52 protein-coding genes (1 of these 52 running past the window's edge) are annotated in these 57671 nt (G+C 63.4%); 30 read left to right on the forward strand and 22 right to left on the reverse strand.

The annotated features are described in order from the left end of the window. Positions 1-250 precede the first annotated feature (250 nt). Together oadA and QZ497_RS05210 are read right to left on the reverse strand one after the other, a co-directional pair. A complete protein-coding gene (oadA, locus tag QZ497_RS05205) occupies positions 251-2059 on the reverse strand; it encodes a sodium-extruding oxaloacetate decarboxylase subunit alpha (RefSeq protein WP_295471773.1) in 1809 nt (602 codons plus the stop codon). Between the two features lie 98 nt (positions 2060-2157). Continuing rightward, entirely contained in the window at positions 2158-3573 is a 1416-nt protein-coding gene (locus QZ497_RS05210; protein WP_295471775.1) for an acetyl-CoA carboxylase biotin carboxylase subunit, read from the reverse strand. Between the two features lie 229 nt (positions 3574-3802). Between QZ497_RS05210 and QZ497_RS05215 the strand changes: the two genes are divergently transcribed. Continuing rightward, positions 3803-4753: a LysR family transcriptional regulator gene (locus tag QZ497_RS05215; protein ID WP_295471777.1), complete on the forward strand. Its 951-nt coding sequence runs from the start codon at positions 3803-3805 to the stop codon at positions 4751-4753. Here QZ497_RS05215 and QZ497_RS05220 read toward each other — a convergent pair. The 3 genes from QZ497_RS05220 to QZ497_RS05230 form a co-directional block, all read right to left on the reverse strand. After that, positions 4707-4925 carry a PA3496 family putative envelope integrity protein gene (locus tag QZ497_RS05220; RefSeq protein WP_295471780.1) on the reverse strand — a complete coding sequence of 73 codons (219 nt, stop codon included), beginning with the start codon at positions 4923-4925 and terminating at the stop codon, positions 4707-4709. The genes QZ497_RS05215 and QZ497_RS05220 overlap by 47 nt on opposite strands. 117 nt (positions 4926-5042) lie before the next feature. Continuing rightward, on the reverse strand, positions 5043-5909 hold the full coding sequence (hexR, locus tag QZ497_RS05225) for a transcriptional regulator HexR (RefSeq protein WP_295471782.1): 867 nt from the start codon (positions 5907-5909) through the stop codon (positions 5043-5045). A 115-nt stretch (positions 5910-6024) separates the two neighbouring features. Beyond that, entirely contained in the window at positions 6025-8517 is a 2493-nt protein-coding gene (locus tag QZ497_RS05230) for an EAL domain-containing protein (RefSeq protein WP_295471785.1), read from the reverse strand. 250 nt (positions 8518-8767) lie between these two features. Here QZ497_RS05230 and uvrD point away from each other — a divergent pair, with 250 nt between their 5' ends. The 3 genes from uvrD (at position 8768) to QZ497_RS05245 (ending at position 12480) form a co-directional block, all read left to right on the forward strand. Continuing rightward, entirely contained in the window at positions 8768-10951 is a 2184-nt protein-coding gene (uvrD, locus tag QZ497_RS05235; RefSeq protein ID WP_295471787.1) for a DNA helicase II, read from the forward strand. A 140-nt stretch (positions 10952-11091) separates the two neighbouring features. Next, positions 11092-11940 (forward strand): TIM44-like domain-containing protein, encoded by an 849-nt coding sequence (locus QZ497_RS05240; RefSeq protein WP_295471790.1) that lies wholly within the window; start codon positions 11092-11094, stop codon positions 11938-11940. 132 nt (positions 11941-12072) lie between these two features. Continuing rightward, on the forward strand, positions 12073-12480 hold the full coding sequence (locus QZ497_RS05245) for an SMI1/KNR4 family protein (protein ID WP_295471792.1): 408 nt from the start codon (positions 12073-12075) through the stop codon (positions 12478-12480). Between the two features lie 27 nt (positions 12481-12507). Here QZ497_RS05245 and QZ497_RS05250 read toward each other — a convergent pair whose 3' ends face one another. Further along, complete coding sequence (locus QZ497_RS05250; RefSeq protein ID WP_295471794.1) at positions 12508-14271, reverse strand: cation:proton antiporter; 1764 nt, start codon at positions 14269-14271, stop codon at positions 12508-12510. Between the two features lie 308 nt (positions 14272-14579). On the opposite strand from QZ497_RS05250, the gene QZ497_RS05255 reads away from it, so the two are divergent. After that, positions 14580-15065 (forward strand): acyl-CoA thioesterase, encoded by a 486-nt coding sequence (locus QZ497_RS05255; protein WP_295471796.1) that lies wholly within the window; start codon positions 14580-14582, stop codon positions 15063-15065. Positions 15066-15209: 144 nt separating this feature from the next. After that, positions 15210-15602, forward strand: a complete 393-nt coding sequence (locus QZ497_RS05260; protein WP_295471799.1) for a DUF3301 domain-containing protein — start codon at positions 15210-15212, stop codon at positions 15600-15602. A 4-nt stretch (positions 15603-15606) separates the two neighbouring features. Here QZ497_RS05260 and QZ497_RS05265 read toward each other — a convergent pair whose 3' ends face one another. Beyond that, entirely contained in the window at positions 15607-16578 is a 972-nt protein-coding gene (locus QZ497_RS05265) for a GTP-binding protein (protein WP_295471801.1), read from the reverse strand. A gap of 24 nt (positions 16579-16602) precedes the next feature. On the opposite strand from QZ497_RS05265, the gene QZ497_RS05270 reads away from it, so the two are divergent. Beyond that, positions 16603-16971, forward strand: a complete 369-nt coding sequence (locus QZ497_RS05270) for an NADH:ubiquinone oxidoreductase (RefSeq protein ID WP_295471804.1) — start codon at positions 16603-16605, stop codon at positions 16969-16971. A 156-nt stretch (positions 16972-17127) separates the two neighbouring features. Here QZ497_RS05270 and QZ497_RS05275 read toward each other — a convergent pair whose 3' ends face one another. Together QZ497_RS05275 and zigA are read right to left on the reverse strand one after the other, a co-directional pair. Continuing rightward, a complete protein-coding gene (locus tag QZ497_RS05275) occupies positions 17128-17763 on the reverse strand; it encodes a DUF1826 domain-containing protein (RefSeq protein ID WP_295471806.1) in 636 nt (211 codons plus the stop codon). Then, complete coding sequence (zigA, locus tag QZ497_RS05280; RefSeq protein ID WP_295471809.1) at positions 17763-18974, reverse strand: zinc metallochaperone GTPase ZigA; 1212 nt, start codon at positions 18972-18974, stop codon at positions 17763-17765. Before zigA ends, QZ497_RS05275 begins: the two co-directional genes overlap by 1 nt. Before the next feature lie 173 nt (positions 18975-19147). Here zigA and QZ497_RS05285 point away from each other — a divergent pair, with 173 nt between their 5' ends. Continuing rightward, entirely contained in the window at positions 19148-19504 is a 357-nt protein-coding gene (locus tag QZ497_RS05285) for a glutamine synthetase (RefSeq protein WP_295472088.1), read from the forward strand. Between the two features lie 49 nt (positions 19505-19553). Here QZ497_RS05285 and QZ497_RS05290 read toward each other — a convergent pair whose 3' ends face one another. Beyond that, a complete protein-coding gene (locus QZ497_RS05290) occupies positions 19554-20075 on the reverse strand; it encodes a DUF3617 domain-containing protein (protein ID WP_295471812.1) in 522 nt (173 codons plus the stop codon). 150 nt (positions 20076-20225) lie between these two features. On the opposite strand from QZ497_RS05290, the gene cls reads away from it, so the two are divergent. Next, positions 20226-21665 (forward strand): cardiolipin synthase, encoded by a 1440-nt coding sequence (gene cls / locus QZ497_RS05295; RefSeq protein ID WP_295471814.1) that lies wholly within the window; start codon positions 20226-20228, stop codon positions 21663-21665. A 10-nt stretch (positions 21666-21675) separates the two neighbouring features. Here the strand turns inward: cls and cfaB are convergent, their stop codons facing one another. Next, positions 21676-22860, reverse strand: coding sequence for a C17 cyclopropane fatty acid synthase CfaB (gene cfaB / locus QZ497_RS05300; protein ID WP_295471816.1), 1185 nt, complete (start codon positions 22858-22860; stop codon positions 21676-21678). A 200-nt stretch (positions 22861-23060) separates the two neighbouring features. Here cfaB and QZ497_RS05305 point away from each other — a divergent pair, with 200 nt between their 5' ends. The 11 genes from QZ497_RS05305 to QZ497_RS05355 all read left to right on the forward strand — a co-directional run bounded on the left by QZ497_RS05305 (position 23061) and on the right by QZ497_RS05355 (position 36443). Beyond that, positions 23061-23678, forward strand: coding sequence for a CDP-alcohol phosphatidyltransferase family protein (locus QZ497_RS05305; protein WP_295471819.1), 618 nt, complete (start codon positions 23061-23063; stop codon positions 23676-23678). 44 nt (positions 23679-23722) lie between these two features. Next, positions 23723-25480, forward strand: a complete 1758-nt coding sequence (locus QZ497_RS05310; RefSeq protein WP_295471821.1) for a bifunctional alpha/beta hydrolase/class I SAM-dependent methyltransferase — start codon at positions 23723-23725, stop codon at positions 25478-25480. After that, positions 25477-26823: a phosphatase PAP2/dual specificity phosphatase family protein gene (locus QZ497_RS05315; protein WP_295471823.1), complete on the forward strand. Its 1347-nt coding sequence runs from the start codon at positions 25477-25479 to the stop codon at positions 26821-26823. Before QZ497_RS05310 ends, QZ497_RS05315 begins: the two co-directional genes overlap by 4 nt. Next, positions 26813-27268 (forward strand): hypothetical protein, encoded by a 456-nt coding sequence (locus tag QZ497_RS05320; RefSeq protein WP_295471825.1) that lies wholly within the window; start codon positions 26813-26815, stop codon positions 27266-27268. The genes QZ497_RS05315 and QZ497_RS05320 overlap by 11 nt, the downstream gene beginning before the upstream one ends. Before the next feature lie 10 nt (positions 27269-27278). After that, the gene (locus QZ497_RS05325) at positions 27279-27896 is read left to right on the forward strand and encodes a 1-acyl-sn-glycerol-3-phosphate acyltransferase (protein ID WP_295471828.1); all 618 of its coding nucleotides are present in this window, start codon (positions 27279-27281) and stop codon (positions 27894-27896) included. Positions 27897-27898: 2 nt separating this feature from the next. Beyond that, positions 27899-28828, forward strand: coding sequence for a phosphatidate cytidylyltransferase (locus QZ497_RS05330; protein WP_295471830.1), 930 nt, complete (start codon positions 27899-27901; stop codon positions 28826-28828). Positions 28829-29149: 321 nt separating this feature from the next. After that, the gene (locus QZ497_RS05335) at positions 29150-30769 is read left to right on the forward strand and encodes a glucan biosynthesis protein D (RefSeq protein WP_295471832.1); all 1620 of its coding nucleotides are present in this window, start codon (positions 29150-29152) and stop codon (positions 30767-30769) included. Between the two features lie 254 nt (positions 30770-31023). Next, the gene (locus QZ497_RS05340) at positions 31024-32334 is read left to right on the forward strand and encodes a hypothetical protein (RefSeq protein WP_295471834.1); all 1311 of its coding nucleotides are present in this window, start codon (positions 31024-31026) and stop codon (positions 32332-32334) included. Next, positions 32334-33626, forward strand: a complete 1293-nt coding sequence (locus tag QZ497_RS05345; RefSeq protein ID WP_295471837.1) for a hypothetical protein — start codon at positions 32334-32336, stop codon at positions 33624-33626. The genes QZ497_RS05340 and QZ497_RS05345 overlap by 1 nt, the downstream gene beginning before the upstream one ends. A gap of 27 nt (positions 33627-33653) precedes the next feature. Beyond that, entirely contained in the window at positions 33654-35540 is a 1887-nt protein-coding gene (locus QZ497_RS05350; RefSeq protein WP_295471840.1) for an acyltransferase family protein, read from the forward strand. A gap of 120 nt (positions 35541-35660) precedes the next feature. Further along, positions 35661-36443: a transporter substrate-binding domain-containing protein gene (locus QZ497_RS05355; protein WP_295471842.1), complete on the forward strand. Its 783-nt coding sequence runs from the start codon at positions 35661-35663 to the stop codon at positions 36441-36443. An 11-nt stretch (positions 36444-36454) separates the two neighbouring features. Here the strand turns inward: QZ497_RS05355 and QZ497_RS05360 are convergent, their stop codons facing one another. Next, positions 36455-37729, reverse strand: coding sequence for a glucarate dehydratase family protein (locus QZ497_RS05360; RefSeq protein WP_295471845.1), 1275 nt, complete (start codon positions 37727-37729; stop codon positions 36455-36457). A 73-nt stretch (positions 37730-37802) separates the two neighbouring features. Continuing rightward, positions 37803-39146, reverse strand: a complete 1344-nt coding sequence (locus QZ497_RS05365) for an MFS transporter (protein ID WP_295471847.1) — start codon at positions 39144-39146, stop codon at positions 37803-37805. Positions 39147-39252: 106 nt separating this feature from the next. Here QZ497_RS05365 and QZ497_RS05370 point away from each other — a divergent pair, with 106 nt between their 5' ends. The 7 genes from QZ497_RS05370 (at position 39253) to QZ497_RS05400 (ending at position 44620) form a co-directional block, all read left to right on the forward strand. Beyond that, complete coding sequence (locus QZ497_RS05370) at positions 39253-40146, forward strand: LysR substrate-binding domain-containing protein (RefSeq protein WP_295471850.1); 894 nt, start codon at positions 39253-39255, stop codon at positions 40144-40146. Between the two features lie 118 nt (positions 40147-40264). Beyond that, on the forward strand, positions 40265-41320 hold the full coding sequence (locus tag QZ497_RS05375; RefSeq protein WP_295471852.1) for an RHS repeat-associated core domain-containing protein: 1056 nt from the start codon (positions 40265-40267) through the stop codon (positions 41318-41320). 148 nt (positions 41321-41468) lie between these two features. Then, entirely contained in the window at positions 41469-42287 is an 819-nt protein-coding gene (locus QZ497_RS05380; protein ID WP_295471853.1) for an alpha/beta hydrolase, read from the forward strand. 102 nt (positions 42288-42389) lie between these two features. Continuing rightward, a complete protein-coding gene (locus QZ497_RS05385) occupies positions 42390-42884 on the forward strand; it encodes a DUF6508 domain-containing protein (protein WP_295471856.1) in 495 nt (164 codons plus the stop codon). Next, a complete protein-coding gene (locus tag QZ497_RS05390) occupies positions 42881-43327 on the forward strand; it encodes a hypothetical protein (protein WP_295471858.1) in 447 nt (148 codons plus the stop codon). The genes QZ497_RS05385 and QZ497_RS05390 overlap by 4 nt, the downstream gene beginning before the upstream one ends. Positions 43328-43347: 20 nt before the next feature. Next, a complete protein-coding gene (locus tag QZ497_RS05395) occupies positions 43348-43935 on the forward strand; it encodes an SMI1/KNR4 family protein (protein ID WP_295471861.1) in 588 nt (195 codons plus the stop codon). Between the two features lie 256 nt (positions 43936-44191). After that, a complete protein-coding gene (locus tag QZ497_RS05400) occupies positions 44192-44620 on the forward strand; it encodes a DUF3592 domain-containing protein (protein ID WP_295471864.1) in 429 nt (142 codons plus the stop codon). Here the strand turns inward: QZ497_RS05400 and QZ497_RS05405 are convergent. After that, positions 44617-45366 carry a class I SAM-dependent methyltransferase gene (locus QZ497_RS05405; RefSeq protein ID WP_295471867.1) on the reverse strand — a complete coding sequence of 250 codons (750 nt, stop codon included), beginning with the start codon at positions 45364-45366 and terminating at the stop codon, positions 44617-44619. The genes QZ497_RS05400 and QZ497_RS05405 overlap by 4 nt on opposite strands. Before the next feature lie 354 nt (positions 45367-45720). On the opposite strand from QZ497_RS05405, the gene QZ497_RS05410 reads away from it, so the two are divergent. Next, the gene (locus tag QZ497_RS05410) at positions 45721-47181 is read left to right on the forward strand and encodes an MFS transporter (RefSeq protein ID WP_295471870.1); all 1461 of its coding nucleotides are present in this window, start codon (positions 45721-45723) and stop codon (positions 47179-47181) included. A 54-nt stretch (positions 47182-47235) separates the two neighbouring features. Here QZ497_RS05410 and QZ497_RS05415 read toward each other — a convergent pair whose 3' ends face one another. After that, positions 47236-48135, reverse strand: coding sequence for a LysR family transcriptional regulator (locus QZ497_RS05415; RefSeq protein WP_295471872.1), 900 nt, complete (start codon positions 48133-48135; stop codon positions 47236-47238). Between the two features lie 98 nt (positions 48136-48233). On the opposite strand from QZ497_RS05415, the gene QZ497_RS05420 reads away from it, so the two are divergent. Together QZ497_RS05420 and QZ497_RS05425 are read left to right on the forward strand one after the other, a co-directional pair. Then, the gene (locus tag QZ497_RS05420) at positions 48234-48860 is read left to right on the forward strand and encodes an RraA family protein (protein ID WP_295471874.1); all 627 of its coding nucleotides are present in this window, start codon (positions 48234-48236) and stop codon (positions 48858-48860) included. Positions 48861-48875: 15 nt separating this feature from the next. Continuing rightward, positions 48876-49745, forward strand: a complete 870-nt coding sequence (locus QZ497_RS05425) for an NAD(P)-binding domain-containing protein (protein WP_295471876.1) — start codon at positions 48876-48878, stop codon at positions 49743-49745. A gap of 80 nt (positions 49746-49825) precedes the next feature. Here QZ497_RS05425 and glmS read toward each other — a convergent pair whose 3' ends face one another. From glmS to atpA, 7 genes are all read right to left on the reverse strand, one after another. Continuing rightward, the gene (gene glmS / locus QZ497_RS05430) at positions 49826-51661 is read right to left on the reverse strand and encodes a glutamine--fructose-6-phosphate transaminase (isomerizing) (RefSeq protein ID WP_295471879.1); all 1836 of its coding nucleotides are present in this window, start codon (positions 51659-51661) and stop codon (positions 49826-49828) included. Positions 51662-51670: 9 nt separating this feature from the next. After that, positions 51671-52438, reverse strand: coding sequence for a DeoR/GlpR family DNA-binding transcription regulator (locus tag QZ497_RS05435; RefSeq protein WP_295471882.1), 768 nt, complete (start codon positions 52436-52438; stop codon positions 51671-51673). Positions 52439-52598: 160 nt separating this feature from the next. Further along, positions 52599-53966 carry a bifunctional UDP-N-acetylglucosamine diphosphorylase/glucosamine-1-phosphate N-acetyltransferase GlmU gene (gene glmU / locus QZ497_RS05440; RefSeq protein WP_295471884.1) on the reverse strand — a complete coding sequence of 456 codons (1368 nt, stop codon included), beginning with the start codon at positions 53964-53966 and terminating at the stop codon, positions 52599-52601. Between the two features lie 98 nt (positions 53967-54064). Next, positions 54065-54490, reverse strand: a complete 426-nt coding sequence (locus tag QZ497_RS05445) for a F0F1 ATP synthase subunit epsilon (protein WP_295471886.1) — start codon at positions 54488-54490, stop codon at positions 54065-54067. A 44-nt stretch (positions 54491-54534) separates the two neighbouring features. Continuing rightward, positions 54535-55911: a F0F1 ATP synthase subunit beta gene (gene atpD / locus QZ497_RS05450; protein WP_295471887.1), complete on the reverse strand. Its 1377-nt coding sequence runs from the start codon at positions 55909-55911 to the stop codon at positions 54535-54537. Between the two features lie 27 nt (positions 55912-55938). Continuing rightward, positions 55939-56799 (reverse strand): F0F1 ATP synthase subunit gamma, encoded by an 861-nt coding sequence (gene atpG, locus QZ497_RS05455; protein WP_295471890.1) that lies wholly within the window; start codon positions 56797-56799, stop codon positions 55939-55941. A gap of 49 nt (positions 56800-56848) precedes the next feature. Continuing rightward, positions 56849-57671 carry the 3' portion of a F0F1 ATP synthase subunit alpha gene (gene atpA / locus QZ497_RS05460; protein WP_295471892.1) on the reverse strand. Its footprint extends 722 nt past the window's final position, so 823 of the gene's 1545 nt are visible here — the last part of the coding sequence; the start codon falls outside the window, past its right edge — the gene reads right to left on this strand; its stop codon occupies positions 56849-56851.

The raw sequence follows: 57671 nt of genomic DNA on the forward strand, positions 1-57671 counted from the left end.
TTCCTCGAATAGGCCTGATACATAGATGCAACCGGGCAGCAGTGTTTAAAGCAAAGCGTGTTGACAGTGTGGGGCGAGTCCATACATAGGAGCGGCTTCAGCCGCGAAGCGACCGCCTGTTCACAACGGATGAAGTGAATTTCCTGGCGCTTTCGCGGCGAAAGCCGCTCCTACCGAGCCATTTAGGCAGGTAAAAAAAGGGGAGCCCAGGCTCCCCAATGAGGTTAATCGTTGAATCGGTGCGTCAGGCTCAGCCTTCGATCTCCACCAGGATCTCGCCCGGGTTGACGCGGTCGCCCTTGGCCACGTGGATGGCCACGACCTTGCCAGCGATGGCCGCCTGCACTTCGGTCTCCATCTTCATCGCCTCGGTGATCAGCACCGCCTGGCCGGCCTTGACCGTGTCGCCTTGCTTGACCAGCACATCGACGATGTTGCCTGGCATGGTGGTGCTCACATGGCCCGGCGCGCTGGCCTGGTTGCGCTTGCTGGCCCCACCCCCGACGAACTCGTTGAGCGGTTCGAACACCACTTCTTCCGGCATGCCATCGATGGACAGGTAGAAGTGACGCTTGCCCTCGGCCTTGACCCCGACGCCGGTGATGTCCACACGGTAGGTCTCGCCGTGCACGTCGATGACGAACTCGGTTGGTACGCCCTCCCCCCCGGCCCTGGCCACACCCCCGGCTTCCGGAATAGGCAGCAGCACTTCCGGGGTCAGGGTGCCGGCGGCGCGTTCTTCGAGGAACTTGCGCCCGATGTCCGGGAACATCGCGTAGGTCAGTACGTCTTCCTCGGATTGCGCCAGGGCCCCGATGTCGGCGCGCAGCTTGGCCATTTCCGGTTTAAGCAGGTCGGCCGGGCGCACGTCGATCAACTCTTCGTTGCCGATGGCCTGGCGGCGCAGTTGCTCGTCCACCTGGCCCGGTGCCTTGCCGTAGCCGCCCTGCAGGTACAGCTTCACTTCGTTGGTGATGGTCTTGTAGCGCTCACCGGCCAGCACGTTGAAGAACGCCTGGGTACCGACGATCTGCGAGGTCGGGGTGACCAGCGGCGGGTAACCCAGGTCCTTGCGCACCCGTGGGATCTCGGCCAGCACTTCGCTCATGCGGTTCAGCGCACCCTGCTCCTTGAGCTGGTTGGCCAGGTTGGAAATCATCCCGCCTGGCACCTGGTTGACCTGCACGCGGGTGTCCACGGTGGTGAATTCGCTCTCGAACTGGTGGTACTTCTTGCGCACCGCGTAGAAGTACAGGCCGATCTCCTGCAGCAGCTCCAGGTCCAGGCCGGTGTCGAACTCGGTGCCCTTCAACGCCGCGACCATGGATTCGGTGCCGGGGTGGCTGGTGCCCCAGGCGAAGCTGGAAATCGCCGTGTCGATGTGGTCGGCGCCGCTTTCCACGGCCTTGAGCTGGCACATGGCGGCCAGGCCGGCGGTGTCGTGGGAATGGATGAACACCGGCAGCGACTGCTCGGCCTTCAGGGCCTTGACCAGCTCGCCGGTGGCGAAGGGGGTCAGCAGGCCGGCCATGTCCTTGATCGCCACCGAGTCGCAGCCCATGGCTTCCATCTGCCGGGCCTGGGCCACGAAGGCATCGATGGTATGCACCGGGCTGGTGGTATAGGCAATGGTGCCCTGGGCGTGCTTGCCGGCGGCCTTCACCGCCTCGATGGCCACGCGCAGGTTACGCACGTCGTTCATGGCGTCGAAGATGCGGAATACATCGATGCCGTTGACCGCCGCCTTGGCGACGAAGGCCTTGACCACGTCGTCGCTGTAATGCCGGTAGCCCAGCAGGTTCTGGCCGCGCAGGAGCATCTGCAGGCGGGTGTTGGGCAGCGCGGCGCGCAGCTGGCGCAGGCGCTCCCATGGGTCTTCCTTGAGGAAGCGCACACAGGCGTCGAAAGTCGCGCCGCCCCAGACTTCCAGCGACCAGTAGCCGACCTTGTCGAGCTTGTCGCAGATCGGCAGCATGTCTTCGGTGCGCATGCGGGTAGCCAACAGCGACTGGTGGGCGTCACGCAGGATGGTGTCGGTAACAAAGATTTTCTTGGACATTATTCTCTCCTCGTAGCGGCAAGCCTCAAGCCAGAAGCCGCAAGAAAAAGCCGATCTGCTTCACCTTGCAGCTTGCCGCTCAACGCTTGCAGCTGCGTTCATAAGCCTGCGTGGGCGGCGATGGCGGCGGCGATGGCCAGAGCCAGCTCTTCGGGTTTGCGCTTGATCGAGTAGTTGGTCAGTTCCGGGTGTGCTTCGACGAAGCTGGTGTTGAACTGGCCCGTGCGGAACTCGGGGTTGCGCAGGATTTCCTGGTAATAGGCGGCGGTGGTCTTCACCCCCTGCACGCGCATGTCGTCCAGCGCCCGCAGGCCGCGGTCCATGGCTTCTTCCCAGCTCAAGGCCCAGACGATCAGCTTCAGGCACATCGAGTCGTAGTACGGCGGGATGGTGTAGCCGGTGTAGATCGCCGTGTCGGTACGCACGCCGGGGCCGCCGGGGGCGTAGTAACGGGTGATCTTGCCGAAGCTGGGCAGGAAGTTGTTTTTCGGGTCTTCGGCGTTGATACGGAACTGCAGGGCGAAGCCGCGATGGATGATGTCTTCCTGCTTGATCGACAGCGGCAGGCCCGAGGCGATGCGGATCTGCTCACGCACGATGTCGATGCCGGTGATCTCTTCGGTGATGGTGTGCTCCACCTGCACGCGGGTGTTCATTTCCATGAAGTACACCTCGCCCTCGGCGAGCAGGAACTCCACGGTGCCGGCGTTCTCGTAACCCACCGCCTTGGCGGCGCGCACCGCCAGGTCGCCGACATAGGCGCGCTGCTCGGGGGTCAGCTGCGGGCTGGGGGCGATCTCGATGAGCTTCTGGTTGCGACGCTGGATCGAGCAGTCACGCTCGAACAGGTGCACGACGTTGCCGAAGCTGTCGCCGAGGATCTGCGCCTCGATGTGCTTAGGATTGACGATGCACTTTTCCAGGAACACTTCCGCCGAGCCGAAGGCCTTGGTGGCTTCGGAAATCACCCGTGGGAACGCCTGTTCCAGCTCCTCGCGGCTGTTGCAGCGGCGAATGCCGCGACCGCCGCCGCCGGAGGTGGCCTTGAGCATCACCGGGTAGCCGATGCGGTCACCTTCGGCCAGGGCCTCTTCGATGTCCGCCACGTTGCCTTCGGTGCCTGGGGTCACCGGCACACCGGCCTTGATCATGCTGCGCCGGGCTTCGGTCTTGTCGCCCATGCGACGGATCACGTCCGGCGCCGGACCGATGAACTTGATCCCGCGTTCGACGCAGATTTCTGCCAGTTCGGCGTTTTCCGAGAGGAAGCCATAACCCGGATGCAGGGCATCGCAACCGGTTTCCACAGCCAGGTTCACCAGCTTGCGCGGGTTCAGATAACCGGCGAGCGGCTCGGCGCCAATGCTGTAGGCCTCGTCGGCGCGTTTGACATGCAGGGCATGCCGGTCAGCGTCCGAATAGATCGCCACCGAGCGAATGCCCATTTCGGCGCAGGCGCGCACGATACGGACGGCAATCTCTCCACGGTTGGCGATCAGGATTTTCTTGATCACTGGCTTTTCCTCGACCATTGATTCAGACCTGCCGGGCTGGCCGGCGGTACTGGACTGCGCGGCCTTGGCCGGACAGTCGTCGCTTTGTTGTTGTAACAGCACAGCTGATGCGTCGACGCAGGGACACCCTATTCCGGATCAGTGATTAACAAAAATCAGTAAAAATTGGGTGAAGCATAAGCAAAAGCTTATAGTCGACTTTCAGGTCTTGGGGAGGGAGCGGTGGTAAATGCGTAAGTCATTGATGCGTATGACATTGCGTCAATTGAGGATCTTCAACGAGGTGTGCGATCTGCGGTCCTACAGTCGCGCCGCCGAGGAAATGTCCCTGACCCAGCCGGCGGTCAGCCTGCAGATTCGCCAGCTGGAAGAACTGCTCGGCCAGCCGCTGTTCGAGTACGTCGGCAAGAAGCTCTACCTCACCGAGACCGCCGAAGCGCTGCGCCACGCCAGCCGCGACATCTTCGGCCGCCTGGAGAGCCTGGACATGCAGCTTTCCGACCTGCAGGGCTCGTTGCAGGGGCAGCTGAAGCTGGCCATCGAGTCGAGCTGCAAGTATTTCATCCCGCACCTGTTCGCCGCCTTCAAGCGCCAGTACCCGGAGGTCAGCCTGGCTCTGGCGGTGGTCAACCGCGCCCAGGTGATCCGGCGCCTGTCTGACAACCGCGACGATCTGGTGGTGATGTCCATGGTCCCCCAGGACATGGGCCTGGAGTTCATGCCGTTTCTCAACAACCCCATCGTTGCCGTGGCGCCTGCCGAACACCCGTTGTGCGCGCAGCCAGCGCTGACCCTCAAGGACCTGGAGCCCTGGCCGCTGCTGATTCGCGAGAACGGTTCCGGAACACGCCGGGCCTGCGAGGAGTATTTCAAGGAGAAGCGCGTGCATTTCGGCCAGACGCTGGAGGTGTCATCCAGCGAGGCGCAGCGCGAATGCGTGGTGGCCGGCCTGGGTCTGGCGATGCTGACCCGGCACGCGGTGAGCGCCGAATTGGCCGCCGGCACCCTGAAGGAACTGCCGGTGGCCGAATTACCGCTGTATCGCAGCTGGTGTGTGGTTCAGGGGCGGGACAAGCGGTTGTCGCCGGTGGCCCACGCTTTCCTGGGCTTCATCCGCACCGAGCGGGCGCAGATCAGCCGGCTGGCCGAGCGCTTCGACGGTCGGCCGAGAAGCGGCTGACCTGCCAGACCTCATCGGGAATGTCGTCGATGTAGTCGGACAGTTCCTGGTTCAGGCGGCGCTCTTCCGTGTAACTCTCGATGGCGCGCCGAAACGCCATGCGCCGCTGGTCTTCCTGCTGACGGCGAGTCTTCGCCGCGCTGTTGTGCAGATCATCGTAGTGCCGAGCCATTACCTGTCTCCCAGTACGTTGTGCGGGAGCTTCAGCATGGGCGGCGGCCGTGACACAACGACGGCAGGAAAATGACCAAACGATGAAATTTCCTCGGGAGTCGCCGAGGATCGCCGCTCAATCGTCGTGAGGCTTGATCGACTTGGGCGACAGGCGAAGACTGCGCAGGCTGCGCTTGACGCTCTTGAGGTGGTTGACCAGGCTCGGCCCGCGCGCCATGGCCACGCCCATGGCCAGCACATCGATGACCACCAGGTGGGCGATACGCGAAGTCAGCGGCGTGTAGATTTCGGTGTCTTCATGCACGTCGATGGCCAGGTTGATGGTCGACAGCTCGGCCAGCGGTGTCTGGCTTGGGCAGAGGGTGATCAGCGTGGCGCCGCTTTCGCGGACCATGTTGGCGCTGATCAGCAGGTCCTTGGAACGTCCGGACTGGGAAATGCACACCGCCACGTCACCCGGCTTGAGGGTGACCGCCGACATGGCCTGCATGTGTGGGTCGGAATAGGCAGCCGCGTTGAGCAGCAGGCGGAAGAACTTGTGCTGGGCATCGGCCGCCACTGCACCGGAAGCCCCGAAGCCGTAGAACTCCACGCGGTTGGCACCGGCCAGCGCCGTGACCGCCAGTTGCAGGGCGTGCGGGTCGAGGTGCTCGCGCACTTCCATCAGGGTGTGCAGGGTGGTGTCGAAGATCTTCAGGCTGTAGTCGGCCACCGAATCGTCTTCATGGATGGCGAACTGGCCGAAGCTGGCACCGGCGGCCAGGCTCTGTGCCAGCTTGAGCTTGAGGTCCTGGAACCCCGAGCAACCGATGGCCCGGCAGAACCGCACGATGGTCGGCTCGCTGATGCCGACGCTGTGCGCCAGATCGGCCATGGAGCTGTGCATCACAGCCGCCGGGTCGAGCAGCACGTGGTCGGCGACCTTGAGCTCCGACTTGCGCAGCAGGTTACGGGACTGGGCGATGTGTTGCAGCAGATTCACAGGCTGGACTCGGTCAGGAAAGCGGTGGCAAGTGTGTAGCAAGCTTGTAGTTATACTACATGACCTGCGGCCCGCCCAGCGAAACGCGCCAGGCAGGCCAATACGCCGCTCGGGTTCAGCCCTGCAAGCCTATGGTGTGGGTAATGGCCTGGGCTTCGACCGGCCGGCTGATCAGATAGCCCTGTACTTCGTCGCAGCCTTGCAGCTTGAGAAACTCCAGCTGGGTCTGTTGTTCCACGCCTTCGGCCACCACTTTCAGGCCCAGGCTGTGGGCCATGGCGATGATCGCCTGAATGATCGCCGCATCGCCCGAGCCTTCGTCCAGGCCCCGAATGAAGGTCTGGTCGATCTTCACGTAATCCACTGGAAAGCGCTTGAGGTAGCTCAGCGATGAATAGCCGGTGCCGAAGTCATCGATCGCCAGTTTCACGCCCAAGTCACGCAGCTGCTGGAAGGTGGCGATGATGTATTCGACGCTGTCGAGCAGCTGACTTTCGGTCAGCTCCAGCTCCAGGCGATGCGGGTCCAGCCCGCTCTCTTCCAGCACCTGGCGCACCAGGGTGACCAGCTTGCCCTGGCGCAACTGGTAGACCGACAGGTTGACCGACACGCGGATCGGCTTGAGGCCCTGCTGGCTCCACTCACAGGCCTGCCGACAAGCCTCGCGCAACACGAACTCACCGATGGCGCCGATCAGCCCGGTTTCCTCGGCCAGGCCGATGAAATCGCCGGGCGGTACCATGCCACGCTCCGGATGATGCCAGCGCACCAGCGCTTCGACGGCTTCCATGCTGCCGGTTTCAAGGCTCAGCCGCGGTTGGTAGAACACCCGCAATTGCCGGTCTTCGATGGCCTTGCGCAGCTGGATCTCCAGCTGCAGGCGCTCCAGGTTGCTGGCCTGCAGACTCTCGGTGAAGAACTGGAAGTTATTGCCACCCAGATGCTTGGCATGTTTCATCGCCATGTTCGCCTGGCTGGCCAGGGTGGTGACGTCACGCGCCGAATCCGGCATCAGGCTGATGCCCACCGAGGCGCTGATCACCAGTTCATGCCCGGCCACCTGCACCGGCACGTGCAGCTTGTTCAGCATGCGGCTGGCCACCCGTGCCAGGCTGGAGAGGTTGGCATAGGTGTCGAACAGCACGGCGAATTCATCACCCGACAACCGGGCGATGGTGTCGGCTTCGGGCAACGCACTGCGCAGGCGGCGCGCCACCTGCTGCAACAGTTGGTCGGCCACTTCATGGCCCAGGCTGTCGTTGAGCAGCTTGAAGCGGTCCAGGTCGATGTGCAGCAGCGCCAGGCTGCGGTTGCCCTGCCGGCTGCGCTGGCTGGCCTGGTTGAGCCGCTCACGGAACAGCGAGCGGTTGGCCAGCCCGGTCAGCTCGTCGAAGTGCACCAGGTAGCGCAGGCGCTCTTCCGATTCGCGCTTGTCCGACAGATCGGTGAAGAAACCCACGATATGGCTGGGGTTCCCTTCACTGTCGTGCACCAGGTTCAACTGCAGCCACTGCGGGTACAGCTCTCCGCTCTTGCGTGCCTCGACCAGCTCGCCTTGCCAGTGCCCGGTTTCCTCCAGGGCCTGGCGAATGGCCGCGAAGTTTCGCCGTGCATCGCGGCTGCTGGCGATGTCGATCACCTGGCGCCCCACCAGCTCTTCCTGGCTGTAGCCGGAAACCCGGCTGAAGGCCTGGTTGACCGTGAGGATCCGGTACTGCGGGTCGAAAATCACGATCCCTTCGTTGGCGGCGGCGAACACCGCGGCCGCCAGGGGCGGCGGGCTCTTGTTCAAGTCCTGGCGCGCCTGCTCCAGCTCGCGGGTGCGCTGTTCCACACGATCCTCCAGGCCCGCCTGGGCCTTGCGCAGGCGCCGCTCGGCCTGGCGGCGCTGTTCGATTTCCCTGGCCAGCTCTTCATTGAGCAGCTCGCTACGCTGCTGGGCATGCTGCAGGTGCTCGATCAGCGCCTGGTTCTGGAAGCGCTGCACCAGGCTGCGCCGGATCAGGCGGTTGACCTGCAGGGCGACGATCATCAGCGCTGGCAGCAGGATCAGCCCCATCCAGCCCCAGCCGCGTACCGGAATGTCATGGCCGAAGAACAGATAGAGGATCGGCGGCAGCAGCGAAGACAGGCTGAACGTCAGGAACGCCATCAGGCTGACGGCATAGGCCACGCTGGCCGACAGGGTCGCCACGCCGATCATGCCGAACACCCAGGCCTGCTGTTCGAAATTGGCCACCGGCACCAGCAGCATCGCCGCACAGGCCAGCGTCAGGCCGCTGACCAGCGCGCCGGCCAAGAAGCGATAACGCCATATCGGCAGGGCCTGACGTTCAGGCGCTGCAGCGTTGAACGCGCTGACCTGCACCAGGCGCAGGGCGACCAGCGCCGTCAGCCAGACCAGCCACACGCCCACCTGCCAGCCACGCTCCGGGCTCCAGAGCAGCCAGGCGCAGATCAGGCCATTGATGAACATGCACAGGGTGGGCAACAGCGAGCCCTGGTAGAGCAAGCGTGTGCGCTCTACCTCGAGTTGCGGGGCGTAATGTCGGCGAATGTCCCGGCGGCGCATGCCGGATGCATCACGCGGGTCGAAGCGATGGGTCATGGCGTCGTTCTTGTTGATATTAAAGAGCCTTGAGCGTGTGCGGAGCATACACAAGCGCCGGGCCATACCAAACAGCACCGCGCAGAAATATTCTGCCCCGTGATCGGCTGACAGGCCTGCCCCAGACAGTTCGCCGCGTTAACGTTCGAGGCTGGCCGCCAGGCAATCGTTTGCCAGCCAGACGCTTTTTACCGCACCCAGGGTGCGGCCAGTTTGCCCGGCATCAACGAGGGGCCTAGAATGCTGCCCCATGCATGATGACCTCTCCCTTTTGCTCAATTCCCTCAACGACGCCCAGCGCCAGGCCGTAGCCGCGCCCGTGGGTCGTCAGTTGGTCCTGGCCGGCGCCGGCTCCGGCAAGACCCGCGTGCTGGTGCACCGCATCGCCTGGCTGATGCAGGTCGAACAGGCCTCGCCGCATTCGATCCTGTCGGTGACCTTCACCAACAAGGCCGCCGCCGAGATGCGCCACCGCATCGAGCAGCTGATCGGTATCAGCCCGGCCGGCATGTGGGTCGGCACCTTCCACGGCCTGGCCCATCGGCTGCTGCGCGCGCACTGGCAGGAAGCGGGGCTGGTGCAGACCTTCCAGATCCTCGACAGCGACGACCAGCAGCGCCTGGTCAAGCGGGTGATCCGCGAGCTGGGCCTGGACGAGCAGAAGTGGCCGGCCCGCCAGGCCCAGTGGTTCATCAACGGCCAGAAAGACGAAGGCCTGCGCCCGCAACACATCCAGGCCAGCGGCGACCTGTTCCTGATGACCATGCGCAGCATCTACGAGGCCTACGAGGTCGCCTGCCAGCGCGCCGGGGTCATCGACTTCTCCGAGCTGCTGTTGCGCGCCCTGGACCTGTGGCGCGACCATCCCAGCCTGCTGGCGCACTACCAGCGGCGCTTCCGCCATGTGCTGGTCGACGAGTTCCAGGACACCAACGCCGTGCAGTACGCCTGGCTGCGCCTGCTGGCGCGCGGCGGCGACAGCCTGATGGTGGTGGGCGACGACGACCAGTCCATCTACGGCTGGCGCGGCGCACGCATCGAGAACATCCAGCAGTATTCCAGCGACTTCCCCGACACCGAGGTCATTCGCCTGGAACAGAACTACCGTTCCACGGCCAGCATCCTCAAGGCGGCCAACGGCCTGATCGTCAACAACAGCGGGCGCCTGGGCAAAGAGCTGTGGACCGACGGCGGCGACGGCGAGCCGATCAGCCTGTATGCCGCGTTCAATGAGCACGACGAAGCCCGCTACGTGGTCGAGACCATCGAGAGCGCGCTGAAGACCGGCCTGTCGCGTAGCGAAATCGCCATCCTCTATCGTTCCAACGCCCAGTCGCGGGTGCTCGAAGAGGCCCTGCTGCGCGAGCGCATTCCTTACCGCATCTATGGTGGCCAGCGCTTCTTCGAACGCGCCGAGATCAAGAACGCCATGGCCTACCTGCGCCTGCTCGAAGGCCGTGGCAACGACGCCGCCCTGGAACGGGTGATCAACGTGCCGACCCGCGGCATCGGCGAGAAGACCGTCGAGGCGATCCGCGAACACGCTCGCCACAGCGGCCTGTCGATGTGGGAAGCCATGGGCCTGCTGGTGACCAACAAGGGCGTGACCGGCCGCGCCGCCAGCGCCCTGAACGGCTTCATCGAGCTGATCGAGAACCTGGCTGCCAAGGTCATGGACATGCCGCTGCACCTGATGACCCAGACCGTCATCGAGCAGACCGGCCTGATCGACTATCACCAGCAGGAAAAAGGCGAGAAAGGCCAGGCCCGGGTGGAAAACCTCGAGGAACTGGTCAGCGCCGCGCGCAACTTCGAAAACAGCGAAGACGAAGAAGACCTGTCGCCTCTGGCGGCGTTCCTCAGCCACGCCTCGCTGGAGGCCGGCGACGCCCAGGCTGACGAGCACGAAGACAGCATCCAGCTGATGACCCTGCACAGCGCCAAGGGCCTGGAATTCCCGCAGGTGTTCATGGTGGGTATGGAAGAAGGCCTGTTCCCGCACAAGATGAGCCTGGAAGAACCTGGCCGCCTGGAAGAGGAACGGCGCCTGGCGTATGTCGGCATCACCCGCGCCATGCAGCGCCTGGTGCTGACCTACGCCGAAACCCGTCGGCTGTATGGCAGCGAGACTTACAACAAGGTGTCGCGTTTCGTGCGCGAAATTCCGCCGGGGCTGGTGCAGGAAGTGCGCCTGTCCAACAGCGTCAGCCGGCCTTTCGGCGGCGCGTCGAAACCTCACGACAGCCGCCTGTTCGACGGCACCGGCATCCCGGAAACCAGCTTCAGCCTGGGCCAGCGGGTCATGCATGCCGTGTTCGGCGAAGGCACCATCCTCAACTTCGAGGGCGCCGGTGCCCAGGCCCGGGTACAGGTCAACTTCGCCGAAGGCAGCAAGTGGCTGATGATGGGCTACGCCAAGCTCGAACCCCTCTGATACATGGCTGGCGCAGGCGCGACAGCCTGCGCGCCTGCGCCAGCCTTCATGCAAAAGCTCGAAACATACCTGCGCTAGCCATTCGCCTGCACCCTGTGCAACATGACGCGCGTGCAATCCACAATAACGGGAATCCCCTTATGCAACGTTTTCTGAGCATCGCCATGGCTCTGTGCCTCAGCCTGACGCTGAGCCTGGACGCCAACGCCGCGCGTTTCGGCGGTGGCAAGAGCAGCGGTTCGGCGCCAGTCCACCAGACCCGCCAGGCCGCACCGTCCACTCCGGCAGCAGCCGCCAACGCGGCCGCTCGTCCGACCCCTGCCGCCAGCGGCGCTTCGCGCTGGCTCGGCCCGCTCGCCGGTATCGCGGCCGGTGGCCTGCTGGCTGCCATGTTCATGGGTGACGGCTTCGACGGCATGCAGCTGTTCGACTTCCTGATCATCGGCCTGATCGCCTTCCTGATCTTCCGTTTCATCGCGCGTCGTCGCATGCAGCAGCAACAGCCGAACATGGCCGGTGCCGGTGCGCCTTACCAGCGTGAAAACGCCCAGCCTGCCAGCAACCCGATCTTCGGCTCGGCCGCTCCTGCCGCCGCTGCCGCGCCGGTCATCAACGCCCCAGCCTGGTTCAACGAGCAGCGCTTCCTGGAAGCCGCCCGTGAGCATTTCCAGGCGCTGCAACAGCACTGGGACGCCAATGAGATGGACAAGATCGGCGAATTCGTCACCCCGAACATGCTGCAGTTCCTGAAGAAGGAACGCGCTGAACAGGGTGATGGCTTCCAGTCCACCTACATCGATGAGCTGCAGGTGCAACTCGACGGCGTGGAAGATCGTGCAGACCGCACCATCGCCACCCTGACCTTCACCGGCGTGGCCAAGACCTCGCGCTTCGACAAGGGTGAAGCCTTCAGCGAAAGCTGGAACATGGAACGCGCCCCAGGCGACAACCAACCCTGGCTGGTAGCGGGTATTCGCCAGAACGGCTGAACTCCTGCGACATCGGCATGATCGAAACCCCGGACTCGTTCCGGGGTTTTTCGTTACCCGTTCGGACAGTTATTTTGAAAGCGGCTTTCGGCTACTGTATAACCCGCGTCGTTTAGCTCAGAGGATCCCGCCGTGGAAGAAGTCATCGAAGAATTGCGTGAAAAGAATGAACCAGTACCGGTGGCGCTCGAACTGCCCGACGAAGACCTGCTGGTCGAGATCGAAGAGGAGCTGCTGATCAACATGCCGGTCGGCCTGCGCGAGTTCCTGCTGCTGGTCAGCGACGTGGTCTACGGCAGCCTCGAACCGGTCACCGTGACCGACCCGCAGTCACACACCTACCTGCCCGAAGTGGCGGCCAATGCCTGGGACGCCGGTGTGCCGCGCGACCTGGTGCCGCTGTGCCAGGACGGTGACGACTACTATTGCGTCGAAGAAGACGGCACCGTGGTGCTGTGGTCTGGCGAAGAGGAACTGGTCATCGACGAAAGCTGGGAATCGGTCTGGCACTGGGCCCGCGACGTCTGGCTGGAAAGCTGAGTTCCTGGCCAGCGTCGCCCGGTAAAGTCAGTGCCCTGGCGAATCCTGGTTGTTGCCCAGGGTTTCCAGCAGGGCGATCTGCATCCGTGAATGCACGCGGATGAACCAGCGCCACAGCAGCGCAGCCACCACGGCCGCGACCAGCAGGATCACCACCAGCAACTCCAGCGTCGGCAGGATGCTGGCCGACAGGGCGGCCAGCAGGATGAAGATGGCCACCAGTGACACCAGCGGGATCACTTCAGCCACCACCTTGCGCACCCTGGCGGTGTGGCGCCCTGCCATTTCAGGCTTGACGCCCATCTCGGCCAGCAGCATCGACAGGGCCTTGAGCTTGCGATAGGCCGCGATCAGAAACGGCAGCGACAGCAACAGCGCCGCCCCACAGATCCAGGCCTTCTGATGGCCGACATCGGCGACCCATTCGCTCATGTACACGCCGATGCGCGCGGCGAAATAACCACCGCAGAAAAAGATCGCAATGACCAGCGCCAGGTTGACGCCCACCTGCAGCAGAATCCGCCGGATCATGGAGGCCAGCATGGCGCCCTGGCCCTGGGGCTGGATGCTGCGCAGCCACTCGCCATACATGGAGAACACCCGCCCGACCCGTCGCGGTACCACACTGGCAAGGCGTATCGACAGCGGGTCGGCGGCGCGGATCAGGTACGGGGTGAGCAAGGTGGTGATGGCCGATACCGCGACCGCCACCGGATAGAGGAAATCGCTGGTGACCTGCAGGGTCATGCCCAGGCCGGCGATGATGAAGGAGAACTCGCCAATCTGCGAAAGCCCCATGCCCACCCGCAGCGAGGTACGCCCGTCGTTACCGGCCAGAAAAGCCCCCAGCCCGCAGGAAATCATCTTGCCCAGCACCACCGCGACGGTAATCACCGCAATCGGCCAGGCGTATTCGAGGAGGATCTGCGGGTCGATCATCAGGCCGATGGCGACGAAGAAGATGGCACTGAACATGTCGCGAATCGGTTCGATCAGCCGCTCGATCTTCAGCAGCTGGCGCGACTCGGCCATGATCGCGCCAATCAGGAAGGCGCCCAGCACCATGCTGTACTCCAGGCGCACCACCAGCAGGCAGAAGCCGAAGCACAGGCCCAGCACCGTGACCAGCAGCATCTCGTCGCTCTCGAAGCGGGCCACGTAGGCCAGCAGGCGCGGTACCAGCAGAATACCGATGACCAGGGCGACGATCATGAACAGCGACAGCTTGCCCACCGTGGAAAACACTTCGCCGGAGCTGACCGCACCGCTGACGGCGATGCCGGATAACAAGGCAATGATGCCAATGCCGAGGATGTCCTCGACGATCAGTACGCCGAAGATCAGCTGGGCGAAGTGCTGGTTCTTCATCTTCAGGTCGTTGAGCGCCTTGACGATGATGGTCGTCGAGGAAATCGCCAGGATCGCGCCGAGGAACAGCGAATCCATGGTGCCCCAGCCGAAATACTGGCCGATCTCGTAGCCGAGCCAGATCATCAGCAGGATTTCCAGGAACGCCGCGATGAACGCCGTGGCGCCGACCTTGAACAGTTTGCGCAGGCTGAACTCCAGGCCCAGACAGAACATCAGGAAGATCACCCCCAGCTCAGCGAGGATCTTGATGGTGTGCTCGTCGTGGATCAGCCCCACCGGCGGGGTGTGCGGGCCGATCAGGAAGCCGGCGACGATGTAGCCCAGTACCACCGGTTGCTTGAGGCGATGAAACACGATGGTCACCACCCCGGCCACCAGCATGATCACGGCCAGGTCCTGGATGAAGTCAACGGCATGCATGGGGGATGGTGCTCCTTGTGGCCATGGCGACGCTGCCTCACGACAGGCTGCACAGCGTGTCGATCAATCCGTGGCAACGCCTGAGATCGCGCTGAATGCGCAGGCAATACCCGCACGAAGATGTTTTGCAGGGTAACACTGCACTCTTCGCCATAAAGCCAGTGCAATATATGGAAACAGATAGATGACCGTGCGTGACGGAACCCCCTCCCCCGACGTCGTGATATCTGCTGTCGGCCCCGTTATCGGAGGCCGGCCAGAGCGCCAGCCGAGGCGCCTTTCTATCCTCCTTGACCGTGAGATGCGCAATGGAACCCGGAAACGCCCAACTGACGATGACCGTACTCATGACCCCGGACATGGCCAACTTCTCGGGCAATGTACATGGCGGCACCCTGCTCAAGTACCTGGACGAAGTGGCCTATGCCTGCGCCGCCCGCTACGCCGGCAGCTATGTAGTGACCCTCTCGGTGGACCAGGTGATCTTCCGCGAGCCGGTCCACGTCGGAGAGCTGGTGACCTTCCTGGCTTCGGTGAACTACACCGGCAACACCTCGATGGAAGTCGGCATCAAAGTGGTCACCGAGAACATCCGTGAGCGCTCGGTGCGGCACAGCAACAGTTGCTTCTTCACCATGGTGGCGGTGGACGACAACCGCAAACCGGTGCGTGTGCCACCGCTGGAGCCACAGACCCCCGATGCCAAGCGGCGTTTCATCCAGGCCCAACAGCGTCGACAGTTGCGTCAGGAGCTGGAAAAGCGCTACCAGGAAATCAAGGAAGAGTCGCTGTAATACCTGGTCAGCAGGACAGGATGCGTTTCATCCGCGATCCTTAACGCTATACAAGTGCAGTCATGCAAATTTTGCAGCATGCGCACTGGCTGACACTCGCTGGACGCAGTTAAGCTTTAGGCTCACCGGCTGGAGCGTTCCGTCATGCTGACCCTGGGTAATATTTCTGTCCTGATGCTGCTGGCCACCGCTGCAGCATGGCTCTGGCATGCCCACGGCCTGCGGGAAAAGGCGCTGGCGCGGGTCAAGCAGCACTGTGCACGGCTCGAGCTGGAACTGCTCGACGACAACGTCGCGTTCAAGCGCCTGGCCTGGGTGGCGGATGCCCAAGGGCACAAACGCCTGGCGCGGGTCTACGGGTTCGAGTTCACCGTGACCGGCGAGCAGCGCCACCCCGGCACCATCACCCAGTTCGGTGCGCACAGCGCGCAAATCGAACTGGCGCCCTACCCCTTCGAGATCAAGCCACCCCAGCCCACCGCCGAGGTCATCCGCCTCGACGAATGGCGCCAGTCACACCAGAAATGGAAACAGTGACCCCTCAGCCCAGGCGACAGCCGGCCAGCCCTCGCTGTAGCGCGGCGGCATCCTGAGCCTCGGTGAAAATCAGCTCCAGCCGCGAATCCTGCCGCCATTCACTGGCCTGCCAGGCCAGTGCTCCACCCTCGAGCGCATTGGCCGCCTGCCAACCCTCTTCAGCGTGAATCACCAGCTTGGCACGCCGCCAGCTCAGCGCACCCAGCCAGTGCTCCACGCGCTGGCGGTCGAAGCGTTGCGAAGGGTGCCAACGCCAGCCGATGCTCCAACCGTCGGCGCTGGCCTGGCTGAGCACCACCGGCTGCTCTTCCCGCGACCACTGGGCAGCCGCTGCCTGCAGGCTGGGTGGCAGTGCCAGGGGCGCGGCGGAAGGGGCTTCCAGCGCCGAGACGTGCAGGCCCGGAAGCTGTTGCAGCGGCAAGCGCCCCTGGCTGCACCAGACCATCGGGCGCTCAGGCAGGGCGGCCAGCACCGCCTGGCGCGCCGCTGCATCGAGCCCTTCCGACTTGTTGAGAACCAGCAGACCGGCGTGCTCCAGCGCCTGGCGCTGGGTATCGGGCAGCGGCTGGCCGGCGGCCAGGACCTGGGCATCGAGCACCAGCAGCGCCGGCATGACACGCAGCACCTCCTGCCAAGGAGCCTGGCGCAGCTGCTCCAGCAACTGCGCGGGGTGGCCCAGTCCCGAGGGTTCGATCAGCAGCCGGTCGGGCCGCGCTTTGCGCAGCAGGCGACCGAGGCCAATCTGGAAAGGCACACCATTGACGCAGCACAGGCAGCCACCTGCCACTTCGCCCAGTGCGATACCATCGGCGCCGGTGGTCAACAAGGCCGCGTCCAGGCCGATCTGGCCAAACTCGTTGATCAGCACGGCCCAGCGCTCGTCAGCGGGCTTGTTGGCCAACAGGTGGCGGATCAGGCTGGTCTTGCCGGCGCCCAAGGGGCCGGCAATCACATGGGTAGGAATGTTCTGCAGCATGCGTTCGCTTCGAGGGGGTAAGGTTTGCAATTCAGAGGCACAGCCGTCCTGATGATGGCGCTGGCGATGATCGCCTCGCAACAGGTGCAGGCAGCCGCCTGTATCGTCCATAGCCAGGCCGAACGCCTGGACGTGAAGGTCTGCCAGGAGAATGTCTCCATCCCGGCCGAGTTGTTCAACGAAGGCTTCTGCAAGCCGCAACTGGCCGGACAGCAGGTCGACGTCAGCTTCGCCGAACACTGCCCTGCGGGGGCCTTCGGGGTGTGCCGCAACGCGCAAGTCGCCAATATGCCTTATCGCGAGCATATCCACTATTACGGGGTGGCCAGCGATGCGCTGTACCTCAAGCCCTACTGCGAACAGCAGAGCCAGGGGCAGTGGCAGACGCCCTAGCCGCTTCTACAGCCAATACTGGTCAGTTAGGCCGTGGGAGCGAGCTTGCTCGCGAAGGCGGCGTCACGTTCACAGCAAGCTCAGCGACTTTGCCAGCTTTTCGCGAGCAAGCTCGCCAACAAAAGCCGAATAGCGTCTAACTGACCAGTATTGCTCCTACAGCCAGTCCAGGGTGAGGATCAGACGCCGCTGGTTGCGCTCCAGTGGTGGCGAACGATGTACCAGCCCGTAACCTTCGTTGCCCGTCCAGCGCTCGCCCTTGAGCAACGCCACTTCGCCGCAATGGATCTGTTGGATGGCAGCGCCTGCCTGCGGCTCGCCCAGGCGTGTGCGGTCCACGTCCGCTTCACGCAACCACTGGCTGCCGACGCCAGCGTAGGTGGTGATCAGCCGCATGGGCACGTGGTCGACGTGAAAGCGTGGGCACATGGCCCTGTCCATGGCGCGCAGGCGCAGCCCGACCTGCTCGGCGCCGAGCAGGCAGGCATAGGCACTGACCAGCCAGCTCACGTCGGCGATGAACCCGGCGTACCCCTGGATGTCGGCGTAGCCGCAAGCCAGGCCGCTGAGGTCCGGCTCGCGCTCTCCTGCGGCAGTGTGCAGGGTAATGGATTCGGAGAGCGGCTCGGCAAGGTTCAGCAACGCGTCGGCGAAGGTCTGGATATGCACCGGCAGCTGGCGTTGCCAGACCGCCAGGTTGACCCCGTCCTGCAGCGCTTCACCGAGAACCTCCGGCGTATCCCCACACACCTGGCGCACGGTGGCGCTAACCGGCAGCACCTTGGCCAGCATCAGGCTGCCTCCTCGGCGGTCTGCCAGACCCCGAACGGATCGGGCAACTGCTGCCAGACCTCGGCCCCAAGCGCCATTTCCTCGTCGTTGAGCAGGCAGGCATCCAGCTCGGCGTTCATGTGTGCGAAATCGATGTTCTGGCCGATGAACACCAGTTCCTGGCGGCAGTCGCCGCTCGCCGGGTCCCATTCCTTCATGATCGCGCCAAGGCTTTCCTGATCCTGCGGCCAGTGAGCCTGGGGCACGAAACGCCACCAGCGGCCGGCCATGCCGTGGCGCATCAGGCCGCCCGCCTGCGACCAGCTGCCCGCTTCCTGATACTTGCTGGCCAGCCAGAAGAACCCCTTGGAGCGCAGCAGCTTGCCGTTGCTCCAGGGCCGCGAGAGGAAGTTGAAAAAGCGCTCGGGATGAAAGGGCCGCCGCGCCCGATAGACCGTTGAAGCGATGCCGTACTCGTCGGTTTCCGGCACATGCTCGCCGCGCAACTCCTGAAGCCAGCCCGGCGCCTGGGCGGCGCGTTCGAAGTTGAACAGCCCGGTGTCGAGGATGGTCGCCAGCGGCACCTGGCCCATGACCATGGGCACGATCTGCGCCTGGCTGTTGAGCCGCGCCAGGATGGCCATGAGTTCTTCGCGTTCGCTGGAGCTGATCAGGTCGATCTTGCTGAGCAGGATCACGTCGGCGAACTCGATCTGCTCGATCAGCAGGTCAGTGATCGAGCGCTCGTCGTCCTCACCCAGGGTTTCGCCACGGCTCTCCAAGCTTTCGGCCGCCTGGTAATCGAGCAGGAAATTCACCCCGTCGACCACGGTGACCATGGTGTCCAGGCGCGCGATATCCGAAAGGCTCTGCCCGGTCTCGTCGCGGAAGGTGAAGGTTTCGGCCACCGGCAGCGGCTCGGAGATGCCCGTGGACTCGATCAGCAGGTAGTCGAAGCGCCCTTCGCGGGCCAGGCGGCTGACCTCTTCGAGCAGGTCTTCGCGCAGCGTGCAGCAGATGCAGCCGTTGCTCATTTCCACCAGTTTCTCGTCGGCGCGGTTGAGGGTGACATCGCGCTGCACTTCGCTGCCGTCGATGTTGATCTCACTCATGTCATTGACGATTACCGCTACGCGCAGGTCTTCGCGGTTGCGCAGCACATGGTTGAGCAGGGTGCTCTTACCGGCACCGAGGAAGCCGGAAAGGACGGTAACGGGTAAACGGTTCGACATCGGGCTCACCATCAGGGTAGTCAGGCTTGGGGCATATTCGGTTAGGCTGCGTCGAGCTCTGCTGGCTCGGTGACAGAGCATGGAACACTGACAATGTTATATTATAACCAAACAGAATTGCCAACCTGCCGACGAGGGGCTCACGCATGCGCTGGACGTTTTTGCTGACTTTGATGCTGCTGTGCAGCGGCGGGGTGCAGGCGATGGGAATGGCTCGGCCGAGCGACCAGGCCATCTGCACGCGCAGCTTGAACCTGCTGGCCTGCAGCGATGAGTTGGGTAACTTCTATTCGGTCGCGACGCAGGGCCGCGCCAGTTACCTGCGCGGCTATGAGGCGGCGGATGAAAGACGCTGGGCACAGACCAACAGCCGCTACGGGCAGCTGACTTTCTTTACCGGGCTGGCCTCAGACGGCGAGATCTGGATCGGTACTATCCAGCGCGTGGGTTGGACTACCGTGACCCGGGTGTCCAGCTCCAAGGGCACCCGCAGCAGCATCAGCTGCGGGCGTCTGACCGGGTGTCACTAGCAAAGACGTTGATAAGCCTGGAAAATGTTCCACGTGGAACATCGACACTTCAGGTGCGCGGCGCGACGGTTCCACATTGCGCGCCCAACCACACGGCACGGGTATCGAGGCTGCCGGTTTGCTGTTTCCCCGAGGCATTGAAAGTGCCGTTCACATGGGTGGTGAATTCGCGATCACTGACGAACTGCGCCTGCCCGGTGCCCTGCGCACGCGGGCAACTGAACTGGAAGTTCCAGGTCTGACCATTGCGTGCAGTGACCTTCTGGTTGCAGCTAGACTTGGGATCGGTCAACGGGATGTCGTCAGCCTTCACCTGCTGCTCGGTCAGGCAAAAGCGCACGCCTTGGCCACCGAGGGTAATACCCTGCTTCTGCATGGCCTGCTCCATCATCGCCCGTTGCTCTGGCGGCAGGTTCTTCAGCTGCCCCAGCATGAACTGCATGTCTGGCAACGCCTGCCCATCGACCTGCATGTTGCTGGAGGTCAGCTCCCATAAACCCGGTTGCAGCATCTGGGCCTGTGCCATTGGTGCGGCCAGGCAGAACATCCAAGCCAACATGCGTTTGTTCATCTAGGGATTCCTCGTGGGGCCAATCGGATAACGGCGTACAGCACGCTGTGGCTTAGACGACACAGACCCGCCGCCGTTGCATGACGAATTGAATAGCGACAAATAAGGCCTGCTATGGTCTGTTAGGCATGACGATATGCAGGAGCCTCCATGGATTACCACAGCCCGTATTTTTTCGGTTATGTGCTGGGTTTCATTCATCTGCTGGGCAGCGCCGCTGCCATCCACGCGCTGCTGACCGTACGCACCGCGCAGGGCGCCATTGCCTGGGCGATGTCGCTGGTGTTCATTCCCTACATCACACTGATTCCGTACCTGGTGTTTGGCCGCAGTTCCTTCGATGCCTACATCAAGGCGCGGCGCCTGGCCAACAAAGAGATGAAGCACGCCATCAGCAACCTGAACTGGCGGCCCTGGATCGACGAAGCGGTAGCCGCTCGGCGTTCCGAAGCCTATGCGGCGTTGCGCGCCATGCCGCGCCTGGGGCACATGCCGGCACTGGCCAACAATGAGGTGCGCCTGCTGATCAACGGCCAGGCCAGCTTCGCCGCCATCTTCGAAGCGATTCGCCAGGCCCGGCAAACGGTGCTGGTGCAGTTCTTCATCATCCACGACGACGACCTGGGCCGGCGCCTGCAGGACCTGCTGTTGCAGAAGGCGGCCGAGGGTGTGGCGATCTACGTGCTCTACGACCGCATCGGCAGCCATGCCCTGCCCGCCAGCTACGTGGAAAAACTGCGCGCTGGCGGCGTGAGGATCAAGGCCTTCGCCACCCACGGTGGCTGGCTTAACCGTTTCCAGATCAACTTCCGTAACCACCGCAAGATTGTGGTGGTCGATGGCCTGAAAGGCTATCTGGGCGGGCACAACGTTGGCGATGAATACCTGGGCCTCAAGCCACCGCTGTCACCCTGGCGCGACACCCACGTAGAAGTCATCGGCCCGGTGGTGGCTTGCCTGCAGGAGAGCTTCGCCGAGGACTGGTTCTGGGCTACCCGCCAACTGCCGCCGCTGAGCCTGCCCGACAGCTTTCCCGAAGACGGGGTACTGTGCCAGCTGCTGGCCAGCGGTCCGGCGGATGCCCAAGAGACCTGCTCGCTGTTCTTCGTCGAAGCGATTCACTCGGCCCAGCGCCGCTTGTGGATCACCAGCCCGTATTTCGTGCCCGATGAGGCCGTGTCGGCCGCCCTGCACCTGGCAGTGCTGCGCGGTGTCGATGTGCGCATCCTGCTGCCGTCGCGCCCGGACCATTACGTGGTGTATGCCGCATCCAGCCTCTACGCCTTCGCGGCGGTGCGCAGCGGCGTGCGGGTGTTTCGCTACCAGCCGGGCTTCCTGCACCAGAAGGTGGTCCTGGTGGATGACGAAGTCACCGCCATCGGCAGCGCCAACCTGGACAACCGCTCGTTCCGCCTCAACTTCGAACTCATGCTGCTCACCGTCGACCCGGTCTTCGCCAGCCAGGTCGAGGCCATGCTGGTCGCCGACTTCGAGCTGGCTCGGGAGATCACCGTGCAGGACAGCCGCGAAACCCGGCGCCTGCACCAATTGGGCATGCGCGTGGCACGGCTGATCTCGCCCATCCTGTGAGGCGCCTGGCTCAGCGATAGAGGTCTTCGCGGGTCAGCGGCAGGTCGTGGCTGCCGTCGGCCAGGGGTTTGACGGTGAGAATCTGATGCAGGTTGATCCAGCCCTTGGCGAAGGCATAGGCACAGCCGGCCAGGTACAGGCGCCAGATGCGCAGGCTCTGCTCCGAAACCAGAGCCTGGGCCTCGGCCAGATGCGCTTCGAGCCGCGCACTCCAGTGGTTGAGGGTCTTGGCGTAATGCAGGCGCAGACTTTCCACGTCGACGATCTCCAGGCCGGCCTCGCTCAGGTGCCCGCCGATCATCACCAGGTGCGGCAGCTCACCATTGGGAAACACATAGCGGTCGATGAACTCACCAGCACCGCGCCCCACCGGCCGACCATCGACGTGCCGGGCGGTGATGCCGTGGTTCATCACCAGGCCGCCCTCCTTCACCGCGCCGAACAGGCAGCGGGCATACAGCGGCAGGTTGGCATGCCCGACATGCTCGAACATGCCGACGCTGACCACCTTGTCGAAGCGGCCATCCTGCGGCAGGTCGCGGTAGTCGAGCAGCCGCAGCTCGACACGATCCTGCAAGCCTTCGGCCTCGACACGCTGTTGCGCCAGGGCCAGTTGCTGATGGCTCAGGGTGATGCCGAATACTCGCGCGCCGTATTCGCGTGCCGCGAAACGCGCCAGCCCTCCCCACCCACAGCCGACGTCCAGCAAGTAATCGCCGGGCTGCAGGCGCAGCTTGCGGCACAGGTGGTGGAATTTGTCCTGCTGGGCCTGCTCCAGGCTTTGCTCGCCGGTCTTGAAGTAGGCGCAGGAGTAGACCATGTCGCGGTCCAGCCACAACTGGTAGAAGGCATTGGACAAGTCGTAGTGGTAGGCAATGGACGCCGCGTCGAGGTCCTTGTCATGGGCCCGGCGCGCCACACCCTCCTCGGCCTCCGGGCCGCCCAGGGCGCTGGTCAGTTCGTCGCAGACTCGCACCACTTCGCTGATCGGCCCTTCGACGTCCAGGCGTCCTTCGACGAAGGCGCTGCCCAGCAGGTCGAGGCTCGGGTGGCTGAAGTCGGACACCAGCAGCGGGTCCTTGACCAGAATGGTGATACCGGGGTCTGGCCCCAGGTCGATCTGCTGACCGTCCCAGAGCTTTAGCCGCAGTGGCAGACGAAGCGCTTGCAAGGCCGTCGGAAGTTGCGCGTGCATCACAGTAAACCTCCTTACCCAGTCACATCGGAAAAAGGTAGTTCAGATATGCGAGCGGCTTACGACCGCTAGCCTACTGGTCAACAAGACCTTTCCTGCACCAATACAGGAAAGGGATCACGTTTTACTTCAACTGCTCCTGTACGAAACGGCGCCATCCGCCGATGATGCGCCCAGCTACCCTGCAAGGACGAACTGCTTTGATTTCTATCTACCAGCTCAAACCACGCTTTCAGAATCTGCTGCGCCCGTTGGTGCAACGCCTCCATGACCAGGGCTTCACCGCCAACCAGGTCACCTTGGGCGCGTGCCTGGTGTCACTGCTGGTCGGCGCCCTGGTCGCCGCCGGCATCCCGCACCAATGGATTTTCGTGCTCATTCCGGCGTGGATGATCCTGCGCATGGCGCTCAATGCCATCGACGGCATGCTGGCCCGGGAGTTCGGCCAGAAGTCGCGCCTGGGCGCCTACCTCAACGAACTGACCGACGTCATCGCCGACAGCGCGCTGTTCCTGCCCTTCGCCCTCTTGCCTGGCGTCAGCGCGGCACTGGTGGTGCTGGTCACCCTGCTGGCCATCGTCAGCGAATACGCCGGTGTGCTCGGCCCGATGATCGGCGCGTCACGCCGCTACGACGGGCCGATGGGCAAAAGCGACCGCGCCTTCGTCTTCGGCGTCCTGGGCGCAGGCGTGGCCTGCGGAATATTGGCGCCGTTGTGGATAAATATCCTCCTCGCCGTGGTCACAGGCCTGCTGATCTACACCGTGGTCAACCGGGTGCGCCAGGGACTAGCGGAAGACAGCGGATCCGCCCAGTAAATTCTCCCCGGTTCGATGAAATCTTGTTGGCATAAGGAGTTCGCATGCGCGACGTGATTGCTCTGCATTTCGCCACCCACGACGGTGTCGAGCTGTTCTATCGGCACTGGCCCGCCATGGGTCAGGCGCCGGGCAAGACGCGCCAGGCCATCGTGCTGCTGCACCGCGGCCACGAGCACTCCGGACGTATCGCCCACCTGGTCGAAGAACTCGACCTGCCGGGCTTCGATTTCTTCGCCTGGGACGCGCGGGGCCACGGCCAGTCGCCAGGCGCCCGCGGCGACAGCCCGAGCTTTGCGACCACGGTGCGCGACCTGCAGACCTTCATCGAGCACATCGGTGCCAGCCATGGCGTCGAGGCCGGCAACATCGCGGTGGTGGCGCAGAGCGTTGGCGCGGTGGTCGCCGCCACCTGGGCCCATGACTATGCGCCCAGAATACGCGCCATGGTGCTCGCCTCCCCGGCGTTCAAGGTCAAGCTCTACGTGCCCTTCGCTCGCCAGGGCCTGGCGCTGCTGCGTCGTCTGAAGGGCAATTTCTTCGTCAACAGCTATGTGAAATCGCGCCTGCTGACCCACGACCGGCATCGCCAGGTGAGCTACGACAGCGACCCGCTGATCGCCAAGGCGATTTCGGTCAACGTGCTGCTGGGCCTGTACGAAGCCGCCGAACGGGTGGTGGCCGATGCCCAGGCCATCCAGGTGCCGACCCAGTTGCTGATTTCCGGCGCGGACTTCGTGGTCCACCGTAAGCCGCAGGAGCAGTTCTTCGAACGCCTGGGCAGCCTGCACAAAGAGCAGCACATCTTGCCGGGCTTCTTCCACGACACCTTGGGCGAGCGCGACCGTGAGCAGGCTCTGAGCCGTATCCGTCGTTTCGTCCTGCACGCCTTCGAGCAACCCGTACAGCGCCCTGCCCTGCTGGACGCCGACCGGGTCGGTGCGATCTGCGCCGAGGCCGAAGCCCTCGCCGCACCCTTGCCGCGCAACTCGGCGCGTGACCTGTACTGGCGCCTGACCCGAGCCAGCATGCGCCTGGGCAGTTCATTGTCTGCAGGGGTGAAGCTGGGCTTCGATACCGGCTTCGACTCCGGCAGCACCCTGGACTACGTGTACCGCAACCAGCCCACCGGACGCGGCGGCCTGGGCCGACTGATCGACCGCAATTACCTGGAGTCGATCGGCTGGCGCGGCATTCGCCAGCGCAAGGTGAACATCGAAGAGCTGCTGCGCCTGGCCATGCAGCGCCTGCGCGACGCCCAGCGCCCAGTGCGCATCGTCGACATCGCCGCCGGCCACGGGCGCTACATCCTCGAATCGCTCAAGGGCGTCGAACCGCTGCCCGAGTCGATCCTGCTGCGCGACTACAGCGACCTCAACGTTCAGCAGGGCAGCGCGTTGATCGAACAGCTGGACCTCGACGAGATTGCCCGCTTCATCAAGGCCGACGCCTTCGACCGTGACAACCTCGCCGCCCTCGACCCCAAGCCGACCCTGGCCGTGGTTTCCGGCCTCTACGAACTGTTCGCCAGCAACCGCATGGTCGGCGACTCGCTGGCGGGCCTGGCCGCCGCCGTGGAACCGGGTGGCTACCTGGTCTACACCGGGCAGCCTTGGCACCCGCAACTGGAGCTGATCGCCCGTGCCCTGACCAGCCATCGCGGCGGCCAGGCCTGGGTGATGCGCCGTCGCAGCCAGGCCGAGATGGACCAACTGGTGGAAGCGGCAGGCTTTCGCAAGATCACCCAGCGCATCGACGAATGGGGGATCTTCAGCGTGTCGCTCGCGCAGCGTCTGCCGTGAGCCCGGCCCGCGAACCCGGCCTATGGAAAAGGGCCGTCGTCTGGCTGCTGTTGCTGGCGCCGTTCTTCTTTGGCAGCTATGGCTTCGCCACCTGGTACACGGCGCAGCGCAGCGACGTCGGCAGCCTGGTATTCGCCTGGGAAAGCCATATGCCGTTCTGGGCCTGGACCATCGTGCCGTACTGGTCCATCGACCTGCTCTACGGTTTTTCGCTGCTCGCCTGTCTGACCCGCCGCCAACTGGATACCCACGCCCTGCGCCTGTTCAGCGCGCAACTGCTGGCGGTCTCGTGCTTCCTGCTCTGGCCGTTGCGCTTCACCTTCCAGCGCCCGGACATGGACGGCCTGTTCGGCTGGCTGTTCGACGTGCTGGCCGGCTTCGACAAGCCGTTCAATCAGGCACCCTCATTGCACATCGCCCTGCTGGTGATTCTCTGGGTGTGCTACGAGCGCTACCTGCGAGTTTTCCATAGGGCCTGGCGCTGGCTGCTGCATGGCTGGTTCGCGTTGATCGGCCTGTCGGTGCTGACCACCTGGCAACACCATTTCATCGACGTGCCCACCGGTGCGTTGGCCGGCTGGTTCTGCGTGTGGCTGTGGCCCGACCAGGGCCGCAGCCCCCTGCTGAGCATGTGCCTGGCCCGCGATGCGGCACGCTGGCGACTCGCCGGCACCTACCTGCTGGGCGCCAGCGGACTCGGCGCCACGGGCCTGGCGCTGGGCGGTGCCGGCCTGTGGCTGCTGTGGCCGGCCTTGTCGTTGTCGATGGTGGGGCTCAACTACCTGCTGTTCGGTGCCCAGGGCTTCCAGAAGCGCGAGGACGGCCAGTTATCCCCCGCGGTTCGCTGGCTGCTGGCGCCTTACCTGCTCTGTGCCTGGATCAATTCACGGCTGTGGACAAGAAAACGGCCGGCCCCCGACCGGGTTGTGGACAACCTCTGGTTGGGTCGCCTGCCCGCTGCGCGAGAGCTGCAACCCTTCGCCGCCATTGTGGATATCTGTGCCGAATTGCCCGTGAGGCCGGGGCCACGCGTTTATCACCGCCTGGCTCAGCTCGATCTGCTGGCCCCAGACGCCGGGCAATGCCTGGCGGCCGCTCAGGCCATCGAAGCCGCCCGCCATGCCGGCGCGACTCTGGTGTGCTGCGCGCTGGGCTATTCACGCAGCGCCACCGCCGTCGCGGCCTGGCTGCTGTATACCCGGCGCGCCGACACTGTGGATAACGCCGTGGCGCAGGTTCGCCAGGCGCGTCCGGGCGTGGTCCTCAAGGCCCCGCACCTGCGCGCCCTGCACGCCATGCTGGGCGCGTGCAGCCAGGCAGCGGAGGTTTCCCATGCACCCTGACATGCACCTGCACATCATTGCCGGCCTGCTGCGTCGCGGCCATGCCCTCGATCAGTTGTCCACAGGGCTGACCCTGCTCAGCGTGGTGCTGGGTCTTGTCCCCCTGTGGATAAACACACCCGCCCTGCCCGTTGCAATGCTGGCGGCCTGCCTGATGCTGCTCGGACTTGTGGAAAAGTACTACGCACTGCGCGTGGCGTTTGACGCCGAGCTGTTCCAGACCCTGGCCAGCGACACCACGCACCTGACGGCAAACACCCGGGCACTGGACCAGGCGCTGACCGGCCTGGGCCTGCAACCGGCGGGCAAGGCCGGCCGCCCCTGGGCCGAACGCAGTCAGGGCGCGTTGAAGCTGTTGCGCCAACAGGTGCTGTTCGTGGCCCTGCAGTGTGTGCTGCTGTTGGGCACCTTGCTGATTTACCCATGGCTCGCCATGTTCCATTGAAGGAAATCCCATGCTCGAATCCCTGGTCGCCTCATTGATCACCGCCGGCGCACGCAGCGTGACCGGCGCCCGCAGCCTGTGGCTGGGCTGTACCCCCCAGGCCACGCAGCGCATCTACTTCGCCAACCACACCAGCCACGGTGACTTCGTGCTGCTCTGGGCCTCGCTGCCGCGTGAGCTGCGCCGTTTCACCCGTCCGGTGGCGGGTGCCGACTACTGGCTGCACGGCAGGCTGCGCCCTTACATCATCAACCGGGTGTTCCATGGCGTACTGGTCGACCGTACCCGCAAGGACGAACAGGCCAACCCGCTGCAACCGATGCTCGATGCCCTGGGGCTGGGTTATTCACTGATCATCTTCCCGGAAGGCACACGCAACCCCGACGAAGGCCTGCTGCCGTTCAAGAGCGGCATCTACCACCTGGCGAAAAGTTATCCACAAGCCGAGCTGGTGCCGGTGTGGATTTCCAACCTCAACCGGGTCATGCCCAAGGGCCGCATGCTGCCCCTGCCCCTGCTGTGCACCACCAGCTTCGGCGCGCCGCTGCAACTGGGTGAAGACGAAAGCAAAGAGCAATTCCTCGCCCGCAGCCGTGACGCGCTGCTGGCCCTGGCGGCGGAGCAGTAACGATGGAAAACCAGACTCAACTGTTGTTCATGGGCATCGGCGTCATCCTGCTGCTGGCCTCGGTGATCGGCCATGTGCTCAAGCTCAAGGCACGCGGCCCGCACGCGGTGATCGACAACCTCAACGCGCGCATCCACGCCTGGTGGGTGATGGTCATCGTCATCGGCATCGCCTTCTGGCTGGGCTATGGCGCCGTGATCCTGCTGTTCTACGCGGTGTCGTTCTATGCCCTGCGCGAATTTCTCACCCTGACCCCCACGCGGCGCAGCGACTACCCGGCGCTGGTGGCCGCGTTCTACCTGGCCCTGCCCCTGCAGTACGTGCTGATCGCCATCGACTGGTACGGCCTGTACTCGATCTTCATCCCGGTCTATGTGTTCCTGCTGCTGCCGATCCTCGCCTCGCTGGGCGGCGACAGCCAACACTTCCTGGAGCGTGCCTCCAAGGTGCAGTGGGGACTGATGATCGCGGTGTTCTGTGTGTCGTACGTACCCGCCTTGCTGACCCTGGACATCGTCGGCTATGAAGGCCGCAACCTGCTGCTGATCGCCTTCCTGGTCATCGTGGTGCAGCTGTCGGACGTGCTGCAGTACGTGTGCGGCAAGCTGTTCGGCAAACGCAAGATCGCCCCTAACCTCTCCCCCTCCAAGACCGTTGAGGGCTTCGTTGGCGGCATCCTGCTGGCTTCGATGATCGGTGCCGGGCTGTGGTGGATCACCCCGTTCTCGCCGGTGCAGGCGTTCTTCATCGCCCTGCTGATCAACCTGCTGGGCTTTGCCGGCGGCATCGTGATGTCGGCGATCAAGCGCGACCGGGGCGTGAAGGACTGGGGCCACATGATCGAAGGCCACGGCGGCATGCTCGACCGCATCGACTCGGTGTGTTTCGCGGCGCCGATCTTCTTCCACCTGGTGCGTTACTGGTGGACCTGAACGCAGGCAGTTGATATCAAAATGATTTCAAACTGTTGCAAGGTTTTATCGCGTCAAGGCGGGTCCTGGCACCCGCCGTCTTTTCAACTCAGTCGAAAAAAGCCTGAGAGGCCTGATCCAGAGCGGTTACATCGAAAAACCTACGACCGCACACAGCGCCGGCAGCGGCCCTGCCCGACTCAGAAAGATGCATTTCCCAAGGTTTTTTTCGAACCGCATCTCGTCTTTGGCATCTGTTGTGGGTAGTTTGCGTTCGGCAAGGAGACGTTGGCGCGATTTTTTTGTGCAGGACGCACGGAATTACTCAGAGGCTTCACCTTTATGAACCGCAGGAATCTCCTCAAAGCATCGATGGCGCTGGCGGCTTATAGCACCCTGCCAGCCTCGGGACTTTTTGCTGCGCGCGCCCTCGCCGCTGCAGCGGACGGCAAAAGCGAACCGTTCGACTTCGACTGGTTGAAGAAGCACGCCAAGGATCTGGCCGGCAAGACTTACGTGAGCACCAAGCAGGTGCTGCCACCGGTGCTGGCCGACATGACGCCGCAGCAGTTCAACGCCATCCGCTACGACCCTGAGCATTCCCTGTGGCGCGAGCTCAAGGGCCAGCTCGACGTGCAGTTCTTCCACGTCGGCATGGGCTTCAAGACACCGGTGCGCATGTACAGCGTCGACACCAAGGCCAAGACCGCGCGGGAAGTGCACTTCCGTCACGAGCTGTTCAACTACGAAAGCAGCGGCATCGACAAGAACAAGGTCACCGGCGACCTCGGCTTCGCCGGCTTCAAACTGTTCAAGGCGCCGGAAATCGCCGTCCACGACATCGTCTCGTTCCTCGGCGCCAGCTATTTCCGTGCGGTGGACTCCACCAAGCAGTACGGCCTTTCGGCCCGTGGCCTGGCCATCGACAGCTACGCCAAGCGCCAGGAAGAATTCCCCGACTTCACCAAGTTCTGGTTCGAAGCGCCGGCCAAGAACGCCACGCGCTTCGTGGTCTACGCGCTGCTGGACTCGCCGAGCGCCACCGGCGCCTACCGCTTCGACATCGACTGCCAGGCCAACCAGGTGGTGATGGATATCCAGGCGGACATCAACGCGCGGACCGACATCGAGCAGCTGGGCGTGACACCGATGACCAGCATGTTCAGCTGCGGCACTCACGAGCGCCGCATGTGCGACAGCATCCACCCGCAACTGCACGACTCCGACCGCCTGTCGATGTGGCGTGGCAACGGCGAGTGGATCTGCCGACCGCTGAACAACCCTGCCAAGCTGCAGTTCAACGCCTTCGCCGACAAGGACCCCAAGGGCTTCGGCCTGGTGCAGTACGACCATGACTTCGCCAGCTACCAGGACACCGTGGTGTGGTACAGCCGCCGCCCGAGCCTGTGGGTCGAGCCGACCACCGCCTGGGGCGAAGGCGAGGTCAGCCTGCTGGAAATCCCCACCACCGGCGAGACCATGGACAACATCGTGGTGTTCTGGACGCCGAAGAACAAGGTCAAGGCCGGTGACTCGCTCAACTATGGCTACAAGCTGTACTGGAGCGCCCTGCCACCGGTGAGCACGCCGCTGGCGCAGATCCACGCCACCCGCTCGGGCATGGGCGGCTTCCTGGAAGGCTGGGCACCGGGCGAGCACTACCCGAAAACCTGGGCGCGGCGCTTCGCAGTGGACTTCCACGGCGGCGGCATCGACCGCCTGCCCGAGGGCGTAGGCATCGAGCCGGTGCTCACCGTGTCCCACGGCAAGACCCAGGACTTCAACATCCAGTACCTGCCGGACATCAAGGGCTACCGGGTGATCTTCGACTGGGTGCCAGACAGCGATTCGGTGGAGCCGGTGAACATGCGCATGTTCATCCGTTCCCGCGACCGCACCCTCAGCGAGACCTGGTTGTACCAGTACTTCCCGCCAGCACCAGACAAGCGCAAGTACCCGTAAGCCTGAACCAGGCACCCCGTGCGCGCGGTGTAAGCCGCAACCACGGCGGGGCCTGGCTGTTCTTTTCGTCCCGGCGGATTTGACAGGTCGCCCATCAGCGACTGTTATACAGGCCTGTCACGCCGTTGGAGCCTTCGCTCCCGACACCCCCGCTCATACCTGATTCCCTTCCTGCATCGTCCGCACCGGCGGCCGGTGGGCGGTAGCGTTGCCGTCCCTGCCAGCCCGTGTTCATCTGCCCGAAAGGCCAACACATGACCTTATCCCCTGCCCGTGGCGCCGATGGCCGCCGCCGGTCGATCCTGGCGTTCGACCTTTCCACGTTGGTCACCTGGGTCGCCATCAGCCTATTGGTGGTCGAGACCTTCTCCGGAGCCCTGCGCTACTACCTCGACCTTGCCGGCCTGGGCCCGCTGCTGTACCTGCCCAAGGCGGCCTGCGTGCTGATGTTCGGCCTGGCGCTGCTGCGTCTGCGCGCCGGGCCGCTGTTCTGGTTGTGCCTGCTGGGCTGGCTGCTCTCGGCCCTGCTGGGCATGCTGCATGGCGCCAGCCTGCAGAACCTCGCCTTCAGCCTGTTCGCCATCAGCCCGCTGCTGTTCGGCCTGGTGCACAGCCCGATGCTGCTGGCGCGGCGCCGGTTGCTGGGCTGGAGCATTGCCCTGTGCCTGCTGGCCAGCCTGGCCGGGCTGCTGCTGGACAAGTACGGCCAAGTGCCGTGGAAGGGCTACAGCTACAACCTCGGCAGCACCGAACTCAGCGGCAACACCGCCTGGAGCGCCGACGACCAGGACCGCGTCGCCGGCTTCGCCCGGGTGTCGAACATCCTCTCCAACCTGATCGCCTTCTACAGCCTGTTCCTGCTGCTGTTCATCCGCTCCCTGCTGCTGCGTCTGCTGCTCTGTGCAGCGGCCCTGGTGGCCATCGTGCTGACCACCAGCAAGGCACCGGCCGGCGCCTTCGCCCTGACCCTGGGCCTGCTGCTGATCCTGCGCCTGGCCTGGACCTGCCGCGCGCTGTTCGTGCTGGCCGTGGGCATGGGCCTGCTGCTGCCGGCACTGGGGCTGCTGCAAGACTTCGACGCGCACACCGTGAGCCAGGGCGGCAGCTCGCTGGCCTCGCTCTACGACCGCCTGAACAACACCTGGCCCAACCTGTTCAACGCCATGAGCCGCGAAGGCTGGGGCTACACCGGTGCCGGCTTCGGCATGGTCGGCAGCACCATGGCGCTGTTCCCGGTGCCCGGTGCGGGTGTGCTGCTGGGCATGGACAACAGCGCCCTGTACCTGTGGGCCATGTTCGGCGCAGCGGGCCTGCTGCTCTACAGCCTGCAAGTGCCGATGTTCTGCAGCCTGCTCGACGACCGCAGCCGGGTCGGCCACATGTTGCTGTCCATCGGCTTCTGCTGGTGCCTGATCGGCTGGACCACCGACATGTTCGAGATCGCCGGCGCCAACCTGTTCATCGGGCTGGTGATCGGCTACGCCGTCAGCGACCGACTCCTCGAACAGACTGCGCCGAGTTCCGCGGCGGCCCCCCACCCCCTGCCCTACGAGGCCTTGCGCTGATGACCTTCCCGCTCTCCCGAGCCGGCCTGGCACTGCTGGTCGGCTTGTCCCTGCAAACTGCCCAGGCTGAACCGCCGCCCTTCATCCTCGGCATCTCGACCCACCTGATGAACATCGAGCGACCGTTGGCCCAGCCCTTGGGCCTGGCCGCCGAAGCCGGCTTCACCGCCGTCAAGGACGACGTGTTCTGGTCCACCGCCGAGCCAACGCGCAACCACCTGCGCATCATCCCGCAGTGGCGCCGCTACCTCAGCCAGGCGCAGAGCCTGCAACTGGAGCGTCTGGCCATCCTCGGCTACAGCACCCAGTTCCACGACAACGCCAAGCCGCGCACGCCGGAGGTCACCGGGCCGTTCCTCAACTACGTGGACTACGTCAGCCGGCAACTGGGCAACCGCGTGAGCTACTACGAAATCTGGAACGAATGGGACCTGCAGGCGCCCCGTGACCGCCAGTTGGCCCTGGACTACGCCGCACTGGTGAACAAGGCCGCGCCGGTGATCCGCGCCAACACCCGCGGCGCACCTGGCCCCGAGGCGCGCATTCTGGCGGGTGCGGTGACTCCCGAAGGCATGGACAACGGCTTCGCCGACCAACTGATCGTCAGCGGCGCGCTGGAGCAGGTCGACGGCCTGTCCATTCACCCCTACGTGCACTGCTCGGCCAACGACGGCAATACCCCGGAAGCCTGGCAGTCCTGGGTCAGCGCCTTCGAAGAGAACCTGCGCAACAAGGCTGGGCGCAACGTGCCGATCTACCTCACCGAGGTGGGCTGGCCCAGCCATCAGGGCCCCTGCGGCAAGAGCGAGATGACCCAAGCGCTGTACATGGCGCGCATCTGGTTTCTGGCGCGGACCATCCCCAACGTCAAGGGCATGTGGTGGTACGACCTGTACAACGACGGGCCGGACCGCCACGACCAGGAGCACAACTTCGGCATCCTCGCCGAAGACCTGTCGCCCAAGCCGGCCTGGACCATGATGAAAGCCATCGCCCCGGTGGTGCGCGACTTCGCCTTCGACGCCCAGGCCAGCGAGCTGTCCGAACGCCTTTACCAGCTGTACTTCCAGCGCGGCGACCAACGCCTGCTGGTGGCCTGGGCCATCGGCAAGCCGCAGCAACGCGAGGTGCTCAGCCACGGCCCGGTGCAAGGCCCGGTGCGCATGCTCGACACCCTGCAGGCCGAGCGCGGAGAGATCGCTACCGAACAGAACTGGCAATGCGCCTCCGGGCGTTGCTACGCCTCGGTGCTGCTGACCCGTTACCCGAAGATCATCCGCCTCACCCCTTGACCCCTCCCAACCTGCCGGCACCTGCCCATGGACTTCAGAAAAGATATCAACGGCCTGCGCGCCCTGGCGGTGCTCGCCGTGCTGCTGTACCACTTCCGTCCCGCCTGGCTGCCCGGTGGCTTCGCCGGAGTGGACGTGTTCTTCGTGATCTCCGGCTACCTGATTACCGGGATCATCCTGCGCGGCCTGAACACCGGACGCTTCAGCCTGGTGGCCTTCTATCGCTCGCGGGTGCGACGTATCGTGCCGGCGCTGGCGGTGCTGTGCATGGCCCTGCTGGTCGGCGGCTGGTTCTACCTGCTGCCGCTGGACTACGCCGCGCTGGGCAAGCACGTGGCGAGCAGCCTGGGCTTCGTGTCCAACATCGTCTACTGGCGGGAGGCCGGCTACTTCACCGCCAACGCCCACGAGAAATGGCTGCTGCACACCTGGTCGCTGTCGGTGGAGTGGCAGTTCTACCTGTTGTATCCGCTGGCGCTGTTGCTGCTCAAACGCCTGGTTGGCCTGCGGGCGCTGCGTGGCTGGGTCCTCGCCGGCTGCCTGGCCAGCCTGGCGCTGTGCCTGTTCGCCGCGCCGCGCTGGCCGGAAGCGGCCTTCTACCTGCTGCCGACCCGTGCCTGGGAGCTGCTGCTCGGCGCGGTGGCCTGCCTGTTCCCCCTGCGCCTGCCGACCCGCGGGCAGCGCTGGCTGGAGCGCGCCGGACTGGCGATGATCCTGGCGGGCTTCGGCCTGATGCAGGCCAGCCAGGGCTGGTCCGCCTACCTGGTACTGCTGCCGGTGCTGGGCACCTGGGCAGTGATCGCCGCCGCTCGGCAAGGCTCCTGGCTGACCGCCAATCCGGCGGCGCAGTGGCTGGGCCGGCTGTCCTATTCGCTGTACCTGTGGCACTGGCCGGTGGTGGTGGCGATGAACTACGCCGGCTGGCTGGACAACCCCCTCAGCGTGCTGGCCGGCATGGGCCTGGCCCTGCTGCTGGGCCAGGCTTCGTACCGGCTGGTGGAAACCGGTGGTCGCGGTGCAGGCCCGCGTCTGCAGCCCGTGCCGCTGGCGACCCTGACCCTGCTGGCCTTCATCGGCGCCAGCGGCATTTTCGCTTCCGCCGGCGCGGTGACCGCGCTGCGCAGCATCAGCACCTCCGACCGCGCACGCTTCATTCAGGATTACGCCGACCGCCAGAACCAGCTGTACGAGCCGTACTGGCTCAAGTGCGACGCCTTTTCGGCATTCACCCAGCGCGGCCAGTCCGGCATCGACGAGTCCTGCGTCCGTCGACGAGGCGCCGGCGGCGTGTTCCTGTGGGGCGACTCCCACGCCCAGGCTTTGTCGCTGGGACTGCGCACGCAACTGCAAGCGGGCACGCCGTTCTACCAGGTGACCTCGGCCAGCTGCCCGCCCGGCCTCACCGCGCCCCTGCAACAGGGCGCCGTGGGCCAGGCCTGCGTGTATGCCACCGAGCTGGCCTGGCGCAGCATCGAACGGCTGCGCCCGAGCATCGTGGTCATGGCGCAGAAGGACGGCCACGACCGCACCCCATGGAACGACATCGCCGCTCGCCTGCAAGGCTACGGCGTACGCCAGGTGGTGCTGGTCGGGCCGGTACCGCAATGGAGCCCATCGCTGCCCAGCGTCATTGCCAACCGCCATTGGGGGCTGGACGCCTCGCACATTCAGGATCGCGCGCTGGATCGGCACCTGCTCGACGTGGACCGGGCCCTCCGCCGCCAGATCGACCCCGCGCGGGTGCAGTTCGTCTCGCTGCTCGACAAGCTGTGCGACGCCAGCGGCTGCCTGGTGCGCCTGGGCGGCAACGACCAGTTGCTGCAGATCGACGATGGCCACTTGAGCGCCGAGGGCTCGATGTATGTGGTGCGCCAGTGGCTGTTGCCCCAGCTGCAACCGGCGCAGGGGGGCTGAAGCACCGGCCGTCGGCTGCTCGAACACGGCATCGACATACAGGGTTTCCAGGCCTTTCACATCTCTGCCATGCTGGCCCGTCAGGATGATCCGCCTCGCACACCAGGAAGGTAATAGGCCATGGGATTTCGCACTCTGATCGCTGCATGCACACTGGCTTGCCTGCCGGGTTTCGCCACGGCCCAGGCCTGGCTGGCGGGCGGGTCCGAGTGGCATCCATTCAGCTACAGCGACGCGCAGCAGCAGATGCAGGGCATTGCCGTGGACATCGTCCGTGAAGTGCTGGCCCAGGCGGGTATCCAGGCGCGCTTCGTGTCTTACCCGGCCAACCGCATGCAGGTCATGCTCGAACGCGGCCAGCTGGACCTCAGCTACGCCGAATCACGTGCCTGGCAAAACTATGAGGTCGCCGACCAGTACGTGTTTTCCGAGCCCTACATGAAGGTGCGCGAGTACCTGTTCTTCGCCCGCAACAACCCGGCCGCCGATAAATCCATCGATGCCCTGCAGAACCTGACCATTGGCATGGTGCGCGGCTATACCTACAAACGCCTGGATGCCGCGTTCGCCTCCCAGCGCCTGATGAAGCTGGAAACCTCGCAGGACATCGCCCTGTTCGATCTGCTCGACACCGGCCGGGTGGACGCCGTGGCGATGGTCGACGATCTCTACACCTACCTGACCGCGACCCACCACATCGACCCGAGCCGCTTCCGCCGTGGCGCGCAGCTCAGCGAAGCGCCGCTGTCGATCATGCTGCAGCGCAAGCACGCCGAACGCTTGCCCGCCATCGACCAGGCGATCCGGCACATGCAGGACAGCGGCGAGATCGCCCGCATCCTCGACGCCCACATGCCGGCGCGCACGGCCGTGGCCTGTAACACCCAGGACCCGGCCTGCTGACCCTGTGCAGCTCAGAACCGCGGCTTGAGCGCGGTCCAGTCGGGCCGGTATTTCTGCATCTGGGTCACATCGTTGCGCGAACGGATACCGCAGCTGTGGTACTGGTCATTGAGCTTGCCCAACTGGTCGTAGTCCAGCTCAACGCCCAGCCCCGGCGCATCGCGCAGGGCCACACAGCCATCGACAATGGGTAATTTGCCGCCCTTGATGACTTCTTCGTCCGGTTCCTGCCAGGGGTAATGGGTGTCGCAGGCATAGGCCAGGTTCGGCACGGCTGCGGCAACGTGGGTCATGGCCATCAGGCTGATGCCCAAGTGCGAATTGGAATGCATCGACACGCCCAGGCCGAAGGTGTCGCACAGGCGTGCCAGGACCTGCGTATCACGCAGGCCGCCCCAGTAATGGTGGTCGGCCAGGACGATCTGCACGCTGTTCAGCGCCACACTGCGGCGGAACTCGTCGAAATCGGTGACCACCATGTTGGTCGCCAGTGGCACCCCCGTGCGCCGATGCACCTCGGCCATGCCCTCCAGGCCCGGGCATGGATCTTCGTAGTATTCCAGGGCATCGCCCAGCGCCTCGGCCATGCGCAGCGAGGTGTCCACCGACCAGTTGCCGTTCGGGTCGATGCGCATCGGCGCCTGAGGAAAGGCTTCGCGCAGCGCCTTGATGCACGCCACCTCATGTTCCGGGCCAAGCAGCGTGCCGGCCTTGAGCTTGATGCTCTTGAAGCCGTTCTCTTCGATCATGGTGCGCGCCTGAGCGACGATCTGCTGCGGGCTGATGGCTTCGCCCCAGCGGTCAGGCTTGTAGGGCGAGCCGATGTGCTCGGCGTACTTGAAGAACAGGTAGGCGCTGAACGGTACTTCGCGGCGCACCGCCCCACCGAGCAGGTTGACCAGCGGCATGTCCAGCGAGCGCGCCTGCAGGTCGAGAAACGCCACCTCGAAGGCCGAGTAGGCATTGGCCACCTGCTTGCTCGGGTGCGAGCCTGGCGCCAGCTCGGCTCCGGCACTGGCCGGCTGCAGGCCGGCGACGGTCTTCACCACCCGCGCACGCAGGCCGTTGAGGTCGAAGGGGTCCAGCCCCACCAGGCTGCCCTGCATGGCCTGCAGCACCGCCAGCACCGGTGCATCGCCATAGCTCTCGCCCAGGCCGATGAGGCCGCTGTCACTCTCGACCTCGATGATCGAGCGCAGCGCATAGGGCTCGTGGATGCCACTGGCATTGAGCAGGGGGGCGTCGCGAAAGGCGATAGGCGTGACACGGACCTGTTTGATCTTCATGAATAGGCGGCTCCGGTAAGCAGGAAAAAGGCCGACCGGGCAGCGCGCCACCCGGCGGAACAAGCGAGAGGGATCAGGCCGGGGTGGCGCGTGGCGCCGGGGTGGCCCCCTTGCCCTGGCCCTTGCGGGTACGGGTCATGAACACCAGGATGCCGGCCAGCAGCGACACCACGGCCAGGCCGATCAGGCCACCCTGGATCGAGCCGGTGCTCTGTTCCAGATAGCCGAACGTCGCGGGCGCCACGAACCCTCCAAGGCTGCCCACCGAGTTGATCAGCGCGATGACCCCGGCGGCGATGCGCGCATCCAGGTAGGCCTGGGGAATCGGCCAGAACAGCGACGAAGCCGCCTTGAAACCGATGGCCGCGAAGCAGATCGCCACGAAGGAAAACACCGGCCCGCCCAGGGTGGACATGAACAGCCCGATGGCGGCAATGACGAAGGCCGCCGAGGCCCAGGCCTGCTGCCACTTGAAGCGCGCCGCCAGGCTGGCGAAGGCGTACATCGCCAGCACCGAGATGATCCACGGGATGGAGTTGAACAGCCCGACCTGGAAATCGCCCAGCCCGCCCATCGAGCGGATGATGCTCGGCAACCAGAAGGTGCAGCCGTAGATGGTCAGCGAGATGGCGAAGTACAGGAAGCAGAACAGCAGGATCTGCGGGTCGCGCAGCAGATGCAGGGCCGAGTGCCGCACCTCGCCGCCGCCGACGGCCTGCTCACGCTGGCGCTGCTCTTCGGCGATGCACTCGGTCAGCGCCTGGCTTTCTGCCTGGCTGAGCCATTTCGCATCCTTGGGCAGCGAATCGAGCCAGAACCACACGAAGCCACACAGCAGCACCGAGAACATGCCCTCGATGAAGAACATCCACTGCCAGCCATGCATGCCCAGCCCCTGGATGTTCAACAGCGCGCCAGACAGCGGGCCGGAAATGATTGAGGCAATCGCCGAACCACTGAGAAAGATCGCCATGGCCTTGCCGCGTTCGCCGGCCGGCAGCCACTGGGTGAAGTAATACACCACGCCGGGAAAGAACCCGGCCTCGGCCACGCCGAGCAGGAAGCGCAGGATGTAGAACCAGGTCTCGTTGGGCACGAAGGCCATCGCCGTGGCCACTACGCCCCAGGTGAACATGATGCGGGTCAGCCAGACCTTGGCGCCGAAGCGCTGCAGGAGGATGTTGGACGGCACTTCGAACAGTGCATAGCCAATGAAGAACAGGCCGGCGCCCAGGCCGTAGGCCGCAGCACCGATACCCAGATCGCTCTCCAGGTGGCTGCGCACGAAGCCGATATTCACTCGGTCGATGTAGTTGACGATGAACATCACCACGAACAGCGGCAGCACGTGGCGTTTGACCTTGGCCACCGCACGGGCGACCAGCTCGGGGTCTGCTGGGGAAAGGACGGTATTCAAGGGACGACTCCATGTGATTGTTGTTGTGGAGATGCGTCGATCATGTACCCGGCTATTGTTTCCGTCTAATCTAGTCTGGCTCTTGATTGATACCCGGAAAATATCAATGTTTGAACTCGCCCAGCTGCGCTGCTTTGCTACGGTGGCCACCGAGCTGAACTTCCGCCGTGCCGCCGAACGCCTGAACATGACCCAGCCACCGTTGAGCCGGCAGATCCAGTTGCTGGAGCACAACCTGGGTATCGAGCTGTTCACCCGCAGCACCCGCAGCGTGGCCCTGACCGCCGCCGGCCGGGCCTTTTTCATCGAAGCCCAGCACCTGCTGGAACGCGCCGAGCAGGCGGCGCTGGCAGCCAAGCGCTTCGCCAGCGGCGACATCGGTTCGGTGAGCATCAGCTTCGTTGGCAGCGCCGTGTATGAATTCCTGCCCAGGGTCATCGCCGAAGCCCGGCTCAACCAGCCGCAGGTGAAGATCGCCCTCAGCGAAATGAACACCGCGCAGCAGCACGAGGCGCTGCGTGCCCGGCGCATCGACCTGGGCATCGTCCGTGCGCCCTTGCTGCAACCGGGCTACGAGAGCGAATGCCTGGTACGCGAGCCGTTCGTGCTCGCCGTGCCTGCCAGCCACCCGCTGGCCAGCGCGCCACAGGTGACGGTTCGCGACCTGGCCGGTGTGCCCTTCCTGATGTATTCCCACTCGGCCTACCCGCCATTCAACGAACTGCTCACCGGCATGTTCCGCTCCGCCGGCGTTGCCCCGGAATACGTGCAGTGGCTGGGCTCTTCGCTGACCATCCTGGCGCTGGTCAACGCCGCCATGGGCCTGGCCCTGGTGCCGCGCTGCGCCACCAACGTGGTGTTCCGTGACGTAGTGTTCCGCGACATCGACCTGGACGAAGGCATCCAGAGCGAACTGCATCTGGTGTGGCGCAGCGACAACGACAACCCGGCGTGCCGGATGCTGCTGGAAGCCATTCGCGCGGCGGTGCATAACGGCTGACGAGTGGTTGCCGGTCATCAATTGAGTCTAGCGCTGGGGCGTAGCCTGGCATTTCTGCCAGTCGCCAGACTCACGCCCTGGGTTGATCGTTCGAATTTCTCATCCGAGTGACCTGGCCATGAGCACCACTTCCCCCGCCACCCAGCACTATCACTATGATGCACTCGACCGCCTGGCCAGCCGTTCTAACGCTGAACGGCCTGTCGCACCCGGCTTCTTCTACTGCGGAACGCGCCTGGCCACCGAAATCGAAGGGCACGCTCGGACGATCCTGTTTCACGCCAGAAACAGGCTGCTGGCACAGCGGCGCGATAACGTCTTGCAAATCGGCACGACCTTGCTGGGCAGTGATCAACCAGGCTCTGTGACCCACAGCCTGAGCGCAACGCAACAACGAGTCTTCGCTTATATGCCCTATGGCGCCCGGCATCCTCTATGGGTGCCCGAAGGTCTGTCCGGCTTCAAGGGGGAACGGTTGGAACCGATGACGGCACATTACTTGTCGGGTAACGGCTACCGGGCGTTCAACCCTGTATTGATGAGATTCCACAGCCCGGACAGCCTGAGTCCATTCGGGGAGGGCGGATTGAACGAATATGCGTACTGTGCAGGGGATCCGATCAATCGGGCCGATCCTGAGGGGCACATGTTCCAAGCGGTGATGACCGCTCTCAGCGACTTTTTTCCCAGCCAATCAAGACAGAAATTCAAAGTCATTGCGCCGGGCATCATCGGTTTCGAAAAACCTTACGGGAAGCGCAAGACGTTCAGCATCGTCAGCCATGGCGTGGCGGAACCATTGGATGGTTACCATCCGCTGATCACAAGTGATGAACGGCTGGTCAGCCCGATGATATTGCGCGACAGGCTGGCGAGTTCCGGAATCGATCTCAGCCAGTACGAGCGAATACGCCTGATGTCCTGCTACTCGGCAAACGGCGCGAATCCCTTTGCCGCACAACTGTCGAAACTGACCCAAAAGCCGGTGAAGGGCTACAGGGGCGTAGTGTCCGTCGCTGGCAGTCACCACATCGAAAACAACAGGCGTGTTCGCCAACTTTCTCAACATGAATACGAATACAGTGGCCAGATCAGGGCCATCAAGATAAGTCTGCCCGGCGCATTGAACGAAAGACTGCCCTTCACCTACAAACCCGTCATTTTCAATCCCTGAGCCTCATTCCAGCGGCAGCCCGTCGTCCGTCCCCAGGCAACCGAAACAGCACACCCATGCAAGCCATACGCCCAGCCATGAACCATAGTGAATTCCCGCAGCGCGCCTGCGGTCACTCCTTCTCACCCGCCTATCAGTGGAGCCTGTCATGAGCACATTCGTCACCCGCGATGGAACCGAGATCTATTACAAGGACTGGGGGTCGGGCAAACCCGTGCTGTTCAGCCATGGTTGGCCGCTGGACGCCGACATGTGGGAATACCAGATGCACTACCTGAGCAGCCGCGGGTATCGCACCATCGCCTTCGACCGTCGCGGTTTCGGGCGCTCCGGCCAGCCGTGGGAAGGCTATGACTACGACACCTTCGCCGACGACATCGCCGACCTGATCGAACACCTGGACCTCAAGGAAGTCAGCCTGGTGGGCTTCTCCATGGGTGGCGGCGATGTGTCGCGCTACATCGGCAAGTACGGCACCTCGCGCGTAGCCAAGTTGGCGCTGCTGGGCGCCGTTACGCCGATCTTCGGCAAGACCGCCGACCACCCCGAGGGCGTCGAGCAGGCCGTGTTCGACGGCATTCGTGACGGCCTGCTCAAGGATCGCGCGCAGTTCATCGCCGACTTCAGCACCCCCTTCTACGGCCTGGATAACGGCCAGAAGGTCTCTGACGGCGTACTGACCCAGACCCTCAACATCGCCCTGCTGGCCTCGCTCAAGGGCACTGTCGATTGCGTGACCGCCTTCGCCGGGACCGACTTCCGCCCTGACATGGCCAAGGTCGACGTGCCGACCCTGGTGATCCATGGCGACGCCGACAAGATCGTGCCGCTGGAAGCCACCGGCAAGCTCGCCGCGCAGATGATTCCCGGCGCCGAACTCAAGGTCTACGCCGGTGCACCGCACGGCTTCGCGGTGACCCACGCGCAGCAGCTGAACGAAGACCTGCTGGCCTTCGTCGGCGGCTGATACCGCCAGGCAGGGAACCTGGCCCCTGATCGTCACTCCAAGCAGCACGAACACGGATGACGAACGGATGGTCATGTCCCCTGCCCCTTCATGGAGGCCCGCATGCCGGGCCCGCTAGACCGCCTGCGGGACTGGCTGACGCGCACCCCGCCGCAGCCGCCCCAGCCCTGCGTCACGCCGGCTCAGACCCCGCCTCCTGGCGTGGCTGATATCGAGGGGCTGCTGGCCTTCCTGCCCCGCCTGTACCCCGGCGGCGTCGCCATCGACCCTTTCCAGAATGCACCCGCTGAGCAATGGCCGGTGTACGTCCAAGACGTCGATGCCTTTTTCCAGGCTGCTGGCCAGGAATGCTGGATCGACTACCGCTACGGGGATGCCAATCCAGGCGACATGCTCGAGCACCCCGAGCAGATTGCCCAGGCCTCTCTCGAACAGATCAAGAGCCTGCTGACCTGGTGCGTCCGTGGCGAACGTTTCTGCTACGGCCATCATGGCGCGGTCATCCAGAACGGCGCCGTTCTGGCCATCCTGCAACGCCTGCAAGTCATACGGAATAGCTTGGATCACCAGGCCCCTCACCCCAGGAACCGACCATGAAATACGACGATGCCTCTTGGCATTACGAAGGCGACTTTCCCGAAGAACTGCCACCCGAAGCCGGCGCCACCCATATCGGGCTGTTCCTCGCCTGGCTGCTGAACCACGACCACGCCAGCGAAGAACTGCTCGAAGACGCCAGCGATCAGGTGCAGGCGCTCCAAGCCCGGCAGATCACTGGCGCACAGCTGTTGATGAGTACGCTGGACGGCAAGTTTCTCGCCCAGGACCTGGACGATACCGGCAACGCCTTCGCCCTGGCCTACTACCAGGGCCAAGATGATGACAGCCGGTATTTCGACGATTACCTGCTGGTATTCGATGACCAGGAAACCATCTATCACGTGGAAGACAGCTGGGAAAGTTACGAACGGCTGGCCAGCGTGATCGATGAACGCTTCGCCGCCTGGAACGCCCAGGGCCGGCCGCAGTACCTGCCTTGACCCTCACAGAAGGCCCCAGCATGTCCATCGTCGACACCTACCTCAACGGCCTGTACCAGGCCCTGCCTGCCGAAGAACTGCAACAGCTGCAGCTCAGCCACGGCGCCTCCCCCACCGACCTGCAAGCGCTACAGGCGGCTTATCCACAGGTGCCGGCCAGCCTGCTGGAGCTGCTCGGGCGTATCGACGGTACTCACTACCGCGAGTATCCAGGCGGTGAGATCTGCGTGCTGATCCTCGGCTCGGATGTCTTCGAGTACCCCTACTACCTCAGCTCCGTGGCGCAGATCCTCGAAGAAGCCGGAAAGTACAGGGACAGCATCGCCGAGATCTACGAGGCGTACCTCGACGAAGACCCTGAACTGCTCGGCGCAGGCATCGACCCGCAGGTGCCAATGAACCGCCGCCTGTGTTTTTCCCACTGCATGAACAACGGCGGCACCTCACGCCTGTACCTGGACTTCGACCCGGCGCCAGGCGGCAGCGTCGGCCAGGTCGTGCGCTTTTTGCACGACCCGGACAGCTACGTGGTGATCGCCAGCAGCTTCGATGAGTACCTGCAGGGGCTGATTGACCAGAATTACGAGTTCATTTTTGAGGATGAGTAGACCGCCTGAACCGCTTATCCACCAAGCCCAATATTGATCAGTTAGACCGGGTAGGAGCGGCTTCAGCCGCGAAGCGAGCGCATGTTCACCACAGATGCAGTGAATTTTCTGGCGCTTTCGCGGCTAAAGCCGCTCCCACCGGAGCACATGCCGCTTAATCGAACCTTGTTGCCATTAGGCCAACAGCTACCCTTTACAGAATCGTGACCGATCAGTGCAATAGCCGAATTTTCACGGACGATACAAGGATTTTTTCATGGCCGAAAAGCTGCGCTCGCCCCGCGGCGACCTGCTCCGCGCAATGGTTTTTGCCCCATTGGGTTTTTGTCTGCTGTTTCTCACGTTCGTACTTGTCCACAACCAGCTGGACTTTCTAGCCCACGCGCAACGTGCCGAAGGGCAGGTCAGCGCCCTGAATGCGGGCGGCAGCCACCCGCAAATCGACTTCACCGACGCCCACGGCAAGGCATTCAGTTACCCGCAAAACGGCTTTATCTGGGGTTATGAAGTCGGCGACCGGGTGACGGTTTTGTATCGGCCTGAAAACCCTGACGTCTCGGCGATCATCGAGGCCAACGGCGTGTTATGGGCTTGGAGCCTGGTGGCGGGCTTGCTGGGTATCCTGTTTGCCGCTGGAGGCATCTATCACCTGATGGCATGGATTCGCCATCGCCGCCAGGCTTAGTCAGGGGTCTTCACACAGACAAAAATGGCATTGCCGCCAGCCCCCTGCCAAGGGGTGATCCTTTCGTAGTCGTGCTCGAACACATGAACATCGAACCGCGGCTGCAACAGCGCCTGCAACTCCACGAAGCTGGCAGCCACCATCGGATGTTCATCCTCCCAGGTCTGGGTCGTGCCCTCGTGTGTCTTGTCGATCCGCAAGCGCAGCGACTGCCTTTCGCCTTCGCCCGGATAGTGCCAGGCGGAGCCGAAGGCAAACTGGCTACCTTCGTGATTGACCTTATGCCCCACGAACGAACGGTTATCGATCTTGTACTTATCCACAGCGTTGAAGCAGAACACGCCCCCCTCGCCTAGCGCCTCATGCACCCGGCCAATGCAAGCGTCGAGGCGTTCGATACCGGCGTTGTAGTGGATGGAATACAAGAAGCAAGTGACCAGATCCAGCGGCTCGTCCACGGTGAAGTCACCCATGTCCAGACAGGCGAAGCGGGCTTCCGGGCAACGCTGCGCGGCGATATCGAGCATCGGTTGGTTGATGTCCAGGCCGGCACTGCGGTAGCCGAAATCGAGAAAGTGACGAATATGCGGCCCGGTGCCACAGGCCAGGTCCAGATGCCTGGCGCCTTGATTGCCGAACAACTGATGAAGCCTGCGAATACCCTGGCTCTGCGCCCGATAGTCGATGTCGGCACACATCAGGTCGTAGTAGCCAGACAGGTCGGTATACAGCGCATTGGTCGTCATGGAGAGCCAGTAGGTTGGGTAAGGGTGAGGGGCGCGGGATCATACCTCAAGGGCTGTGGACAGTTGACGAATGAAACCCGATAAAAATGCCCGCATGGTTAAGATCGGTCTGCGGGCGTTTTTATGTCTGGTGGGATCGATTTCTTACGCGATGCCGTGGCGAATTGTGGATAACTTATTCCACCGTCTTCGGCTTGTGCAGGATGCGCGGCAGTCTGGGACCGTTGAAGCGTGCTCGCGATAGCTGCTTCACCTTCACTCTAAATGCGGTGAGTTACCGACCTTTTCGCACGCCAGCTTGTTCAACAAAGTCTGAGGGCGCCCAACTGATCCGTATTGAGGCCGAGAGGGATGGTGAACATTCCTTTGCGGAATGTTCCAGCTTTCTTATTTATCGCTTTTTCTACCACGACAGAATGTCGACCATGGGACACCAACAACCATAAGAAAAAGGAGTGGCCCATGACTGCATTAGCCTCTACGGAGGTCGCTGCCAAAGTGGCCAGGACCCGCTATCGCTGGGTAATCCTGGCAGTCATCGTGATCGTGTACATGCTGGCGGCGGCTGATCGCGCGAACATCGGCATCGCGCTGCCCTACATCCAGAAGGAGTTCGGCGCGAGCAATGCCCAGGCCGGGCTGCTGGTCAGTGCGTTCTTCCTGTTCTACTCGCTGGGGCAGATCCCGGCAGGACTGCTGCTCAGCAAAATGAGTGTGAGGGTCGTGGCCCCGGTGTCCATCGCGCTGACCTCGGCGGTGACCCTGCTCATCGGCACGGCCCACAATATCGGCATGCTGAAGATCTACCGGTCGGCGCTTGGCGTTGCAGAAGCCGCGTTGCCTTTGTCGATGCTCAGCACCATCAACCGCTGGTTTCCCCCTGGAGAGAAAGGCCTGGCCACCGGTGCCTTTCTGTCGGCTGCCAAGATGGGCGCTGTGATCGCCCCGCCGATAGGCGCCGCACTGATTCTCTGGGACGGCTGGCGGACCATGTTCTTTGCCTTCGCCGTGCCCGGCATTCTGCTGGCACTGCTGTGGTGGTGGCTGGTCCCCAACTCACCACGCTCAAGCCAACGAGTGAATGAGGCCGAAGCCAGCTACATCGAGCAGTCGGACCCTGTGGATAAAGCCAAAGCCGCCAGCCAGGCTCAGAAAAGCCTGGGGGTACTGGATAAAGTGCTGCGCTACCAGCCGGTGAAGCCATTGGCGAATTCCCGCTCGGTGTTTGCTTCGTGGAACGTCTGGGGCTGCGGGTTGGGCTACCTGCTGATGACCGGTGTGGTCAACGTGCTGCTGGCCTGGTTGCCCAAGTATCTGGGTGAAGTGAAGCATTTCGAACTGATGCAGATCGGCTTCGTCGCGTCGCTGCCCTTTGTCGGCGGCGTACTGGGCAACATTGTTGGTGGTTGGCTGTCGGACAAGGTTCTGCAGCGTCGCCGCAAGCCGACCATGATGATCAGTGCGGTCGCCACCTGCCTGATGATGGTAGCGCTGGTCTATGCACCCAACGACCTGCTGTCGGTCAGTCTGCTGCTGTTCGGCACCGGCTTCCTGTTGAACATCGGCTATTCATCGTTCTCGGTCTATTCCATGGGCCTGACCACCCGCACGACTTATCCAGTGGCCGCCTCGCTGGTCAACAGCGCGGGCCAGGCAGGCGGTGCCATGGCACCGCTGATCACCGGCCTGTTGCTGGATGCCTATAGCTGGACCGCCGTGTTTCTGTTCCTGGGTGTGTGTTCGTTGGGCGCCTTGATTTTCGTACTGATGATCGCCGAGCCTGCCGATTCTGCACAAACAGCCGAAGCCAACTGACTGCACAGCGGTGCATGCCTCTGACCGGGGGCCTGTCGACACTGACAGGCCCCTTCAGCTTTGTAGCTGATGGGAAAAGTCGCACAGCTCGACCGCGCAGGCCGCGACTTCCTCGACGAGCGCAGAGGGTCGATCGTTACGATACATCGCCATGTAAGGCACCCGAGGCAGTTCGGGGTCTGTTTCTATCACCACCAACTTGCCTTCATCCACCAGCGGCCTGAAGCACTCCAACGGCAGGTAGGTGACGCCCAGGCCGGCGGCGGTCAGGCCCAGCATCGCCGTCAGGCTATCCGACGACAGTGTTCGCGGCATCTCGATGCCATGCGCGCCCAGCCACTTGTTGACGAACAGGCCGGACCCCGACTTCTTGCCCTGCACCAGCACCGGATACCTGGCCAGTTCCCTGAGGCTGACCATGCCCGGTTGGGGAATGAGACCCGGCGCGGCCATCCAGGCGTTCTTTACCGTAGCCAGGGGGACTGACGTCACCTCGGGGGCGGTGAAGGTATCAGGGATGATGATCAGATCCACCAGGTCGTCCATGAGCTTTTCATGCAGGGTGCGGCTCATGTCGACTTCCGGCTCCACGGTCAGCCCTGGAAAGTCATGAACGAGCCGGGTAATCAGGCGCGGCAGCCAGGTCAATGCCGTGAGTTCGGTCACGCCCAACCGCAAGCGCCGGGAGGTCACGTGCTGGCCGTCTTTCAGCGAGTTGATGCGCTCGGCCAGCACCAGCATTTCCCGCGCCAGTACCAGAAGATCTTCGCCAGCCGCCGTGAGCCGAGCGCCGCGTTGTGATCGGTCGAACAGTTGCAGGCCAGTCGACTGTTCGAGTTCCAGCACGCGTTTGGAAATCGCCGATTGAGTGGTGTGCAGATGCTGGGCAGCGCGTTCGAACGTGCCAAGGCGCTCGATCCAGTGCAGCGCTTCAAGCTGGCGGAGTGTCAGCACTTTCATTCCTTTTAAGAATGTATTTGTATCCAATAATATCGCTTTTTCTATTTAATATTGCGCTTATCCTCGAAAGCACTCGCCACTGAGGAATAACAATGAACGCACAAGCCTCCAGCCCGGACATCAGTGCACTGGTGCACGCCTATACCCAGACTTCCACCTCGATCATCAGTGATTGCCTGGATCGCTTGCCCGGCGCACGCCTGCAACCCTTTCACCGTATCGAAGGCACCATGGCCGGTACGGCACTCACGGTAAAAGTGCCCTGTGGTGATAACCGTGCCATTCACCAGGCACTGGAAATACTCGGCCCCGGCCAAGTGCTCGTCGTGGACGGCGGCGGCGATCTAAGCCGTGCCCTGATGGGCGACATCATGGCCGCTATCGCACAGAAGCGCGGGGCGGCTGGCGTCGTGGTGGATGGTGCGATCCGTGACCTGGCGACCATCGGCAAGGGGGCGTTTCCCATGTTCGCGCGTGCCGGTTTTCACCGCGGCCCTTATAAAAACGGCCCTGGCGAGATAAACGTGCCGGTGAGTATTGGGGGCATGCTGGTTTCGCCCGGAGACATCGTCGTGGGTGATCACGACGGCATCGTGGCCTTCCCGGTGGCCCAAGCGGCAGAGCTGCTGCAGCGCTGCCATGCCACGGAGCAAAAGGAAGCAGAGATGCTGGCGCAGATTGCAGCCGGCACCTACAAAGGCGCCTACGCGGCCCACTAAGGCGGAAGAACAGAGATGAAAATTGCAATTATCGGTGCCGGTGAGGTGGGGTTGACCTACGCCCGACCATGGTCAGCGGCAGGCCACTCGATCGTGCTGTGCGACCTGAAGCCTTCAGCGACAGCGAAGGCGTTCGCCGCCGAGCATCAGGCCGAGATTCACACCTCGATACCGCAAGCTCTGCCCGGCTGTGATGTCGTCGTATCCTGCGTATTCGGCACGGCGTCCCTGCAGGTTGCCCAGCAAGCACTGGGCGTCATGGCCAAAGGCGCGCTGTTCATCGACATGACCACCGCCGATCCCAACCAGATCCGCACCGCCGCCTCGCACGCCGCCGAACTGGGCATCGAATACGTGGACGTCGCGATTCTCGGCGCCATTGCCCTCACCCACGCGAAGACCAACCTGCTGGGAGCGGGTGCGGGAATCGATCAGGCCATTGCCTTGTTTGCCTCTGCTGGGGCACCGCTGAAGGCCGTAGAAGGTGGCGCGGCAGGAGACGCCGCTGCACTGAAGATCCTGCGCAGCGTATTCACCAAGGGCCTGGAGGCGCTGACCATCGAATGCTTCATGGCCGCCGAAAAGCAGGGGGTGACAAACAAGCTGCATGACGCGCTGAGCGACATCGACCAGGCGAGCCTGCGGGATTTCCTCGGGGCATTGATCCGCACCCACGTGGTCCATGCCCCGCGCCGTCTGAAAGAAGTCGAAGAGGCCGAGCGCCAGCTCAAGATGGCCGGCATGCCGGTGGCCGTGTTGCCGGGGGTCAAGGACCTGTTCCAGCGCACGGCCACGCAGATCGGTACACAGCCGGCGGCTTCGACCAGCCCTACGCTGGAACAGGCCTTTGACTGGCTGTTCGAAGCCAATGGTGTGAAGAAGTAAAAACATGAAGGGGGCCGCTGATGGCCCCCTCATGCGGGATCGACTTCTTCTGTCGTCATCCCATCAACGCTGTGGATAAATCACTCCACCGTCACCGACTTCGCCAAGTTGCGCGGCTGGTCCACATCGGTGCCTTTCAACACCGCCACGTAGTAACTAAGCAGCTGCAGCGGCAGGGTGTAGAGGATCGGTGCCAGGGTGTCGTTGATGTGCGGCATGGCGATCACGTGGATGCCTTCGCCGTTGCTCATGCCAGACTTTTCGTCGGCGAAGACGATCAGTTCACCGCCCCGGGCGCGTACTTCCTGCAGGTTGGACTTGAGCTTCTCCAGCAGTTCGTTGTTCGGCGCCACGGTGACCACCGGCATGTCGGCGTCGACCAGGGCCAGCGGGCCGTGCTTCAGCTCGCCGGCTGGGTAAGCTTCGGCGTGGATGTAGGAGATTTCCTTGAGCTTCAGCGCGCCTTCCATCGCTACCGGAAATTGCGCGCCGCGGCCCAGGAACAGGGTGTGATGCTTTTCGGCGAACAGCTCGGCGACTTTATCCACAACGCTGTCCATGGCCAGGGCTTCGCCGAGACGTACAGGCAGACGACGCAGTTCATCGACCAGCTCGGCTTCCACACCGGCTTCGAGGGTGCCCTTCACCTGACCCAGAGACAGGGTCAGCAGCAGCAGGGCCACCAGCTGGGTGGTGAAGGCCTTGGTCGAGGCCACGCCGATTTCCGGGCCGGCCTGGGTCAGCAGGGTCAGGTCCGACTCACGCACCAGCGAACTGGTGCCGACGTTGCAGATCGCCAGGCTGCCCAGGAACCCCAGACTCTTGGCATTGCGCAGCGCCGCCAGGGTGTCGGCCGTTTCGCCGGACTGGGAGATGGACACGAACAGGGTGTCGGGCTGCACCACCACCTTGCGATAGCGGAATTCGCTGGCGACCTCGACCTGGCACGGAATGCCGGCCAGGCCTTCGAGCCAGTAACGCGCAACCATACCGGCGTGGTAGCTGGTGCCACAGGCGACGATCTGTACGTTGCGCACCTTGGCGAACAGCGCTTCGGCTTGAGGACCGAAGGCATGTACCAGCACCTGCTGCTGGCCCAGGCGGCCTTCCAGGGTGCGCTGCACGACCTTGGGCTGCTCGTGGATTTCCTTGAGCATGAAGTGGCGGAACTCGCCCTTGTCGGCGGCTTCGGCGCCTTCACGAAACTGCACCACTTCACGCTCGACCGGCAGGCCGTCCACCGACCAGATCTGCACGCTTTCACGGCGGATCTCGGCGATGTCGCCCTCTTCCAGATACATGAAACGGTCGGTGACCTGGCGCAGCGCCAACTGGTCGGAAGCCAGGAAGTTCTCGCCCAGGCCCAGGCCGATCACCAGCGGGCTGCCACTGCGCGCGGCGAGGAGGCGGTCCGGCTGCGCGGCGCTGACCACCGCCAGGCCATAGGCACCGTGCAGTTCCTTGACCGCAGCCTTGAGCGCCTGGGCCAGGTCCGGCGTGGTCTTGAGCTTGTGATGCAGCAGGTGGACGATGGTCTCGGTATCGGTGTCGGAGGTGAACACGTAGCCCAGGCCCTTGAGCTGCGCGCGCAGGGCTTCGTGGTTCTCGATGATGCCGTTGTGCACCACCGCCAGTTGCTCCCCGGAGAAATGCGGATGGGCATTGTGCTCGGTGGGCGCACCGTGGGTGGCCCAGCGGGTGTGGGCGATACCCAGGCGGCCGATCAGCGGCTCGCCGGCCAGGGCCTGCTCCAGCTCGCTGACCTTGCCGACGCGGCGGCGCCGCTCCAGGCTGCCTTCGTTGCTGAAGACCGCCACGCCCGCGCTGTCGTAGCCACGGTATTCCAGACGCTTGAGGCCCTCGACAAGGATGGCCGTGACATTACGCTCGGCGACTGCGCCAACGATTCCGCACATGCTGTTCTCCTAGCTGACAGCGGCACAAATGACAGTGACGCCACGTGCCTGTATCTGTTCGCGTGCCTCGGCGGGCAGGCGTTCATCAGTGATTAGGGTATGGATACCGCTCCAGGGCAGTTCCAGGTTGGGGATCTTGCGGCCGACCTTATCGGCCTCGGCCATCACCACCACTTCACGAGCCACGTCGGCCATCACCCGGCTCAGCCCGAGCAATTCATTGAAGGTGGTGGTGCCGCGCTGCAGGTCGATGCCATCGGCACCGATGAACAGCTGGTCGAAATCGTAGGAGCGCAGCACCTGCTCGGCCACCTGGCCTTGGAACGACTCCGAATGCGGGTCCCAGGTGCCACCGGTCATCAGCACCACCGGTTCCTGCTCCAGCTCGGTGAGGGCGCGGGCGACGTTCAGCGAGTTGGTCATCACCACCAGCCCGGCCCGCGCCCCCAGTTCGGGAATCAACGCTGCGGTGGTACTGCCACTGTCGACGATGATTCGCGCATGCTCACGGATGCGCAGCGCCGCCGCCCGGGCGATGGCCTGTTTATAACTCGACACCACCTGGGCGGGCTCGGCGATCAGTTCCTGTGGCAGGGTGACGGCGCCGCCATAACGGCGCAGCAGCAAGCCATTGCTTTCGAGGGCAGCCAGATCCTTTCGAATCGTAACTTCAGAAGTTTCGAAACGGCGAGCCAGATCGTCCACCGACACTTCCCCCTGCTCATTGAGCAAGGCGAGTATCTGATGACGACGTTGGGGAGTGTTACGTTTCGACATGAGCTGAAAAAGTTTCGATTCGAAATTTAAGTGGCGCAATCAAAACCTATTGTCGGATCAGCGTCAAGCGAGTGAAGGAGATTTCATGTAGTCAGAAGGCTGTGCATAACTCGGCATCACGAACCGAACCGGTTATGCACAGCGGCCCATTGTGGACAACTCAAGCCTTGGGCTTCTTCACCGGGCGTGCCCAGCCTTCAACGTTGCGCTGGCGGGCTCGGGCCACGGCCAGTTGGCCTTCCGGCACGTTCTGGGTGAGGGTCGAGCCTGCCGCCGTGGTGGCCCCGGCGCCGATATCCACAGGCGCGACCAGAGAGTTGTTGGAGCCGATGAAGACGTCTTCACCCAGCACCGTCTTGTGCTTGTTGGCACCGTCGTAGTTGCAGGTGATGGTGCCGGCGCCGATATTGGTACGCGCACCGATTTCCGCATCGCCCAGGTAGGTCAGGTGGCCGGCCTTGGCGCCCTCGCCCATCCGCGCGTTCTTCAGTTCCACAAAGTTACCCACATGGGCCTTGGCTTCCAGCACCGAGCCGGGACGCAAGCGAGCGAACGGGCCGGCATCGCTGCCCTCGCCCAGCACCGCGCCGTCGATATGACTGTTGGCCTTGACCACCACGCCTTTGCGCAGGGTGCTGTCCTTGATCACGCAGTTGGGCCCGATGACTACGTCGTCTTCGATGACCACCTGGCCTTCGAGGATCACGTTGATGTCGATGAGCACGTCGCGACCGACGCTTACTTCACCACGCACATCGAAGCGAGCCGGGTCACGTAGGGTCACACCGGCGGCCATCAGGCGGCGAGCGGCGCGCAGCTGGTAATGGCGCTCCAGCTCGGCCAGTTGCCGGCGGTCATTGGCGCCCTGCACTTCCATCGGGTCATGGGGCTGTTCGGTGGCCACCACCAGGCCGTCGGCCACTGCCATGGCAATCACGTCGGTCAGGTAGTACTCGCCCTGGACGTTGTCGTTGGACAGGCGCCCCAGCCAGTCCGCAAGGCGCTGGCCAGGTACGGCCAGAATACCGGTGTTGCCTTCCTTGATCGCACGCTGCGCCTCGCTGGCGTCCTTGTGCTCGACGATTGCCCGAACCTGGCCCTGCTCGTCACGCACGATGCGCCCATAGCCGGTGGGGTCTTCGAGGTTGACGGTGAGCAGACCCAGTTGGTTGTGGGTTACACGTTTCAATAGGCGCTGCAGGGTCTCGACTTCAATCAGGGGTACATCGCCGTAGAGGATCAGTACGGTCTCGGCACTCAATACCGGCAGAGCCTGAGCCACGGCATGCCCGGTACCGAGCTGCTTGTCCTGCTGCACGAAGTTCAGGTCGTCGGCGGCCAGGTGTTCACGTACCGCGTCGGCACCGTGGCCGATCACGACATGAATGCCCTTTGGGGATAACTGACGTGCGCTGTGGATAACGTGGCCAAGCATCGAGTTGCCGGCGACGGGATGAAGGACCTTGGGCAGGGCCGAACGCATCCGGGTTCCCTGGCCAGCGGCGAGAATGACGATATCGAGAGACATGAAGGACTACCCACTGGGCGGCTCGGCGGCCGCTGGAAAAAGAAAAAGGGTAGCCGAGGCTACCCTTTTCATTCAATCGCACATTCAGCGCAGCGGTATCAGCCGCCGAACTTCTTGCGGATCTGCTGGACGGTACGCAGCTGGGCTGCGGCCTCGGCCAGGCGTGCGGCGGCGGCACTGTAGTCGAAGTCCGCGCCTTTTTCGTTCAGGGCCTTCTCGGCAGCCTTGACGGCATCCTGAGCAGAAGCCTCGTCCAGGTCAGCAGCGCGTTGCACGGTATCGGCAAGCACCTTGACCATGTTCGGCTGCACTTCGAGGAAACCACCGGAGATGTAGAACACCTCGCGGTCGCCGCCCTGCTTGGTCAGCGTGATCGGACCTGGCTTCAGATTGGTAATCAGCGGGGCGTGGCCTGGAGCGATACCAAGATCACCCAGGTTGCCGTGCGCAATTACCATCTCGACCAGACCGGAGAAAATTTCTCCTTCCGCGCTGACGATATCGCAATGGACTGTCATAGCCATGTGCTTGCCTCAACCTGATTAGCGCCCCTTGCGGGGCGCCGGGATTACAGTTTCTTGGCTTTCTCGACCGCTTCTTCGATGCCGCCGACCATGTAGAACGCTTGTTCTGGCAGGTGGTCGTAGTCACCGTTGAGGATGCCTTTGAAGCCAGCAATGGTGTCTTTCAGGGAAACGTATTTGCCTGGAGAACCGGTGAAGACTTCGGCCACGAAGAAAGGCTGGGACAGGAAGCGCTGGATCTTACGAGCACGGGATACCAGTTGCTTGTCGGATTCGGACAGTTCGTCCATACCCAGAATCGCAATGATGTCCTTCAGCTCTTTGTAGCGCTGCAGCACGTACTGAACGCCGCGAGCGGTCTCGTAGTGCTCGTTGCCGATCACGTTCGGGTCCAGCTGACGGGAAGTCGAGTCCAGTGGATCGACCGCTGGGTAGATACCCAGGGAGGCGATGTCACGCGACAGAACGACGGTAGCGTCGAGGTGGGCGAAGGTGGTGGCTGGCGACGGGTCGGTCAGGTCGTCCGCAGGTACGTATACGGCCTGGATCGAAGTGATCGAGCCTTGCTTGGTGGAGGTAATACGCTCCTGCAGCACGCCCATCTCTTCGGCCAGAGTCGGCTGGTAACCTACTGCCGATGGCATACGGCCCAGCAGTGCGGATACTTCGGTACCGGCCAGGGTGTAACGATAGATGTTGTCGACGAACAGCAGAACGTCGTTACCTTCGTCACGGAACTTCTCGGCCATGGTCAGGCCGGTCAGCGCAACGCGCAGACGGTTTCCTGGTGGCTCGTTCATCTGGCCGTAGACCAGGGCTACCTTGTCGAGAACGTTGGAGTCCTTCATCTCGTGGTAGAAGTCGTTACCCTCACGAGTACGCTCACCCACACCGGCGAACACGGAATAACCGCTGTGCTCGATGGCGATGTTACGGATCAGTTCCATCATGTTTACGGTTTTGCCGACACCGGCACCACCGAACAGACCGACTTTACCGCCCTTGGCGAACGGGCAGACCAGGTCGATAACCTTGATGCCGGTTTCCAGCAGGTCGTTGCCGCCTGCCTGCTCAGCGAAGGTTGGAGCGGCGCGGTGGATACCCCAGCGCTCTTCTTCACCGATAGGACCGGCTTCGTCGATCGGGTTGCCCAGAACGTCCATGATGCGGCCCAGGGTCGCCTTGCCGACCGGTACGGCGATGGCCGCGCCAGTGTCGGAAACGCCCAGACCACGCTTCAGGCCTTCGGTCGAGCCCATCGCAATGGTACGAACCACGCCGTCGCCCAGCTGCTGCTGAACTTCCAGGGTGGTTTCCGCGCCTTGTACTTTCAGCGCGTTGTAGACACTCGGTACGACGTCACGTGGGAATTCCACGTCGATGACGGCGCCGATGATTTGAACGATACGTCCGCTACTCATAGCTGGATCCTCTGAATATTTGAACCGTTAAACCGCGGCAGCGCCGCCGACGATTTCCGAGATCTCCTGGGTGATCGCAGCCTGACGCGCCTTGTTGTAGATCAGCTGGAGGTCGCTGATCAGGTCACCGGCGTTGTCTGTGGCGTTCTTCATGGCGATCATCCGGGCAGCCTGTTCAGCCGCATTGTTCTCGACCACCGCCTGGTAGACCTGCGACTCCACGTAACGCACCATCAGGCCGTCCAGCAGCTCCTTGGCGTCGGGTTCGTAGAGGTAGTCCCAGTGGTGCTTGAGTTCTTGATCCGGGGTTGCCACCAACGGTACCAGTTGCTCGACCGTCGGCTGTTGCGTCATGGTGTTGATGAACTTGTTCGATACCACGGACAGGCGATCGATACGGCCGTCCAGGTAGGCATCCAGCATGACCTTGACGCTGCCGATCAGATCGTTGATCGATGGCTCTTCGCCCAGGTGGCTGACCGCTGCCACGACGTTGCCGCCGAAGCTGCGGAAGAAGGCCGCACCTTTGCTACCGATCACGCACAGGTCGATTTCGACGCCCTGTCCGCGGTTGGCGTTCATGTCCTTGACCAGAGCCTTGAACAGGTTGGTGTTCAAGCCACCGCACAGACCACGGTCACTGCTCACAACGACATAGCCGACACGCTTGACTGGGCGCTCGACCATGAACGGGTGGCGGTATTCCGGGTTGGCGTTGGCCAGATGACCAATCACCTGGCGGATACGCTCCGCATAGGGACGGCTAGCAGCCATGCGCAGTTGAGCCTTGCGCATCTTGCTGACCGCCACTTTTTCCATGGCGCTGGTAATTTTTTGCGTGCTTTTAATGCTCGCAATCTTACTGCGAATCTCTTTTGCGCCTGCCATGTATCACCTATCAGGTTAGCAAGCGGGGGCTCGAAGCCCCCGCTGCGGCTTACCAGGTCTGGGTGGCCTTGAACTTCTCGATACCGGACTTCATGCCAGCATCGATTTCGTCGTTGAAATCACCCTTCACGTTGATCTTCGCCATCAGGTCGGCGTGATCGCGGTTGAAGTAAGCGATCAGCGCTTGTTCGAAGCTACCGATCTTGGCGATTTCGACGTCAGTCAGGAAGCCACGCTCAGCGGCGTACAGCGACAGGGCCATCTCGGCGATGGACATCGGCGCGTACTGCTTCTGCTTCATCAGTTCGGTAACACGTTGACCGTGCTCGAGCTGCTTGCGGGTGGCTTCGTCCAGGTCAGAAGCGAACTGGGCGAAAGCTGCCAGTTCACGGTACTGAGCCAGAGCGGTACGGATACCACCGGAGAGCTTCTTGATGATCTTGGTCTGAGCGGCACCACCTACACGGGATACCGAAACACCGGCGTTCACTGCAGGGCGGATGCCCGAGTTGAACATGGCCGATTCCAGGAAGATCTGACCGTCGGTGATGGAGATCACGTTGGTCGGAACGAACGCGGAAACGTCGCCAGCCTGGGTTTCGATGATCGGCAGAGCGGTCAGGGAACCGGTCTTGCCAGTCACGGCACCGTTGGTGAACTTCTCGACGTACTCTTCGGAAACGCGCGATGCACGCTCCAGCAGACGGGAGTGGAGATAGAACACGTCACCTGGGTACGCTTCACGTCCTGGTGGACGGCGCAGCAGCAGGGAGATCTGACGGTAGGCAACGGCTTGCTTGGACAGGTCATCGTAGACGATCAGGGCATCTTCACCGCGGTCGCGGAAGAACTCGCCCATGGTGCAACCGGAG

This window comes from uncultured Pseudomonas sp., assembly GCF_913777995.1.
Lineage (GTDB): Bacteria > Pseudomonadota > Gammaproteobacteria > Pseudomonadales > Pseudomonadaceae > Aquipseudomonas.

Bases quoted from the DNA above. Each gene is read 5' to 3' on its own strand.
- QZ497_RS05385 (WP_295471856.1), top strand. From the start codon at position 42,390: ATGCCGGGCCCGCTAGACCGCCTGCGGGACTGGCTGACGCGCACCCCG.
- QZ497_RS05275 (WP_295471806.1), bottom strand. From the start codon at position 17,763: ATGCTGGCCAAGGTGCTGCCGGTTAGCGCCACCGTGCGCCAGGTGTGT.
- QZ497_RS05340 (WP_295471834.1), top strand. From the start codon at position 31,024: ATGACCTTATCCCCTGCCCGTGGCGCCGATGGCCGCCGCCGGTCGATC.
- QZ497_RS05290 (WP_295471812.1), bottom strand. From the start codon at position 20,075: ATGAACAAACGCATGTTGGCTTGGATGTTCTGCCTGGCCGCACCAATG.
- QZ497_RS05445 (WP_295471886.1), bottom strand. From the start codon at position 54,490: ATGGCTATGACAGTCCATTGCGATATCGTCAGCGCGGAAGGAGAAATT.
- cls (WP_295471814.1), top strand. From the start codon at position 20,226: ATGGATTACCACAGCCCGTATTTTTTCGGTTATGTGCTGGGTTTCATT.
- QZ497_RS05220 (WP_295471780.1), bottom strand. From the start codon at position 4,925: ATGGCTCGGCACTACGATGATCTGCACAACAGCGCGGCGAAGACTCGC.
- QZ497_RS05330 (WP_295471830.1), top strand. From the start codon at position 27,899: ATGGAAAACCAGACTCAACTGTTGTTCATGGGCATCGGCGTCATCCTG.
- QZ497_RS05400 (WP_295471864.1), top strand. From the start codon at position 44,192: ATGGCCGAAAAGCTGCGCTCGCCCCGCGGCGACCTGCTCCGCGCAATG.
- QZ497_RS05395 (WP_295471861.1), top strand. From the start codon at position 43,348: ATGTCCATCGTCGACACCTACCTCAACGGCCTGTACCAGGCCCTGCCT.
- QZ497_RS05325 (WP_295471828.1), top strand. From the start codon at position 27,279: ATGCTCGAATCCCTGGTCGCCTCATTGATCACCGCCGGCGCACGCAGC.
- QZ497_RS05380 (WP_295471853.1), top strand. From the start codon at position 41,469: ATGAGCACATTCGTCACCCGCGATGGAACCGAGATCTATTACAAGGAC.
- zigA (WP_295471809.1), bottom strand. From the start codon at position 18,974: ATGTCGAACCGTTTACCCGTTACCGTCCTTTCCGGCTTCCTCGGTGCC.
- QZ497_RS05260 (WP_295471799.1), top strand. From the start codon at position 15,210: ATGCTGACCCTGGGTAATATTTCTGTCCTGATGCTGCTGGCCACCGCT.
- oadA (WP_295471773.1), bottom strand. From the start codon at position 2,059: ATGTCCAAGAAAATCTTTGTTACCGACACCATCCTGCGTGACGCCCAC.
- QZ497_RS05255 (WP_295471796.1), top strand. From the start codon at position 14,580: ATGGAACCCGGAAACGCCCAACTGACGATGACCGTACTCATGACCCCG.
- QZ497_RS05390 (WP_295471858.1), top strand. From the start codon at position 42,881: ATGAAATACGACGATGCCTCTTGGCATTACGAAGGCGACTTTCCCGAA.
- cfaB (WP_295471816.1), bottom strand. From the start codon at position 22,860: ATGCACGCGCAACTTCCGACGGCCTTGCAAGCGCTTCGTCTGCCACTG.
- QZ497_RS05345 (WP_295471837.1), top strand. From the start codon at position 32,334: ATGACCTTCCCGCTCTCCCGAGCCGGCCTGGCACTGCTGGTCGGCTTG.
- QZ497_RS05215 (WP_295471777.1), top strand. From the start codon at position 3,803: ATGCGTAAGTCATTGATGCGTATGACATTGCGTCAATTGAGGATCTTC.
- QZ497_RS05360 (WP_295471845.1), bottom strand. From the start codon at position 37,729: ATGAAGATCAAACAGGTCCGTGTCACGCCTATCGCCTTTCGCGACGCC.
- QZ497_RS05420 (WP_295471874.1), top strand. From the start codon at position 48,234: ATGAACGCACAAGCCTCCAGCCCGGACATCAGTGCACTGGTGCACGCC.
- QZ497_RS05370 (WP_295471850.1), top strand. From the start codon at position 39,253: ATGTTTGAACTCGCCCAGCTGCGCTGCTTTGCTACGGTGGCCACCGAG.
- QZ497_RS05355 (WP_295471842.1), top strand. From the start codon at position 35,661: ATGGGATTTCGCACTCTGATCGCTGCATGCACACTGGCTTGCCTGCCG.
- QZ497_RS05240 (WP_295471790.1), top strand. From the start codon at position 11,092: ATGCAACGTTTTCTGAGCATCGCCATGGCTCTGTGCCTCAGCCTGACG.
- QZ497_RS05230 (WP_295471785.1), bottom strand. From the start codon at position 8,517: ATGACCCATCGCTTCGACCCGCGTGATGCATCCGGCATGCGCCGCCGG.
- atpD (WP_295471887.1), bottom strand. From the start codon at position 55,911: ATGAGTAGCGGACGTATCGTTCAAATCATCGGCGCCGTCATCGACGTG.
- QZ497_RS05405 (WP_295471867.1), bottom strand. From the start codon at position 45,366: ATGACGACCAATGCGCTGTATACCGACCTGTCTGGCTACTACGACCTG.
- QZ497_RS05425 (WP_295471876.1), top strand. From the start codon at position 48,876: ATGAAAATTGCAATTATCGGTGCCGGTGAGGTGGGGTTGACCTACGCC.
- QZ497_RS05265 (WP_295471801.1), bottom strand. From the start codon at position 16,578: ATGCTGCAGAACATTCCTACCCATGTGATTGCCGGCCCCTTGGGCGCC.
- uvrD (WP_295471787.1), top strand. From the start codon at position 8,768: ATGCATGATGACCTCTCCCTTTTGCTCAATTCCCTCAACGACGCCCAG.
- QZ497_RS05350 (WP_295471840.1), top strand. From the start codon at position 33,654: ATGGACTTCAGAAAAGATATCAACGGCCTGCGCGCCCTGGCGGTGCTC.
- QZ497_RS05310 (WP_295471821.1), top strand. From the start codon at position 23,723: ATGCGCGACGTGATTGCTCTGCATTTCGCCACCCACGACGGTGTCGAG.
- QZ497_RS05285 (WP_295472088.1), top strand. From the start codon at position 19,148: ATGCTGCTGTGCAGCGGCGGGGTGCAGGCGATGGGAATGGCTCGGCCG.
- glmU (WP_295471884.1), bottom strand. From the start codon at position 53,966: ATGTCTCTCGATATCGTCATTCTCGCCGCTGGCCAGGGAACCCGGATG.
- QZ497_RS05250 (WP_295471794.1), bottom strand. From the start codon at position 14,271: ATGCATGCCGTTGACTTCATCCAGGACCTGGCCGTGATCATGCTGGTG.
- QZ497_RS05320 (WP_295471825.1), top strand. From the start codon at position 26,813: ATGCACCCTGACATGCACCTGCACATCATTGCCGGCCTGCTGCGTCGC.
- QZ497_RS05335 (WP_295471832.1), top strand. From the start codon at position 29,150: ATGAACCGCAGGAATCTCCTCAAAGCATCGATGGCGCTGGCGGCTTAT.
- QZ497_RS05435 (WP_295471882.1), bottom strand. From the start codon at position 52,438: ATGTCGAAACGTAACACTCCCCAACGTCGTCATCAGATACTCGCCTTG.
- glmS (WP_295471879.1), bottom strand. From the start codon at position 51,661: ATGTGCGGAATCGTTGGCGCAGTCGCCGAGCGTAATGTCACGGCCATC.
- QZ497_RS05375 (WP_295471852.1), top strand. From the start codon at position 40,265: ATGAGCACCACTTCCCCCGCCACCCAGCACTATCACTATGATGCACTC.
- atpG (WP_295471890.1), bottom strand. From the start codon at position 56,799: ATGGCAGGCGCAAAAGAGATTCGCAGTAAGATTGCGAGCATTAAAAGC.